Annotated in this window: 41 protein-coding genes, 2 rRNA genes, 1 other RNA gene and 1 other annotated feature (1 of these 45 only partly in view); of the genes, 7 read left to right on the top strand and 37 right to left on the bottom strand. The window is 41.5% G+C overall.

Features of this window, described 5'->3' with window-relative positions:
- The 20 genes from rsmH to recJ all read right to left on the bottom strand — a co-directional run.
- On the bottom strand, nucleotides 1-755 hold the 5' portion of the coding sequence (gene rsmH, locus ACZ42E_RS04255; protein WP_464893208.1) for a 16S rRNA (cytosine(1402)-N(4))-methyltransferase RsmH. Its footprint begins 163 nt before the window's first position; 755 of the gene's 918 nt are visible here — the first part of the coding sequence; the start codon lies at nucleotides 753-755; the stop codon falls past the left edge of the window.
- A gap of 10 nt (nucleotides 756-765) precedes the next feature.
- Nucleotides 766-1197 carry a division/cell wall cluster transcriptional repressor MraZ gene (gene mraZ, locus ACZ42E_RS04250; RefSeq protein WP_464893207.1) on the bottom strand — a complete coding sequence of 144 codons (432 nt, stop codon included), beginning with the start codon at nucleotides 1195-1197 and terminating at the stop codon, nucleotides 766-768.
- A gap of 321 nt (nucleotides 1198-1518) precedes the next feature.
- The gene (locus ACZ42E_RS04245) at nucleotides 1519-2562 is read right to left on the bottom strand and encodes a PHP domain-containing protein (protein WP_464893206.1); all 1044 of its coding nucleotides are present in this window, start codon (nucleotides 2560-2562) and stop codon (nucleotides 1519-1521) included.
- A 93-nt stretch (nucleotides 2563-2655) separates the two neighbouring features.
- Nucleotides 2656-3558: a stalk domain-containing protein gene (locus ACZ42E_RS04240; RefSeq protein WP_464893205.1), complete on the bottom strand. Its 903-nt coding sequence runs from the start codon at nucleotides 3556-3558 to the stop codon at nucleotides 2656-2658.
- A gap of 74 nt (nucleotides 3559-3632) precedes the next feature.
- Nucleotides 3633-5582, bottom strand: coding sequence for a hypothetical protein (locus ACZ42E_RS04235; RefSeq protein ID WP_464893204.1), 1950 nt, complete (start codon nucleotides 5580-5582; stop codon nucleotides 3633-3635).
- A gap of 22 nt (nucleotides 5583-5604) precedes the next feature.
- Complete coding sequence (locus ACZ42E_RS04230; protein ID WP_464893203.1) at nucleotides 5605-6099, bottom strand: hypothetical protein; 495 nt, start codon at nucleotides 6097-6099, stop codon at nucleotides 5605-5607.
- 262 nt (nucleotides 6100-6361) lie between these two features.
- The gene (locus ACZ42E_RS04225; RefSeq protein WP_464893202.1) at nucleotides 6362-6790 is read right to left on the bottom strand and encodes an ACT domain-containing protein; all 429 of its coding nucleotides are present in this window, start codon (nucleotides 6788-6790) and stop codon (nucleotides 6362-6364) included.
- A 16-nt stretch (nucleotides 6791-6806) separates the two neighbouring features.
- Nucleotides 6807-8105 carry a phenylacetate--CoA ligase family protein gene (locus ACZ42E_RS04220; RefSeq protein WP_464893474.1) on the bottom strand — a complete coding sequence of 433 codons (1299 nt, stop codon included), beginning with the start codon at nucleotides 8103-8105 and terminating at the stop codon, nucleotides 6807-6809.
- A 17-nt stretch (nucleotides 8106-8122) separates the two neighbouring features.
- On the bottom strand, nucleotides 8123-8812 hold the full coding sequence (locus ACZ42E_RS04215; protein WP_464893201.1) for an endonuclease III domain-containing protein: 690 nt from the start codon (nucleotides 8810-8812) through the stop codon (nucleotides 8123-8125).
- A 12-nt stretch (nucleotides 8813-8824) separates the two neighbouring features.
- Nucleotides 8825-9520 (bottom strand): tRNA threonylcarbamoyladenosine dehydratase, encoded by a 696-nt coding sequence (locus tag ACZ42E_RS04210; protein WP_464893200.1) that lies wholly within the window; start codon nucleotides 9518-9520, stop codon nucleotides 8825-8827.
- A gap of 30 nt (nucleotides 9521-9550) precedes the next feature.
- Nucleotides 9551-9729, bottom strand: a non-coding RNA gene (gene ssrS / locus ACZ42E_RS04205) — 6S RNA.
- A 96-nt stretch (nucleotides 9730-9825) separates the two neighbouring features.
- On the bottom strand, nucleotides 9826-11586 hold the full coding sequence (gene aspS, locus ACZ42E_RS04200) for an aspartate--tRNA ligase (protein ID WP_464893199.1): 1761 nt from the start codon (nucleotides 11584-11586) through the stop codon (nucleotides 9826-9828).
- An 18-nt stretch (nucleotides 11587-11604) separates the two neighbouring features.
- Nucleotides 11605-12864, bottom strand: coding sequence for a histidine--tRNA ligase (gene hisS / locus ACZ42E_RS04195; protein ID WP_464893198.1), 1260 nt, complete (start codon nucleotides 12862-12864; stop codon nucleotides 11605-11607).
- Between the two features lie 36 nt (nucleotides 12865-12900).
- Nucleotides 12901-14358 carry a coproporphyrinogen dehydrogenase HemZ gene (gene hemZ, locus ACZ42E_RS04190; RefSeq protein WP_464893197.1) on the bottom strand — a complete coding sequence of 486 codons (1458 nt, stop codon included), beginning with the start codon at nucleotides 14356-14358 and terminating at the stop codon, nucleotides 12901-12903.
- A complete protein-coding gene (pheA, locus tag ACZ42E_RS04185; protein WP_464893196.1) occupies nucleotides 14339-15199 on the bottom strand; it encodes a prephenate dehydratase in 861 nt (286 codons plus the stop codon). Before pheA ends, hemZ begins: the two co-directional genes overlap by 20 nt.
- Nucleotide 15200: 1 nt before the next feature.
- Entirely contained in the window at nucleotides 15201-16043 is an 843-nt protein-coding gene (gene aroF / locus ACZ42E_RS04180) for a 3-deoxy-7-phosphoheptulonate synthase (protein WP_464893195.1), read from the bottom strand.
- 60 nt (nucleotides 16044-16103) lie between these two features.
- Nucleotides 16104-16469 (bottom strand) — a binding site (T-box leader).
- Between the two features lie 66 nt (nucleotides 16470-16535).
- On the bottom strand, nucleotides 16536-17156 hold the full coding sequence (locus ACZ42E_RS04175) for an MBL fold metallo-hydrolase (protein WP_464893194.1): 621 nt from the start codon (nucleotides 17154-17156) through the stop codon (nucleotides 16536-16538).
- A gap of 18 nt (nucleotides 17157-17174) precedes the next feature.
- On the bottom strand, nucleotides 17175-17624 hold the full coding sequence (gene dtd, locus ACZ42E_RS04170; RefSeq protein ID WP_464893193.1) for a D-aminoacyl-tRNA deacylase: 450 nt from the start codon (nucleotides 17622-17624) through the stop codon (nucleotides 17175-17177).
- A gap of 3 nt (nucleotides 17625-17627) precedes the next feature.
- Nucleotides 17628-19814 carry a RelA/SpoT family protein gene (locus ACZ42E_RS04165; protein ID WP_464893473.1) on the bottom strand — a complete coding sequence of 729 codons (2187 nt, stop codon included), beginning with the start codon at nucleotides 19812-19814 and terminating at the stop codon, nucleotides 17628-17630.
- Nucleotides 19801-22614: a single-stranded-DNA-specific exonuclease RecJ gene (gene recJ / locus ACZ42E_RS04160; protein WP_464893192.1), complete on the bottom strand. Its 2814-nt coding sequence runs from the start codon at nucleotides 22612-22614 to the stop codon at nucleotides 19801-19803. Before recJ ends, ACZ42E_RS04165 begins: the two co-directional genes overlap by 14 nt.
- 134 nt (nucleotides 22615-22748) lie before the next feature.
- Here recJ and ACZ42E_RS04155 point away from each other — a divergent pair, with 134 nt between their 5' ends.
- Nucleotides 22749-22955, top strand: a complete 207-nt coding sequence (locus ACZ42E_RS04155) for a DUF896 domain-containing protein (protein ID WP_464893191.1) — start codon at nucleotides 22749-22751, stop codon at nucleotides 22953-22955.
- A gap of 24 nt (nucleotides 22956-22979) precedes the next feature.
- Here ACZ42E_RS04155 and ACZ42E_RS04150 read toward each other — a convergent pair whose 3' ends face one another.
- From ACZ42E_RS04150 to ACZ42E_RS04095, 12 genes are all read right to left on the bottom strand, one after another.
- On the bottom strand, nucleotides 22980-23690 hold the full coding sequence (locus tag ACZ42E_RS04150) for an ABC transporter ATP-binding protein (protein WP_464893190.1): 711 nt from the start codon (nucleotides 23688-23690) through the stop codon (nucleotides 22980-22982).
- Nucleotides 23683-24459 carry an ABC transporter ATP-binding protein gene (locus tag ACZ42E_RS04145; protein ID WP_464893189.1) on the bottom strand — a complete coding sequence of 259 codons (777 nt, stop codon included), beginning with the start codon at nucleotides 24457-24459 and terminating at the stop codon, nucleotides 23683-23685. The genes ACZ42E_RS04150 and ACZ42E_RS04145 overlap by 8 nt, the downstream gene beginning before the upstream one ends.
- Nucleotides 24411-25508: a branched-chain amino acid ABC transporter permease gene (locus ACZ42E_RS04140; RefSeq protein WP_464893188.1), complete on the bottom strand. Its 1098-nt coding sequence runs from the start codon at nucleotides 25506-25508 to the stop codon at nucleotides 24411-24413. The genes ACZ42E_RS04145 and ACZ42E_RS04140 overlap by 49 nt, the downstream gene beginning before the upstream one ends.
- A 15-nt stretch (nucleotides 25509-25523) precedes the next feature.
- Nucleotides 25524-26396 carry a branched-chain amino acid ABC transporter permease gene (locus ACZ42E_RS04135; RefSeq protein WP_464893187.1) on the bottom strand — a complete coding sequence of 291 codons (873 nt, stop codon included), beginning with the start codon at nucleotides 26394-26396 and terminating at the stop codon, nucleotides 25524-25526.
- 85 nt (nucleotides 26397-26481) lie between these two features.
- Nucleotides 26482-27621, bottom strand: a complete 1140-nt coding sequence (locus ACZ42E_RS04130; RefSeq protein WP_464893186.1) for an ABC transporter substrate-binding protein — start codon at nucleotides 27619-27621, stop codon at nucleotides 26482-26484.
- A 184-nt stretch (nucleotides 27622-27805) separates the two neighbouring features.
- The gene (locus tag ACZ42E_RS04125) at nucleotides 27806-29194 is read right to left on the bottom strand and encodes a sigma-54-dependent transcriptional regulator (protein WP_464893185.1); all 1389 of its coding nucleotides are present in this window, start codon (nucleotides 29192-29194) and stop codon (nucleotides 27806-27808) included.
- Nucleotides 29184-31094, bottom strand: coding sequence for a transporter substrate-binding domain-containing protein (locus tag ACZ42E_RS04120; protein ID WP_464893184.1), 1911 nt, complete (start codon nucleotides 31092-31094; stop codon nucleotides 29184-29186). The genes ACZ42E_RS04125 and ACZ42E_RS04120 overlap by 11 nt, the downstream gene beginning before the upstream one ends.
- Nucleotides 31095-31480: 386 nt before the next feature.
- On the bottom strand, nucleotides 31481-34465 hold the full coding sequence (locus ACZ42E_RS04115) for a type III restriction-modification system endonuclease (RefSeq protein WP_464893183.1): 2985 nt from the start codon (nucleotides 34463-34465) through the stop codon (nucleotides 31481-31483).
- A 16-nt stretch (nucleotides 34466-34481) separates the two neighbouring features.
- Nucleotides 34482-36407 (bottom strand): site-specific DNA-methyltransferase, encoded by a 1926-nt coding sequence (locus tag ACZ42E_RS04110; protein WP_464893182.1) that lies wholly within the window; start codon nucleotides 36405-36407, stop codon nucleotides 34482-34484.
- The gene (locus tag ACZ42E_RS04105; RefSeq protein ID WP_464893181.1) at nucleotides 36404-37129 is read right to left on the bottom strand and encodes a DUF4391 domain-containing protein; all 726 of its coding nucleotides are present in this window, start codon (nucleotides 37127-37129) and stop codon (nucleotides 36404-36406) included. Before ACZ42E_RS04105 ends, ACZ42E_RS04110 begins: the two co-directional genes overlap by 4 nt.
- Nucleotides 37130-37131: 2 nt before the next feature.
- Nucleotides 37132-40410, bottom strand: coding sequence for a helicase-related protein (locus ACZ42E_RS04100; RefSeq protein ID WP_464893180.1), 3279 nt, complete (start codon nucleotides 40408-40410; stop codon nucleotides 37132-37134).
- Between the two features lie 4 nt (nucleotides 40411-40414).
- Entirely contained in the window at nucleotides 40415-40627 is a 213-nt protein-coding gene (locus ACZ42E_RS04095; RefSeq protein ID WP_464893179.1) for a helix-turn-helix domain-containing protein, read from the bottom strand.
- Nucleotides 40628-40941: 314 nt separating this feature from the next.
- On the opposite strand from ACZ42E_RS04095, the gene ACZ42E_RS04090 reads away from it, so the two are divergent.
- Nucleotides 40942-42042, top strand: coding sequence for a PRK06851 family protein (locus ACZ42E_RS04090; protein ID WP_464893178.1), 1101 nt, complete (start codon nucleotides 40942-40944; stop codon nucleotides 42040-42042).
- Between the two features lie 39 nt (nucleotides 42043-42081).
- Here the strand turns inward: ACZ42E_RS04090 and ACZ42E_RS04085 are convergent, their stop codons facing one another.
- Nucleotides 42082-43290, bottom strand: a complete 1209-nt coding sequence (locus ACZ42E_RS04085) for a molybdopterin molybdotransferase MoeA (RefSeq protein WP_464893177.1) — start codon at nucleotides 43288-43290, stop codon at nucleotides 42082-42084.
- A gap of 129 nt (nucleotides 43291-43419) precedes the next feature.
- Here ACZ42E_RS04085 and ACZ42E_RS04080 point away from each other — a divergent pair, with 129 nt between their 5' ends.
- The 5 genes from ACZ42E_RS04080 to ACZ42E_RS04060 all read left to right on the top strand — a co-directional run bounded on the left by ACZ42E_RS04080 (nucleotide 43420) and on the right by ACZ42E_RS04060 (nucleotide 51100).
- The gene (locus ACZ42E_RS04080) at nucleotides 43420-45336 is read left to right on the top strand and encodes a molybdopterin biosynthesis protein (RefSeq protein ID WP_464893176.1); all 1917 of its coding nucleotides are present in this window, start codon (nucleotides 43420-43422) and stop codon (nucleotides 45334-45336) included.
- 196 nt (nucleotides 45337-45532) lie between these two features.
- On the top strand, nucleotides 45533-48691 hold the full coding sequence (fdnG, locus tag ACZ42E_RS04075; RefSeq protein WP_464893175.1) for a formate dehydrogenase-N subunit alpha: 3159 nt from the start codon (nucleotides 45533-45535) through the stop codon (nucleotides 48689-48691).
- A 2-nt stretch (nucleotides 48692-48693) separates the two neighbouring features.
- Nucleotides 48694-49488: a 4Fe-4S dicluster domain-containing protein gene (locus tag ACZ42E_RS04070; protein ID WP_464892941.1), complete on the top strand. Its 795-nt coding sequence runs from the start codon at nucleotides 48694-48696 to the stop codon at nucleotides 49486-49488.
- Nucleotides 49488-50168: a formate dehydrogenase subunit gamma gene (locus ACZ42E_RS04065; RefSeq protein ID WP_464892940.1), complete on the top strand. Its 681-nt coding sequence runs from the start codon at nucleotides 49488-49490 to the stop codon at nucleotides 50166-50168. Before ACZ42E_RS04070 ends, ACZ42E_RS04065 begins: the two co-directional genes overlap by 1 nt.
- An 89-nt stretch (nucleotides 50169-50257) precedes the next feature.
- Nucleotides 50258-51100, top strand: a complete 843-nt coding sequence (locus ACZ42E_RS04060) for a formate dehydrogenase accessory protein FdhE (protein WP_464893174.1) — start codon at nucleotides 50258-50260, stop codon at nucleotides 51098-51100.
- A gap of 61 nt (nucleotides 51101-51161) precedes the next feature.
- Here the strand turns inward: ACZ42E_RS04060 and ACZ42E_RS04055 are convergent, their stop codons facing one another.
- The 4 genes from ACZ42E_RS04055 to ACZ42E_RS04040 form a co-directional block, all read right to left on the bottom strand.
- A complete protein-coding gene (locus ACZ42E_RS04055) occupies nucleotides 51162-52520 on the bottom strand; it encodes an acetyl-CoA hydrolase/transferase family protein (RefSeq protein WP_464893173.1) in 1359 nt (452 codons plus the stop codon).
- Between the two features lie 233 nt (nucleotides 52521-52753).
- Nucleotides 52754-54112: an acetyl-CoA hydrolase/transferase family protein gene (locus ACZ42E_RS04050; protein ID WP_464893172.1), complete on the bottom strand. Its 1359-nt coding sequence runs from the start codon at nucleotides 54110-54112 to the stop codon at nucleotides 52754-52756.
- A 289-nt stretch (nucleotides 54113-54401) separates the two neighbouring features.
- A 5S ribosomal RNA gene (gene rrf / locus ACZ42E_RS04045) occupies nucleotides 54402-54516 on the bottom strand.
- Between the two features lie 60 nt (nucleotides 54517-54576).
- Nucleotides 54577-57569, bottom strand: a 23S ribosomal RNA gene (locus ACZ42E_RS04040).
- Nucleotides 57570-57671 lie beyond the last annotated feature (102 nt).

Below are 57671 nucleotides of genomic sequence, written 5' to 3'. Positions count from 1 at the left end.
TTTTCCTGCATAAAATTTTTGACAATCCTGTCTTCCAGGGAATGGAATGTTATTACACAAAGCCTTCCCCCCGGTTTCAACAAGTTTACCGCCTTGGGCAAAACCTCGCGCAAAGCCTCTAATTCTCCATTTACTGCTATGCGCAAAGCCTGAAAAGTCCTGCGGGCAGGATGCTTTTCCCGTTTATAAGAAGCAGGAACTGCTTTTTTTATCACTTCAACCAGTTCCAGGGTAGTATCTATACTTTTTATTTCCCTTTGCCTGACAATAGCTCTGGCAATAGAACGGGCAAACTTTTCTTCTCCGTATTCATAGATAATCCTGGCTATTTCTTCTTCTTCATAACCATTTACAACATCCCAGGCAGTCAAAGGTTCTGCCCGGTTCATTCTCATATCCAGCCGGGCATCCTCATGAAAGCTGAATCCACGAACCGGATCATCCAGTTGAAAAGATGAAACTCCCAGATCAAGCATTATGCCATCAACTTTATCTATTCCATATAAAGAAATTTCCTCTTCCATAAATCGGAAATCAGAATGAATAAAGGTTATATTATCATAATTCAGCTTCTTTCTGGTTTCCTCTAAAACATCCCTGTCCTTATCAAAAGCAAAAACCCTGGCTTCCGGCATTAATTCTTCCATAAGCCTTTTTAGATGTCCTCCACCACCTAAAGTCCCGTCAACATAAATTCCTTTTCTATCTGTCACCAGGTTATTTATAGTCTCTTCCAGCAATACTGGCTTATGCATATCAACACTCCTAGATACCCAAATCTACCATTTTTTCTGCTATTTCTTCATATGAAGTTTCCGCTTCTTTAGCATAGTTTACCCAGCTGTCAACTGACCAAATCTCGATTCTTGTTCCTACCCCTATTATGACAATATCTTTTTCAATTCGGGCATAATCCCTTAAATTAGGAGGCAAAACAGTTCTCCCCTGTTTATCAAGTTCCAGTTCAGAAGCACCAGCGAAAAAAAAGCGCACAAAAGCTCTTACATCCGCTCTGGTAAGCGGAAGCGCGCGCAGTTTTTCTTCTATCTGGTTCCATTCTGCTAAAGGATAAAGAAATATGCAATTATCCAGCCCCTTGGTGGCTATAAATTTTTCGCCCAGGTTCTCCCTGAACTTGGCTGGTATAGTAATCCTTCCTTTAGCATCCAGGGAATGTTGATACTCACCCAGAAACATATATGCTCTCCTGTTTAATTTTTAAGGGATTTTGTTCCACTTCTCTCCACTTTACTCCACTTTATTCTACTTTAACCTGTAAATATCCTTTTTTTAAAAATAAAAAAAATTTAAGCTTATTTTATTAAATTCGACAGAAAAGAACCTGTCTTTCGGCTTTCCTCCCTTCAAAACCCGTTTTTTCAGGTAAAAATTACCATTGTAATTGTTAAAAAATTTTTGACTATATTACTGCTTTTTAAAGTTTTAAGGCAAATAAAAAACCTGACCCTAAAGTTCAGCAGTCAGGCTTTTTATTATCACTTGCAGTTTGTTTTATACCTATAACAAAAATATAGAATTAGAATATATCCAGGGATAATAACGGCCTAAAAACCGGTAGTCAGCTTCTATTCTATATACTCCTTTACCTATGTCCTCAAAAATATGCCTTTTCCCCTTGCTCACAGCGGCCGTTTTTCCATTATGAATAAGCCTTACCCGTCCGTAATAAGGAGTAATAACTTCCATATGCATTCCATTTCGGTATTCTACTTCATCGCCAGCCGTCCAGCTCTGGTTTCCATACTTTAAAAGAAAGCGAAATCCCCGGCTGTCCCTTCTATAATCATCGGCAACCCAGCTTCTTCCGCTGCGCAGTGCTTCATATACTGCCAGTTTGTCTCTTGCCCAATCTTTTCCCAGCTTTTCCATAAGCAAAATATGCATATTGACAGAGCGAAAAGCTTTAAGATAAGAACCTACCGTTATCGGAATAAAGCCAAGTTTAAATTTTATATTATGGGCATCAGAACCGCCAAAAGCAGCTACTTTTTCTCCCTTTAGCTGAAAAAAATCAAGCTTGCGCAGTGCTTCGCGACTGGGACCGGTTATGCAGAACCGGGGGCAAAGAAGCAGAAAAATCCCCTTTACAAAGCTATCTATATTATCTTTCCAGCCGGAAACCCAGTTCCATATTTCTATACCCTGGAAACCGGAAACCTGCCAGTTATTCCAGTTAAAAACTATGCCGTTTTCATAATAAGGAGACCCCTTCTCAAAAGGATGGGCAATAATCCCTATTCCACCCTGTTCATTTACCTCATCTATTATCTTCTGCGGATTGGAAGTATCATTTGCTACCTCCCTTTTAATGTTTAAAGCCAGATAATGACAGCAGGCATCATTAATCTCCATGCCTATCAAAACCAATACCCGTCCGTAGTAGCCTTCTTCGTTATTCCTTAAACCCCGCAGATTTTCATGATCAGTTATAACTACAAAATCAAGCCCTGCCTTTTCTGCCAGGCAGGCAATCTCTTTTATATTTCCCGTCCCATCTGAATAAACCGAATGTATATGAATATTCCCCACATACTCATACAAGGCCTGTCACCTCATCTTTTTAACAATAAAAGGGGTTAAGAGTATTATATACCCTTAACCCCTTTTTTAGCTAATTATATTATAAGCCTTATTTTAGTAGCTGTAGGTGAAAGTAGCTTCATAGGTTGTTTCTTTTTCTCCTAACATAGTTTTAACCTTGGCAGTACCATTCTTTATAACAATCTTGGTAACCCGGTTAGTCTTTTTGTCAATGGTGATTTCAGCAGTACCTTTTACATCTGACCAGGTAGCCTTGTCGTTTACCTTGTTGAGCATATTAAGGAGGGAAGCTGGGGTAGCGCCAGTTACAGTGATAACATATACATCGCCTTTATCAGCAAAAGAACCGCCAGCAACTACCTTCAGAGCTTCTGCTTCCGGGCCATAAATAAGTTCGGAGTACGGACATAAAGCAGCATTCACATCACTCTTGCCCAGGGGGCCAGCATCACCCTTGATGTTGGCAGTTGCCTTGCCGTCAGCTGCAATAGATGCGGTTGCTTCTGCCCCAACTTTTACCATGCCAGCTACCAAACCAGAAATGCTTATCTTGGCATTTACCGGTCCAAAAGCCTTTACCACTGCTTTGGCTGCATCATCAGCACTGGCAATAGCAGCCGGTTTAGGTTCTTCTTTGGGCTGCTCAGGCTTTGGCTCTTCCTTGGGCTGTTCAGGTTTGGGCTGCTCAGGCTTCGGCTGTTCCACAACTGCCGGAGCTTCTCCAATAATAACCGTCTTGGTATTAGCATCCCAGCCTATCTTTACTCCCAGAGCTTCTGCCAGGGGACGAGCCGGCAGATAAGTACGTCCCTGATAAACTATAGGACTTAAATTTTTGCCGTCAATTTGAGGTGTCCAGCTCTTACCATTGAGCATAAACTTTATATCATTGGCCAGGGTAGCCTGAATTACCTGGGAAGTAGATCCAGCTACCGCACCGGCGGTAAAGGCAAACAACATCATTACAGCCACCAGGAAAATCCATCTTTTTTTCATGAAGCAAGAACCCCCTCTTAAATTTTTTAAATATTAAATTAAACCTTATATTTTATATTTTTAGTCCTTAAAATTTAAGCATTTTCCTGAACTCCAGCCTGGAAAGCCTGTTTGGGCGGACGCCCAGCTGCCAGCAGTATGATTAAAGCTACTACGGCAGCTCCTGCTCCATACTTAACCGCATTAGCCTGCTTGCTTACCTCCGGAGTCTGGAATACATAAGCTACGCTGCCTTCCGCACCTTCCGGCTTACCCAGGAAAGTATCCGCCTGTTTGGCTTTTTCAGCTAAAGCCTGGGCAATAGCTCCGACAGAAGCAAAAGTTTTCATCCCTTCAGCGATAGCTTCTTTGGCCTGTCCGGCACCACTGCCAATCTTGCCGGTCCCTTCCTTAATTTTTTCCATACCCGGCAGGGCTTTTTCCTCAATACCTGCCTGCATAGCAGCCAGAGCATAAAGCAGGGTATTGGGATTGCCGCTGGCATCTACTGATTTGACAGGATTGCCGTTTTTGTCCACATTACCCAGACCAGTTACCATGAGGCCAAGCCCGGCATCTACCTTACCCAGGCTGTTTGATAACATATTAGCTCCCAGTTCCAGTGCACTTACACTGGCCGGAAAATCTATCGTGCCGCTGGAAGTTATCATCTGGCCTCCATCGCGGAAAACCCCGACATTATGATTTATGGCCATCAGTTTCGGCTCAATAGCCTCGGTTATTACCTTTTCGGCAGGAGTTCCTGCTACAGCATTCTTTAAATAATTAACATCATTATACAGGCTGGTAGAAAGCGAAGGAGTTTGTCCCTGGTCAGCAGGCGTACCTATAACTCCCTGCAGAACAGTTAATACCATCTTCTGAGCTCCGAGAGCAGGAATAAATTTTTCATCGATCGTTTTCTTCATAAGGCCTATAGCATCTTTTACTCCCGGAGTATTCCCTTTAGCATCAGTTCCTTTAAAGGTATCATAGCTCTTGGCATCAAAATTAGGATTGGAAATTCCAAACCGCAGCATCTTAACTTTGCCGATAAGCGTGCCTAATCCGTTGCTTATCTGATTCAGCCCTTGTTCTACCGCAGTAAGTCCATAAAGCAGGGTAGCTTCCTTGTCTTCAGCTCCTACCCCGGTCTGGATCTTGTCAAATCCATCGTAGAGCTTGGAAAAGCTTTCCTGAACCTTGGAAAGCGAATCTACTTCGGAAGTAGTTGGCAGTACTGGTATAACAGCAATCTTGAAGCTGGGAAGTTCGATATCCTTGCCGTCAGCTTCCAGAACAATATACTGTTTGGCCGGGTATTTTGGTGGAATAAGGGGAACTGTCCAGCTTACAACCGTGTTGTCCTTAATGTTTACTACTACTCCTCCCGGAGATTCCCCGGCTTTGCCCGGTGCCTGCACATTGGCAAACTTCTTGTTGCTGAATTCCCAACCAGAAAGAGAAACTACATAAGGCGTATAGATTTCAGCCTCTTTCTGTACCAGGTTGCCTTTAGAATCAGTAAATTCTAATACCTTCTTTTCCCCCGTCTTATTTTCAAAAGTGCATACAATCTTCAAGTGTCCGCTTTTGCCTGCAATTTCAGAAGGTTTAACCTTTTTCCCATCCAGATAGTATTCGATTTCAACACTTACCGGTATTTTTACCCTGGATATTTCTTCCTTATTTACCGAAGCCAGATAGTAAATATCTTCATACGGCTTATCTCCAGATACAGCAGCATTAACTTTTATTTTGCCGTTTTGCTCGCTTACTGCTTCCTTGCTGTACAGGTTGCGCAAGCCTGAAACCTTATATCCTGCACTGTCTTCTATCACATACTGGCCTTTGCCAAAAACGCGGATATGGTTTAAAACTTTTATATCCTGGATTTGTCCATTATCCCCAAGCTGAGTTACAACCAGTTCATTATCTACTATCTTGTCAGGTGTTTGGCCTAGAGCTACCTGACCAGGCATAAATACCAGGCACAAAGCAAGCAGCACAGCCAAACCCGTATACCGCTTCCTATGTTTATACAATCCTCTTCCCTCCTTCCATACATTATTTATTAACTGCCATAGCAATCTTAATAACCACAAGCGACAGTACCAGGCCTACGAGCAGAGATACGCTTACTCCTACAGCAGCAGGCAGTGCTTCATGGGCTAACCTGGAAGCATCAGCCATGTAAACCGGGAAAACAGCAGCATTGTACCCTGCCCAGCCAATAAACATGGCATCAATGCGCAATCCGGTTGCCGACAGCAAAACAAGTACAAATATGGCAATTCCCGATACCAATGCAATATAGGCTATGTTGTCAGGAGGCAGCGGGAATTTTCCGGCCAAAACTACGATACCGGCCATGGCCACAATCACTCCTACCAACATGGCAATCCCGGTTTTAAAATAGTCACCAAAAGGTCCAATTACTGCAAACATGGCCATGGAAAGGACGGCAATATAAAATGCACTGGCTCCTATAGCCTCCTGGAAATATACGAATATTGCAAATAATACGGCAACCAGAATGCCCAAACTCAGCGCTTGCTTCATCTTTTCACCTCCTTTGTTATAATTTTCCGAAAATTGCTGCAAAAAAGCCGTGGGAAATGCTGTGGAGAAATGATACAGCCAGGCAAGAAACAAGCTGGGAATCAAATGAAGCAAGATTAAAACTGTGACAGGTAAAAGATGATTTGCCATGAATGAGGAAATGATATCTAGAAGAATTATATGAGCTAAAAATTGGTATAATTACTTGTTTGTTAACGGGCAGGAAGCTTGTAACCTCCTGCCCGGGTAAAATCAAATTAAACTAAAGCTGGTAAAGCCTTTTTTCATCCAAAAATTTTATGCCTCTTTCTATAAAAGCCTTGCGCGCCTTTTCAATATCTTCTACCTTAAAGATCACCAGAGCATCATTTTCCGAAGTACCCAAAAAGGCATACAGATATTCAATGTTAAGGTTCTCTTCTGACATCTGCTCCAGAACCGAAGCTAATCCACCCGGAGCATCAGGTACCTGTACAGCAATCACTTCGGTTTCGCTTACTGTAAAACCTGCTTCTTTTAAAACTTTATATGCTTTATCAGGATCAGACACTATAAGCCTTAATATGCCAAAATCAGAAGTATCGGCTATAGAAAGAGCCCGGATATTTATGCCTGCATCACCTAAAACCCTGGTTACATGTGCAAGCCTTCCTGCTTTGTTTTCAAGAAATACTGATATCTGTTTTGCCATTTAGCATCCCTCCTCTTTAAAATTTGCGTTTGTCGATAACCCTTTTAGCTTTCCCTTCACTGCGCTCTATAGACTTGGGTTCCACCAACCTTACTTTTACACCTATACCCAGAGCACTTTCCAGTTCCCTTTTTATGTGGGCACCCAGTTCTTCCAATTTTCTCACTTCATCACTGAAAACCTTTTCGGAAACTTCTACCTGTACTTCCAGTTCATCCAGGTTGCCTTTTCTGTCAACCACCAGCAGATAATGCGGCTCTACCCCTGGAATATTTAGAAGCACACTTTCCACCATAGACGGAAAGACATTTACTCCCCTTATTATAACCATGTCATCGGAACGGCCCAGAACCTTTTTCATGCGCACATGGGTCCGTCCACAGGGACAGGGACTGCGGTCGAGGGTGGTCAAATCGCGCGTCCTGTAACGTATAATAGGTAAGGCTTCCTTGGTAATGGCTGTTATAACCAGTTCTCCCTGTTCACCTTCCTCCAAAACTTCTCCCGTTTCCGGATCAATAATTTCAGCAATAAAATGGTCTTCAGCAATATGTAAACCATTTTTGTAAGCACACTCTATGGCTACTCCAGGGCCTATTATCTCACTTAGCCCATATATGTCATAAGCATCTATTTTAAGATTGTTTTCAATCTCCCGCCTCATATTCTCCGACCATGGTTCAGCTCCAAATATCCCGGCCTTCAGTTTTAAATCAGCGGGATCTACTCCCATTTCCTGCATGACTTCGTACATAAACAGAGCATACGAAGGAGTACAGGTTAAAATAGTAGTTCCGAAATCCTGCATAAGCATGATCTGCCTCTTGGTATTCCCTCCTGAACTGGGAATAACCGAAGCTCCTATTCTTTCTGCCCCATAGTGTACTCCCAGTCCGCCTGTAAAAAGCCCATATCCATATGCATTCTGTATAACAGAATGCCTGGTAGCTCCTGCACTTACCAGAGCCCTGGCCATAAGCTCTGCCCAGATATCTATATCTTTTTTGGTATAGCCTACCACCGTCGGTTTTCCAGTAGTACCTGACGACGAATGTATTCTTACCACTTCGCTCATGGGAACAGCAAATAAGCCAAAAGGATAATTATCCCTTAAATCCTGTTTAGTTGTAAAAGGAAGCTTTTTTAAATCATCCAGGGTTTTTATATCATCAGGCTTAATGCCTGCTTCATCCATCTTTCTCTGATAAGCCGGCACAAAAGCATAAACCCGGTAAACTGTTTCTTTAAGCCTTCTTAACTGCAAATCCCTCAGCTGTTCTACAGGCATGCATTCCTTTTCCTGATCCCAGTAAATCAAAATATTCGACCTCCTTATTTATTTTCCTTCTGGATTTTTAAATAATTGCAAAAATTATTTACAGGGCAAAGATTGCAAATCGGATTATTTTTTTTGCAATAATTCGCTCCCAAAGCTACCAATAAGGCATGATACTCATTATAAAGCCCCACATCAGGCGTTAAAAATCCATGCATTAAATCTTGCATCCTGTCGTAACCTATCGCTTCATCCACTACTCCCAGACGTGAAAATATTCGTATAGTGTAAGCATCTACGACAAATACCGGCTTTTCGCCTGCATAAAGCAGGATGGAGTCAGCCGTTTCCTTCCCTATCCCCCATAAAGAAAGCAGTTCTTTCCTTAGTTTGTTTACCTCCTCCTTAAACATCATATCTAAGTTTCCCCTATACCTTTCCTTTACATAACAGGCTAGAACTTTAAGCTTTTTGGCCTTTTGCCTGTGATACAGGGCAGGCTTTATAAGCTGGGCTATCTTTTCTTCCTCGGTTCGGTACATTTCCTCTAATTCCAAAATTCCTGCCTTTTTTAAATTTAAAATCGCCTTTTCAACATTCTTCCAGGCTACTGCCTGGGTCAAAACAGCTCCTACCATTATCTCCCATTTAGTTTCCCCTGGCCACCATCCCCTAGGGCCAAAATGGGCAAATAACACTCTATATATCTGGTAAAAAAAATCATCTTCTATGGCCACTGTCTGCACATCCCCCCTTTTTTATTTTTTAACCAGACTGTTTATTACATAACTGGCTAAAAAAAGACCGGCTACGGAAGGGACATAACTTATGCTGCCTAACCTGGTTTCACCGTTATAACCATTCTTGACCGGTTCTTCCTCGGAATATACCACAGGTAATCCCTTAAAAATCCCTTCCTTTCTGAGTTCTCTTCTTACCCTTCTGGCCATGGGACAAATACAGGTTTTGCTTATATCGGCAATTTTTAAAAACTGTGGATCTAACCTGTTGGCAGTCCCCATGGAACTTATAATCGGTATGTTCAGCATCAAACAGGTTTTGATAAGATGAATCTTATCCCGCAGAGAATCAATAGCATCAATAACATAATCTACAGGCTTTTTTAATATATCACTGCTCGTATCTGCATTATATGGTACAGGCATAATCCGCAAATTGACTTCTGGATTTATGTCTTTTATTCTATTGCCCATTACTTCCACTTTAAGTTTTCCCAAAGTAGATGTTAAAGCAGGAAGCTGCCGGTTTATATTACTCTCCACCACTATGTCATAGTCTACCAGGGTTATATTGCCTACTCCTGCCCTCGCTACTGCTTCCGCCGCATAAGATCCTACGCCTCCCAGTCCAATTACAGCTACCGAGGCATTTTTTATCTTTTCCATATTTTCCTTACCAATCAAGAGTTCAGTACGCGCAAAATACCCTTGCATACCTTTTTATACCTCACATCAAATAAAATAAAAAACCCCACCGAGCCGTGATAAGTCGTAGTTTAAACCCCAGATACCAGGTGGGTGCCCTCCTGTATACTTTATGGTTCCCCCGCGCGGGAGGCTTCCATGCCATATACAGAGTCCAGGCTCCCTTTGTCATTGTGTTGGCAAAAACTTACGACTTTTCACGCACACAGCAGGGATGCTGTCTAATGTACTTTTGTTAGCTACATAATATCACATAATGCGACTTTCTTCAATAAACCCCTTCTGTAATTATAAGGTATTTTATCAGAAAATTTCTAATTTTCTCGTATTTTTATGTGCAATTCTCTTAACTGCTTCGGCGTAACCGGAGAAGGAGCATTAGTTAATGGACAAGAAGCACTCTGCGTCTTAGGAAAAGCTATAACATCTCTTATACTATTCCTCTTAGCCATAATCATCACCAAGCGGTCAATGCCAAAAGCTATTCCTCCATGCGGAGGAGTTCCATATTCAAAAGCATCCAGCATAAAACCGAACTTTTCCCTTACTTCCTCCTGCTCCAAACCTAAAAGGGCAAACATCCTTTCCTGTACATCGCGCCGGTGAATTCTTATGCTCCCTCCGCCAATTTCTGTTCCGTTAAGTATCAAATCATAAGCCCGTGCTTTTACTTTTTCCGGGCTTTGTTCCAAAATATCCAGATCTTCAAGCCGGGGTGAAGTAAAAGGATGATGTACAGCTACATACCTTTTTTCTTCTTCATCATATTCAAGAAGCGGGAAGTCTATTACCCAAACAAAGTTAAGTTCATCCTCATCTATAAGATTAAGCCTGTTGGCCAGTTCCAGACGCAAAGTTCCCAATACCCGGCATACAACTTCATGCGTATCAGCACTAAAGAGCAGCAAATCTCCCGGTCTGGCATCCAGGGCTTTTAAAATATTTGCCATCTGCTCTTCAGTGAAAAACTTGGTTATCGGTGATTTTAACTCATTTTCGGTTACGACTATCCAGGCTAAACCTTTAGCTCCATTTTCAAGGGCTATCCTGGTTAAATCATCAATCTCCTTGCGGGAAAAACTTCCGCATGTCCTGGCATTTAAAGCCCTTACTACCCCTCCAGCTTCAATAGCAGAAGAAAACACCTTAAACTCGACATTTTTAACCAGTTCTGTTATATCTACAATTTCCCAGGAGCAGCGAAGATCAGGACGGTCAGACCCATACTTCTTCATAGCTTCATCATAGCTTATCCTTTTAAAAGGAGTAGCCAGCTTTCTCCCTATACCATCCTCGAAAATCCTTACCATCATTTCTTCTACGATATTAAAAACATCTTCTTCATCTATAAAAGACATCTCCATATCCAGCTGGGTAAATTCAGGCTGACGGTCGGCTCTTAAATCCTCATCCCGGAAACATCTTGCTATCTGGAAGTACTTCTCCATGCCAGCCACCATCAAAAGCTGTTTGAAAATCTGCGGCGACTGGGGCAGAGCAAAAAATTCTCCCGGGTGTACCCGGCTCGGCACCAGATAATCCCTGGCCCCTTCCGGAGTACTTTTCGTAAGTATGGGGGTTTCTATTTCGATAAAACCCTTGCTATCCAGATAATCACGGATAGTCTTGATTACTCTATGCCTTAATATTAAATTATCGCGCATTTCGGGCCTTCTTAAATCCAGATAGCGGTATTTAAGCCTTAAATTTTCATCTACATCTATACCATTTTCAATATAAAACGGCGGTGTTTTAGCGGGGCTTAAAACTTCCATTTTCTCTACATAGATTTCGATCTTTCCTGTTTTTAAGTTGGGATTTTCAGTAGCTTCCGGCCTTCTGCACACCTTGCCCCTTACCGCAATCACATATTCATTCCTTACTTTCTCTGCCAGATGAAAAGCTTCCTCATTGACTTCGGGGCTGAAAACAATCTGAATTATGCCGGAGCGGTCCCGTAAATCTATAAAAATAAGTCCTCCGTGATCCCTTCTGGTGTCAACCCAGCCATTTAACACAACTTCCTGACCTATATGCTCAATATCAAGTTCAGTAGCACTATGAGTTCTCTTCATTAACCCTTTTCCTCCTAACTAAGCTTTTATATGTTTTTTTATAAAATCTACCAGCTCCCCATGGCCTACTCTGAACTGCTCCTTGGTGTTCATATCCCTCACTGTTACAAAACTGTTTTTAACTTCATCTTCTCCCAGCAAAATTACCATTTTGGCTCCCATTTTGTCAGCATGTTTCATCTGCGCCTTGGGACTTTTTCCGGTATAATCTTTATCTGCCTTTACATCTGCTCTGCGCAGATCTGTAAGTATTTTAACCCCTATATCTTCATACTGCCTGTCCATAACCGCGACAAAAACATCAACTATGCCCGTCTTTTCCTCTTCATTATCTTCCAGGGCCATAAGAAGCCTTTCCATTCCTAAAGCAAACCCTACTCCGACAATATCAGGACCTCCACATGCTTTCACCAAACCGTTATATCTGCCGCCTCCACCAACTGCGCTCTGTGCTCCGATGCCCGGTATATGTACCTCGAAGGCAGTATTGGTATAATAATCCAGGCCCCTTACCAGATTGTCATCATGTATATATGATATATTGTTATCACTTAATGCCTTCCGCACATCTGCATAATGCTCCCGGCATTCATCACACAAACTGTCATAAAGAGTAGGATAGCCTTTTATAGCCTCATGACATGCTTCGTTTTTGCAGTCTAAAACCCGCAGGGGATTCTTTTCATAACGGCCCAGGCAGTCAGGACATAAAAGATCTTTAACAGGCTTAATGTGGGAAATAAGCTTTTCCCTGTATTCTTTTCGGCATAACGGGCATCCTACGGAATTTAGATGCAGCTCATATTCTTTAAGGCCAAGTTTACGCAAAATTTCTACCAGCAAAATAATTACTTCTGCATCTATATAAGGGCTGTTGCTTCCAAAAGCTTCTACCCCAAACTGGTGGAACTGCCTGTACCTCCCGGTTTCCGGACGATCATAGCGAAACATCGGACCCATATAATACCATTTAACCGGTAGAAGCCCGCTGTAAGCACTGTGTTCAATTAATGCCCGTGCACAGGAGGCTGTTCCTTCTGGCCTTAAAGTTAGGCTGCGTTCTGATTTGTCAGCAAAAGTATACATCTCTTTACTTACGATATCTGTACTTTCGCCCACTCCTCTTTCAAAAAGCTCCGTATGTTCAAAAATAGGGGTCCTGATTTCCCGATAACCGAAAACTTCTGCAGTTTCTCGCAATATTTTCTCTAAATAATGCCATTTTGAAGATTTAGGGGGTAAAATATCATAAGTCCCCCGGGGAACTTTTATCTGCATTCTTTATCCTCCAGATTAAGTTATTCCTTGATAATTCTAATTTAAGCATTTTAGCTTGTCAACTTTGCGATCTATCAAGGTAAAAACTGAATCGCAGTAGGCCTTGGGATTTTTAGGGTTATAAAGAGAACTCAAGGTCAGATCATCAGGATTTACGAATTTGCTGGCTGCTCCTCCTCCTAAACCTATAATAGTCTGCCTTTCCTCTATCATCTGGATATTGTATAGACAGAACTTACCCGGCTTTGAAAACCCGGTGTTTTCCATGCTGGCCTGCATATATTTCTGCCGGTACAGATAATAGGGAACATATCCTGCATTCGTGAGAGTCTCCAAAAAATAAGCCACTCCCCGGCTTACTTCCTGTATTCTTTCCTGGTCAGTGCCTTTTTTCCCCCCTTCTGCCATTTTAGCCCCTTTCTTCACGGCTAAAGTGTGGACCGTCACATTTTCTGGCCCTAAATATAAAATCTCCCTTGCTGTGTGCATATTTTGTTTTAAATCTTCACCCGGCAAACCTACAATTACATCCATATTTATATTTTCAATTCCCGTTTCCCTTACCCATTTATAAGCTTCTATCACCCCTTTCACATCATGGTTTCTTCCTATCTCCTTCAAGGTTAAATCACACATAGACTGAGGATTAATACAGACCCGGTTTACCCCTGCCTCTTTTAGAAGCTTCAGCTTAGACCTGGTAAGGGTATCAGGCCTGCCCGCCTCTACAGTAATTTCTGCATCAGGCCTTAATACAAAACTTGTAAACAACAGCCCAAATAAAGCCCCTAAATCCTTTTCAGAAAGTACTGTAGGGGTGCCTCCACCTATATACACTGTCTGCACCTTAATATTTTTCGATTTTAAAAATTCTCCTATTTCTTCCACCTCGTGCCTTAAGGCCTGCATAAACGGGGGGATTTCACTCTCGTAATCCTTGAGTACTGCCCCGGGAAAAGAACAATAATAACAGCGGCTGGGACAAAAAGGTATGCCGATATATAAACTTACCAGATGATAGGCTTCTTCTCTGGTAAGGAGATAAGGCCGATTATTACAGGCTACCTGGACCAGGAGTTCAGCCTTGTCACTATCAAGCAAATATTCACTCTCCAGTATAGCCTTAATTTTTTCCCGGTCATAATTAAGGTCCAAAAGCCTGTGTACCAGCTTTACTGGTCTTACCCCGGTAAGTATTCCATAAGCATTGACCTTTTGGTTGAGATGTTTAAACAAAAGCTTAAAAATAAAAATACGCGCCACTTTATGCATTTCATTACGAACATCTTTGCCTTTTAACTGGTAAAAATGGCTGAAAACAGTATCTTTTCCCTTTTCTTCTACTTTTCCTGTAAAAAATATCCCTTCCTTTTCTTCCTCCATCCGTACCCTTATTACCGTTTCTGCTTTCTCGTCGAATTCCCGGATAATATCAGCATCCGGATAGCCCATGCGTACAAGTTCATGCATATAGTCATATAAACTTGCTGGCATCAACTCCATGTAAATAAGCACTTTTATGCCTCCTATCCCTGCTGTACATTCCTAAAAATTTTATTTCCCGGCTGCATGCCGCCAGTTCCTGTAAAACTTCAGGTACTTCTACCTCTTTAGAAAGGTTATCAAATTCTATGTAGAAAGAGAAGCTGTCCTTTAACCTTCCGCTCCTTCTGGACTCAATCTTGCAAAGATTTATCCCCCTCCTGGCAAAAACCTCCAAAGCATGGTATAAAGCACCCGGTTTATCATCAAGGCTAAAAATCAGGCTTCCTTTTTCTCCTTCATATTTGACTTCTTCCTTTCGCCTCACATGGATAAAACGCGTCTGATTATAGGTATTTTCTATTCCTCTGCATAATATGCGCATCCCATAGATCCTGGCTGCGTAGCTGCTTCCTATAGCAGCCGCCCTGCGGCTTTCTCCCCTCACGATTTGCACCGCCTCAGCTGTACTTCCCGTTATTTCCGTTCTTATGCCGGGCATGTTTTCCTCTATAAATGTACTGCACTGCATGAGAGCTGCCGGGTGCGATACCAGAAGCTCCAGTTCTTCCAGCTTATAGTTATTCCTGGCCAGGAGACACTGTTCAATAGCCAGGACAATCTCCCCATGTATACTTACTTCATAATCATTCAAAGCCTGCATAGTAGCATCGATAGAACCTGCATAAGAATTATCCACCGGTACCAGGATATCATCAACTTCTCCCTTTAAAAGTTCTGCAAAAAGCATCTTTATAGTAGGAGCTACCCTTATCTCCCTGGCTTCCGGCCAGTAAATAAGTGCGGCATCTTCGCTGAAAGTCCCTTTAGGTCCTAAAACCGCATATGTCAAATTACCTCAACCTCCTTCCTGCTGCTTTGGCTATCCCTTCTACTTCCCGCATAAGACGGCTGAATTCACGGGGAGTTAAAGACTGTTCCCCATCTGACAGGGCTTTTTCCGGCTCTGGATGCACTTCCACCATAATCCCATCTGCCCCTGCTGCTATAGCTGCTTTCGCCATAGGGATCACTAAACTCCTTTTACCGGTAGCGTGGCTGGGATCAACCAGAACCGGCAGATGAGAAATCTCTTTTACCAGGGCTACTGCAGACAAATCCAGGGTATTGCGGGTCCATGGTTCAGGAGTTCTGATACCTCTTTCACACAAAATAACCTTATGGTTGCCGCCAGCCAGGATATATTCAGCCGCCAGCAGCCATTCTTCAATAGTAGCTGACAGGCCCCGCTTTAAAACTACTGGCTTATTCACCTTCCCCAGCTTGCGCAAAAGGGAAAAATTATGCATATTACGTGCCCCTACCTGCAAAATATCTGCATATTCAGCTACCAGACCTATATCTTCACTGTCCATAACCTCGGTAACCACCGGCATATTCATTTCTTCTCCAATTTTAGCCAGAATCTTAAGCCCATTTTCCCCCAGACCCTGGAAACTGTATGGTGAAGTCCGCGGTTTATAGGCACCTGCCCGCAGAATAAGCGCTCCTGATCCCCTTACTTTGAAAGCAGTCTCTTTCAGCATTTCTTCATTTTCTACCGCACAGGGACCTGCTGCCACCGTTATCTGTTTCCCGCCAATCACACACCCTTTCACTTCAATAACCGTATCATCTTTCTTATTAGTTCTTAGAACCAGCATCTCTTTTCCGTATTTGGCTGACAAGCTCTGCATAAATACTCCCCCTTTTAATTAGATTCAAATTATATTTAAAAATAAAACCTCCCATCCCTTTTAAGGGACGAGAGGTTTTTCTCCCGCGGTACCACCCTCTTTGGCATAAAAGCCCGCTCATTATAAGGATACGGGATAATAACCCTGATAATAAAAAAAGCTTTTCATCCCTCTGGGACGAGAAGCTTTACTTCCCGCGGTACCACCCATCTTGCCGTTAGGCCCGCTCTTTAACAAGGATACAGGTATTATCCGATATCCCCTCTCTTTTAACGGCGAGAGCTCCGCCACGACCTACTTGCATCCGTTTCAGCCGGGTACTCCGAAGTGAACTTCAGTTTGCTTCCTTATAGAGATGCTTCCAGCCTATGGCATCTCCTCTCTGGATAATTCCACAAACCTACTTTACTTCTTCATCGTATTTAACAAGTTATTCACCTGTTATAATTACATTAAATTATGCCAGATAACCTTTTATTTGTAAAGAGTTTTTTATAAAAAAGGATTGTACTGCCTTTCAAAACCAATAGTGGTGGCTGGCCCATGTCCCGGATAACATATCACATCATCATCATAGCACAGCAGTTTTTCTTTTATATTGGTGATAAGCTGTTTGTGAGAACCTCCCGGAAAATCTGTCCTGCCCACAGAACCCTGGAAAAGAGTATCCCCCACAAAAATAATATCTCCAGTCTTGAGGCATATGCTGCCGGGACTATGTCCCGGAGTGTGGATTACTTCCAGTTCCACTGTATTACCTATCTTTATTATATCCCCTTCCTTAAGGAGGCGATCCGCAGGAGGGCTGGTTACCTTGCCCCCAAACAAAAAGGAGAAATTGGCTACCGCATTGGTAAGCATCTTGGCATCTGCCTCATGAATAAGTATCTCTGCCCCTGTAGCATCTTTAACTCCCCGGTTGCCGCCAATATGATCCACATGGCCATGGGTATTTATTATATAAACTGCTTTAAGCCCTTCCTGTTCCAGAAAACTTAAAATAGAACGCGGGTTGCCGCCTGGATCGATAACTGCCACTTCTCTGGTCTCTTCACATCCTACGATATAACAGTTAACTCCTACTGTATTAATTTCCAAACCTTTAAGTATCACCTGTTTATTCCTCCTGTTCTAAAATATTCGTTCACTATCCAAAAGTATGGTACAGGGGCCATCATTCTCTATATGCACCTGCATATGAGCGCCAAAAACCCCGGTTTCCACTTTTATTCCCATATCACGCAAAATTTGCACACAACGAGAAAACAGCTCTTCTGCTTTATCAGGAAGCTCAGCCTCGCTGAAGCTTGGCCTTCTCCCTTTTCTGGCATCACCATAGAGGGTAAACTGGCTTACTAAAAGAATCTCCCCTTTTATATCCAGCAGCGAAAGATTCATTTTGCCATCCTCATCTTCAAATATGCGTAAATTAGCTATTTTATCCATCATATATTCCGCATCTTTTTCCGTATCCCCTTTTTTAATGCCCAAAAGAACAGTTAACCCCTTTGCAATTTCCCCTTTTACTTCTCCTTCTACTGTAACCATACTGTGATTAGTTCTCTGTACTACTGCTCGCAAACCTTAATCACCTCTTACTTCTCCTGGTAAAACCCTTCTTACTTCCAGAACATCCTTAACTTTTTTAATCCTTTGCATAGCTGCATACAGGCGGTTTATATCCTTTATTTCCAGTTTAAGGTTAATCAAAGCCTCATCATTTTTGGTAACCCGTGAATAAACAGAATTGATATGGATCTTCATATCAGCAATCACAGTCATTACATCAGTAGTTAAGCGATCCCGATCATAAGCCTTAACCTCAATCTCTACATTAAACATACCCTTGTCATCTGACCACTCTACCTCAATTATACGGTCAGGCTCATTCTTTAAATAATTCTGCAGATTAGGACAATCCTGCCGGTGTACGGAAACCCCGCGCCCCCTGGTTATATAGCCAAGCACTTTATCGCCAGGAAGCGGATTACAGCAGCGGGCAAGCCTTATAGCTACATCATCCACCCCTTTTATGCGCAAAGCAGCTGCTTCCCTGCTCTTAGCTGCCGTTTTCTGATGCACACCGGCAAGTTCTATTATGTCTTCTACCTGGGTAGCCGGGAAAAATAGCTCTTTCTGCCGATTTATAACCTGATTGGGAGTTATAGCCCCATCTCCTACTGCAGCCAGCAAATCATCCGCACTGTTAAAATTAAATTTCCTGGCAACTTCCGTAAGTTTGGCTTCCTTCATCAACTCTTTAGGATCAAGATGCTTCTTCTTAAGCTCCCGCTCTAAAATATCCCTTCCTTTTATTATATTGCTCTGCTTTTTCTCCCGGTTAAACCACTGTTTTATGCGGCTTTTGGCTGTTGAAGTCTTCACAAAATTAAGCCAGTCATAAGTGGGTCCGGGAGAATGTTTGGAAGTGATAATCTCCACTATATCTCCATTTCCCAAAGGATAATCAAGAGGAACTATCCTGCCGTTAACTTTAGCCCCTATACACTGATGGCCTACCTCTGTATGCACCCGGTAGGCAAAATCTACCGGGCAGGCTCCTTTAGGAAGCTCAATAACAGCTCCTTTAGGAGTAAAAACAAACACCGTATCGTCAAAAAGGTCTATCTTGAGAGACTCCATAAATTCCCGGGTATCTTTCACATCCTGCTGCCATTCCAGAAGCTGTCTTAACCAGGACAGTTTTTCATCAAATTTCCTATCTTTAGGGTTATCTCCCTCTTTATACCTCCAGTGGGCAGCTATTCCATATTCAGCTGTCCTGTGCATATCCCAGGTCCTTATCTGCACTTCAAAAGGTTCGCCGCCTTTGCCGATAAGTGTAGTATGGAGTGATTGATACATATTAGGCTTGGGAGTTGCAATATAGTCTTTAAATCTCCCCGGCAGCGGCTTCCACATGGTATGGATTATCCCTAAAGCCCCGTAGCAGTCCCTTACATCATTGACTATCACGCGGATAGCTATTTTGTCATATATTTCATCAATATCCTTATTCTGCTTTACCATTTTTTTGTATATGCTGTAAATATTTTTGGGCCTTCCAGCAATATCAGCTTCAATTCCCATTTCATCCAATCTCTGTTTTATCTGGGCGATAAGTTCATGTACATATTCTTCTCTTTCCTTTCGCTTCTGCTTAAGCCTTTTGGCTATTTCATAGTACATTTCTTTATCCAGGTAATAAAAAGCCAGATCTTCCAGTTCCCATTTAATCTTGAAAATCCCCAGCCGGTGTGCCAGAGGAGCAAAAATTTCCAGAGTTTCCCGGGCAATCTCTTTCTGCTTCTCTTCATTCTGGTGATAGTGCAAGGTACGCATGTTATGAAGCCGGTCAGCCAGCTTTATTAAAATAACCCGGATATCTTTAGCCATCGCTATAAACATCTTGCGCAGATTTTCCGCCTGCGCATCTTCTTTTGATTTAAAATCTATACGGCTAAGCTTGGTTACCCCATCCACCAGCAGGGCAATCTCCTCGCCGAATTCATCTACAATATTTAAATAAGTCAAATGGGTATCCTCTATCACATCATGCAGAAGAGCTGCCGCAATAGTTTCCACATCCAGTTCCAGGTCTGCCAGAATAAGAGCAACCTCCAGGGGATGAATGATATACGGCTCTCCGGAAATCCTTTTCTGTCCGGCATGAGCTGCATAGGCACAGTTATAGGCCTTCTCAATCAGTTCAATATCCGCATCCGGATCATATGACTTAACTTTTTCGATTATTTTTTCAGGTCCTATCATTTCTGTTCCTATCATCATTATCACCACGCCAAAACTCAATCACCCTGTTTTTCCACACATTAAAAGCTCTTTTCTCCGCCAAACCTTCCAGATAATAGGGAGAATCAGCAATATTGACAGCAGAACCTGAAGGTTTAAAAAGCTTTATTTCCATAATACTACCTTTTTTTCTTATTTGACACAAGCCCAGATCATTAAGAATATGCAAGACAGCAGCTATATCATGTGTTTTCAAATCCCCATCTACCAGTTCATTCAACCCTTCCGCAAGCTTTTCCAGTTCCACACAAAACGGATTGGCTGGCTGTTTGAACAAATAGTTTAATACTAATTTTACCATATCTACATCAGGATAATGCCGGTTTAAAAATATGTCATGTTCTTTTAATTTTTCTTCGTCAAATAAAAACACGGGATTTATATCTCCTGCAGCAGCGATCTGGTCCATAACCAGCGCTGCCTCATACAAGCTCAAAGGAACATCAGCAAAAACCAGTTCATCCAGATCTTCAATAAATCTGCCGCTTCCCCCATCAGTTAACAGTACACCTTCTTTCAAACTATCAAAAAGCTGCCGTACATAATCGCGTTTTCGTATATCCTCTTCTCCCGCTTCTACCAGTACCTCTGGAATTTCTTCCTGCCAAAACTTAAGGGTACTCCTTTTATTAGTATACATTAATACCTTTTTTTTCCCCTGGTACTGCCATCTATCTTTCCATCTTATACTGGAAAAAACTCGTCCCCAAAGCTTGTCCTGCTTAGGATATTCTGCTCCTTCCGCTTTTTCTCCCATTACTCTTATAGTATAAGGCCAATCTTTTATAAACCTTTTCTTACATATATAATCATAAAAAGCCTGTGTCAACAAAAATACCTTATTTTCCCCTTTTAAAAGTTGTTGTATCCTTTTATTCCGTTCTTCCGGAGCAAGTTTGCCATGAACTTCGCATAAAACTTCCGGCCTGAAAAACAACCTGATTTGCAGGGCGTGTTTTTTTAAAACCCTGTAAGTCGGGTAAAGCAAAATAACCGGCTTTTCTTCCTTCAACTGAGCCAGGATTCTGTTAAGCCAGGCTATCCGGCTTCTAAACCTTTCCGGCAGCAAATCTGGATCATCGGGTATAAAAGACGGCTTCATCTCCTTAATCTCCAGCTGAATATTCCTTTCTCCCCTGAATTCATTATAATCCAGATTAAAAACTACATCATGATAACACTTATCCAGCGGTAAATCCAAAAAATCAGGCTTTTTAAAAGCAACTGCCGAAAGGCTGCCTGGATTAAGGCTCATCTTTACATGTTCCCGTTCTTTTCCTACCAGATAAGGAGAAACTACTTCCATTTTGCGCAAAAGGAAATACGGAATCTCATTTCCTTCTCCGTAAGGCTTTAACATATTTATTTCATTCAGCAGTTTTTCATTTATCTCTTCCGGTTTAAGCTCATAGTCTATCCGGAAAACAGGTTTAAGAGAAGTTTCCGCAATATTGGCATCAGCCCAGGCACATAATCTCTCTTTAAAAACATAAAGCTTATCTTTTTCTATCGTAAGACCTGCTGCCATTTTGTGCCCGCCAAAATGGACCAGTTCCGAACTGCAGAAATCCAGGGCTTCGTAAAGGTTTATATCTCCTATGCTTCTCCCTGAACCCCGTCCCCTGCCTTCCTCAAAAGATATTAAAATCACAGGCCGGTTATACTTTTCACATATGCGGGAAGCTACAATACCCAGAACCCCGTGATGCCACTTATCACCTGCCACCACAATGATTTTTTCTTTTTCCAGATTGACCTCATTTTCTACCTTTAAAATAGCCTCCCGGTAAATACTGTCTTCCAGGCTCTTTCGTTCATTATTTAACTGACAAAGCCTCTCCGCAATTTCCCGGCATCTTTCCTCATCATCACTCAAAAAAAGCTCTACTGCCAGGTCAGCCTTATAAAGCCGGCCGGCTGAATTAATCCGGGGGGCTATAATAAAGCCTAAATGCCAGGGAGCAATTTCTTCTCTTCCTATAAGCCCGGTTTTTTCTAAAAGTGCCTTAAGCCCTTTATTTTCAGTAGTATAAATCCTCTTTAAACCTTCTTTCACTATAATCCGATTATCACCAATAAGAGGCATAATATCAGCAACCGTAGCCAGAGCAGCCAGCTCTACAAACTGGTAAACCTCATCCCCAATTAAAGCCTCTGCCAGCTTAAACACTACTCCTGCCCCTGCCAGATGGAAAATATCCTCTTTTTCATCAAGTTTGGGATTTATAACCGCTCTGGCCTCAGGGAGCTCAGAAGAAGGAGTATGATGGTCAGTTATTATCACATCCAGGCCCATTTCAGCTGCCAGCCTGGCTTCTTTAACCGAAGCTATTCCACAGTCAACACTTATGAGCAGATTATACCCTTTCTCAGCCAGTTTAATCACGGCTTCTTCATTTATGCCGTATCCTTCAGTAAACCGGTCCGGGATATAATAATCTGCCTCTATACCCAGCTTTTTCAAACACTTAAGCATTATTACCGTGCTGCATATACCGTCTACATCATAATCCCCGTATACCACAACTTTCTCTTTTCGCACCTGTGCCTCTTTTATCCTGGTTACTGCCGCATCAATACCCTTCATTACATAAGGGGAAACCAAATCTTTTCGTCCCCCGAACAAAAACTTTTGTACCTTTTCTTCTGAATCCAAACCCCTCTGGATAAGCAAAACAGCCATTGGCCATGATATTCCCAATCTATCCTTAAGCTTTTCTGCCTTATACCGGTCAAAACCTTTTATCTGCCAGACTGCCATTTTTCCTCCTTATATAAAACAGACATCGCAAATTATAGAAAACATTATAACCTAAAACTGCTGCTTTTTTGTGGATAAAATTCTTTTTTTATAATAAACTTTTGCATATAAAAAGCACGTTTAAGGAGGCAAATATGTCAGATAATAACAAACCAGCAGGAATCACGGAAGAAAAAATAAACCGCATAAACGAACTGGCCCGCAAAAAGAAAACTGTAGGATTGACTGCGGAAGAGCTAGAAGAACAAAAAGAACTCTATGCTGAATTCTTAAGCAATATAAGAAAACAGGTAGAGGTTCAGCTCTTTTCAGCCGGAATTCCCAAAAAACAAAAAAATTAGGCCCTGTTTTAAAGGGCCTAATTTTTAACCTTCTCCCAGATAAGCTTTTCTTACTTCATCATTATGGCGCAGATTCTCAGCAGTATCGCTCAAAACAATATTTCCGGTTTCCAAAACATATCCCCTGTGAGCTATGCTGAGTGCCATGTTGGCATTCTGTTCTACCAGAAGAATGGTAAGCCCGTCCTTTTCATTCATTTCTTTTATAAAAGCAAATATTTGTTCTACTATTATGGGGGCTAATCCCATAGAAGGCTCATCCAGCATAAGCAGCTTTGGCCTGCTTAAAAGAGCCCTGGCCAGAGCCAGCATCTGCTGTTCGCCTCCGGATAAAGTTCCTCCCAGCTGTTTTTTACGTTCTGCCAGGCGTGGAAACATATCAAACACTTTTTCCATATCTCTTTTTATTCCGTCACTGTCATTGCGAAGGTAGGCTCCCATCTTCAAATTTTCTTCCACCGTAAGCTTGGAGAAAATCCTTCTTCCTTCCGGCACCTGCACAATACCCTTTTTTACTATTTCATCCGTACGGCATTTTATTATTTCCTCTCCCTGAAACTTGATACTGCCTTTACGATTTTTAACCAAGCCGGAAATAGTATTCAGGGTAGTACTTTTTCCAGCTCCGTTACTGCCGATAAGGGTAACTATTTCTCCTTCATTGACCGTGAAGCTTATTCCCTTAAGGGCATGAATGGCTCCATAGTAAGCATTAAGTCCATGAACTTCAAGCATGAGCTTCCCTCCCCTGCTGGCCCAGATATGCGGCAATAACCCGTTCATTCTTTTGAATCTCTGCAGGAAGGCCTTCGGCTATCTTTTCTCCATGATCCAGAACTGCCACTTTGTCCGAAATCTTCATAACCATTTTCATATCATGCTCAATCAAGAAAACTGTATATCCATTTTTGCTTATTTCTTTTATGAGCTTTACCATGTTTTCTTTTTCCGTAGAATTCATTCCTGCTGCCGGTTCATCTAACAGGAGAAGTTTGGGCTCAGTAGCCAAAGCTCTGGCAATTTCCACTTTGCGCTGATCTCCGTAAGGAAGATTTACCGCAATCTCATTAGCATATTTTTCTATACCCAGAAACTCTAGCTTCTCCATGCACTTCTTTTCCACTTCTTTTTCTTCGCTGCGGGCAGCAGGCAGCTTGGCTATGGCTCCCCACAAACCAGTTTTAGTGCGGCAGTACTGGCCTACCTTTACATTATCCAGCACTGTCATAGAGGAAAAAAGCCTTATATTCTGAAAAGTACGTGCAATTCCCAGCTTTGTTATCTCATAAGGTTTATACCCTTTTAAAGGCTTACCCATAAAGGTGATGCTTCCTTCTGTAGCTTCATACAGGCCAGTAATAAGGTTAAAGAAAGTAGTCTTACCGGCTCCGTTAGGCCCGATCAAGCTTACAATCTGCCCTTCTTCAACTACCAGGTCAACATTAGAAACTGCTTTTAATCCTCCGAAGGCCTTAGTAACCTTCTTGGCTTCCAAAATTGCCATGATGGTTTTTTCCCTCCTCTCAGACTGGCCATACTTATCATTCCTTCCGGCCTTGCAATCATCATGATAATGAGCAGAAGCCCATATATAGCAAACCGGTACAAATCAACCGTACGCAGCATTTCAGGCAGTATCGCCAGTACAACAGCCCCTACTATAACTCCAGGGATACTTCCTATACCGCCTAAAACTACCATCATAAGTATGGTCACTGATTCCAGATAAGTAAAACTGTCCGGGTTTACATAATGAATATAGCTGGCAAACATAGAACCTGCCATTCCGGCTAAAGCAGCCCCGAAGGTGAAAACTAAAATCTTAAGATAAGAAGGCTTTACTCCCATAGCTTCCGCCGCTATTTCATCATCGCGTATGGCAATAAGCCCTCTTCCCAACCTGGAATACAGGAGATTATAGGAAAAGATAACAGTTAAAACTACCATTATATAAATGAAGTAATACCAGCCTATATTATCATTGATAGTAAATCCGAAAATACTGGGAGACGGTATTCCGGGTATTCCGGCCGGCCCGCGGGTTATATCTCCCCCATTTATCAAAACTAAACGCACAATTTCTCCAAAACCTATGGTGGCGATAGCCAGATAATCCCCTTTAAGCCTTAAAATGGGGACCCCTAAAAGAAATCCGAAAAGCCCTGCTACTATGAAACTCATGATAAAGGCAATCCAGAAATTCAATCCTAAAGATACCGTCAGCAAAGCAGTCGTATAGGCACCTATGGCATAAAAAGCAGCATGTCCCATAGACAGCTGTCCGGCAAAACCTATTATCAGGTTTAGACTTAAAGCCAGTATGATGTAGATGCCCACTATAATGATGGTGCGTAAAAGATAAGGATTTCCGGCACTCAGCCACGGCAGAGCCACCATAAATACCAGCAAAGCTATAAGCAGATAAAAACGGTTTTTACCTTTAAGTAAAGTAACCCTGTAAGTGATCTCGTCAAATACTACCGAAAGCAGCTTTACTACTATATATAATCCAAGTGCTGCCAGGGCCAAATTAAGCAAAACTTTAAAAAACATAATCTCAACACCCCCTTAAACCTTCTCCTGAATACTCTTGCCCAGTATTCCTGAAGGCTTAATAAGCAGTATCAGTATGAGGATAATAAAAGCAATTCCATCCCTGAAACCAGAAGAAATGTAGGCGGCCCCCAAACTTTCTGCTATTCCTAAAACCAGTCCGCCCAGCATAGCCCCGGGAATAGAGCCTATGCCTCCCAAAACTGCTGCTACGAATGCTTTAAGGCCGGTCATAAATCCCATCATCGGATAAACTGCCTGATAATACATACCTACCAGTATCCCCGCTGCAGCACCCAGGCTGGATCCTATGGCAAAAGTAGTGTAAACCATACGGTCAGTATTAATTCCCATCAGCCTCGCTGTATTCATGTCCTGGGCTGTACAGCGCATAGCAATCCCAACTTTTGTCTTGTTAACCAGCAGATGCAGAAGTATCATAAAAATAATCGTACATACCAGAATAATCACCTGTAAGGTAGTAAATTTTAGCCCCATAACAGAATAGATATCCATTTTTATCATCTGGGGAAATGTATTAGTCTGCGGTCCCCAAACCAGCATGGCAAAATTTTCGAATAAAATGGCAGCTCCCACTGCAGCCAGGAAGAGATTGATACGTGGGGCATCAAAAAGCGGTTTGTAAGCAAGTCTTGAAAGCAGCATCCCCACTATCGAAGCCCCTGCCATACCTATCAAAAAAGCCACAATAAGTGGAGCATCAAACAGGGTTATACTGGTTAAGGCAAAAAAGGCACCCAGCATAAATATGTCGCCATGGGCAAAGTTGATAAGGCTTATAATACCGTAAACCATAGTAAAACCTATGGCGGTGAGAGCATAAACACTTCCTAAAGCCAATCCGTTCACAAACTGTTCCCCAAACACTGCTATCCCTCCTTCTGGTAATACTGCTTAAGTTAGTTGAGGGCGGAATCTTTTCCCTTTCCGCCCCCATTATCATTTTTAAAAATTACGGCTGCAGTTCATCAGGTACAAACTTGCCGTTTTTAACAGTGAGTATGATTATGGAGCGACTGTTTTCTCCGCTGGCATCAAAGGTTATAGGACCTGCTACACCGGGGAAGTCTTTTACTTCTTTGAGATATTTATATACGCCTTCACGGGTTGCTCCATTAGTCTTGATAGCTTCCAGAATCATCTTGGCTGAATCATAAGCCAGAGCTGCATAAGTATCAGGTTCAACACCATATTTTTCCTTAAACTTGGTTACAAATTCTTTGGTTCCCGGGAATTCAACCTCCGGATGGAAGAAGCCAGTAAATCTTATGCCTTCTACGGCATCTCCACCTAATTTAATAAGCTGTTCGGAGCTTATGCCTTCGGTTCCCAGAATCGGAATATTAAGCCCGATTTCCTTCATCTGTTTGGCAATCAAGGCACATTCAGTATAGTAGCCAGCCATAAAGAGAAGTTCAGGATTAGTCTGTTTTATCTTGGTAAGCTGAGCTTTAAAGTCTTTAGTCTGTCCTTCAAAATAAGTTTCTGAAGCAGTTATAGTTCCGCCCAATTCTTTAAACTTCTGGGTAAAGTCGTTGTTTAAGCCCATTCCAAAGTCATTGGCAGTATAAATAACTGCTACTTTCCTTACTCCCAGTTTGTTATAAGCATATTCTGCCAGCTGATGAGCCTGGCGGGTATCGGTAAGAGAGATACGAAATACATGCGGAGTTTTTCCATCTGTAATCTGTTTGTTAACCGAGTCGGTTATAACAGGAATGCCAGCAGCTTCGTAAATTTCTCTGGCCGCCAGGGTACAGGAACTGTTCCAGTGCCCTATAACTGCGACTACATCAGGATTGGAAGCTATCTTCTGAGCAACATTGGGAGCTTCCTTGGGATTCCCGATATCATCTTCTACCTGCAGTTTTACCTTGCGTCCATCAATACCACCCGCTGCATTTACTTCTTCAATAGCTAACTTTATAGCTTTTACCTTCATGTCTCCAAATTGAGCAGAATCTCCCGTCATCGGGTTGGCACTGGCGATAACTATATCGCCTTTTTCCGCACTCTTTCCTCCTCCACATCCAGCGGCCAGGCTGAAAAGCATAGCCATCAAGACGAGCAGTACTAAACCTTTTCTTCTCATACAACAACCTCCTTAAGTTAATTTTTATTTCGCCCTTTTTAAAGAGCAAAATACGTGCCAAAAAACAAAAAGCCGATATATCGGCTTTTTCAAAATAAAAGAAAAAATAAGCGGCAAAATATGCCGCTTTATATAAAAAGAGGCGGCAAAATCTGCCGCCTGCCTGTAAAAATGTCCTCTTTATCTAATCTATTAAATCATTATCATTTATACAATAGGCCTTAAGTTTATTGCGCAAAGTCCTCTCACTTATCCCCAGAACCCTGGCAATTTCTTTGCGCGGTTTGTTTAATTTGGACAGATTAAGCATGATAACTTTTTTTTCTACTTCATCTAAAGGTTCTCCATATCTGATAGTTATCACTTCATCATCGCGGACATCTAAACCTTTTTCCCCGGTTTCCACTCCTTCAAAAATATATCCAGGAAGATCAGATATTTCAATTACATTACCTTCACTTACCGCACATGCTCTTTCCAGTATATTCTCCAGTTCTCTTACATTACCTGGATAATTATAGTGCTCTAAAACAATCATGGCAGCCGGACTTATATGTTTTACCTCCTGCCCTAACCGTTCAGCAAACTGTTTAAGAAAATAATTAACCAGCAAAGGAATATCTTCTTTTCTTTCCCTTAAAGGAGGAAGCTTAATCTCTATAACATTAAGCCTGTAATATAAATCCTGCCGAAAATTACCCTTCTTAACTTCTTCTTTCAAATCTTTATTGGTGGCTGCCACTATTCTGACATCTACCTTATGCTGTTCCCGGGAACCTAAAGGAGTAACTACTTTATCCTGCAGAACGCGTAAAAGTTTAGCCTGCAGGCTTAATTCCATTTCTCCGATCTCATCTAAAAACAAAGTTCCATGATTGGCTAAAAGAAACTTGCCTTCATAGCGGCTGGTAGCTCCAGTAAAAGCACCTTTCTCATAGCCGAAAAGCTCGCTTTCTATTAGATTGGAAGGCAAAGCGGCACAGTTTACTACCTGAAAGGGTTTGTCCCTTCGCACCCCTAAAGTATGAATAGCTCTGGCCACCAGTTCCTTTCCGGTACCGCTTTCCCCGGTTATCAGTACAGTAGAATCGATATCTTTCACTTTATTTACCAAATCCAATACCTTGCGTATAGGAGGACTTTGGCCTACAAAATTAAGGGAAGCAGCGGCCAGGACCTGATTATCCTTTTTCTGCATATCCCGGTTAGTCCTGGTTTTTTGCACTGCCCGGGCAAGATATATTTCCATTTCATTCAAATCCACAGGTTTGGTTATATAGTAAAAAGCTCCCATCTTTACAGCTTCTACCGAATTTTTTATAGACCCGTAAGCAGTAAGTATTATAACCTCTATTAAAGGATAATCGTGTTTTATGGCCTTTAATATATCAAGCCCATCTTCTTCCCCCAAACGCATATCCAAAATTATTGCATCAATCTCCTGGCTCCTAAGTATTTTAAAAGCTTCCCTGCTGTTTAGAGCTATTTTTACTTCATATTTTTCTTCCAGAGCAAAACTTAAGGCTTCACATATATTTACCTCATCATCTATAATCAGGATTTTAGGTAGCATCTTTTTCACCTCCTGTATCCGGATTGGTCGGCAGCCATACCTCAAACCTCACTCCCTTGCCCTGATAACTGGTAACCTTAACCAGGCCGCCATTTTCATCAACCATCTGTTTAACCAGTGCCAAACCTAAGCCAGTCCCTCCTTTAAGCGAAAAAAACGGATCAAAAACCTGCTCCAGATACTCTTCAGGTATGCCGTAACCCGTGTCTTTCACAATTATTCTGGTAAAGCCATCATTCTCCAAAGAAACTAAAGCAATCCTCCCTCCTTTAGAAGTCGCATTAAAGCTGTTTAAAAGCAGATTGAGAACTATTTGTTTCAAATGGTCCGGATCGCAGTAAACCTGCCCTTTTAATTTAACCTGAAAAATTATCCCTTTTTCTTCACATCTTGCCTTTATAAGCTCAACTACTGGACTTAAAACTTCTTCCACATTACACAGACAAGGCTTGGGGTTACGAGGCTTAGCATAATCTATAAGCTCGTTTATAAGCTGTTCAATACGGCTTATTTCCTGCGGAATAACCTTTACAAGCTTATCCCGAAAATTTTCATTATGTAACTTGGAGGGCAATAAATCAACATAAGTTTTTATGGAAGTCAAAGGATTTCTTATCTCGTGGGCAATTCCAGCTGCTAAAGTGGATAAAGTCTTTATGCGGGCTTCCTGCATATTTTTCCTGGCTAATTCCCGCTCTGCCGTAACATCGTCAATAGTGACCAAAAGGCAGCTGACATCATTTTTCTCTTCCACTACCGGGTCGATAGAAATATTTAAAACCTTGCCTGCAAAATTGACAGTTTTCTGGATCTTATTGTGAAAGCTGAAAACACCTTTCATATCTTCAGGTTTAAAAAAGGAAAACAAAACAGTATTTTTAAATTCCTGCCCCACTATATCCCTTTTTAGTATGCGTAAAGCGGAAGGATTAGCGGTAGTTACTACCCCGTTATAATCTATAGTGATGATGCCTGCCGGGGTATTGCGCAGGATAGCTTCCTGCATGTCCGCATAGGCCTTAATTTCTTCCGTCCTCTCTTCAATTTTTTTTCTTAAACTCTGATTTATATATAATCCCATCAAAAAAAGAAAAAAAGATATTATGCCTGCTGCCAAAGTAATCCTGAAATTGCGCTCGGCATCTATAAAGGATTTGCCGAACCATTTGCGATATATCCTGTCATAGGTTCCTTTTGCCTTTATGCGTTTCAACCCCTGATTGAGCATGTTTAAAGTTTCTTTATCCCCTTTTCTCACTACCGGACAGTAATCAGTCTCAAAAAAAGGTTCTCCCACCTCTTTAAAATTCTGCAAGCAGCGCCATTTTTCCATAATATACCATCCAGTAAGCTCATTGCCCACAAAGGCATCTGCTTCTCTCCTTATCAAAGCATGTATTGCCTCTTCCTGGGTAGTAAAACTTAATACATCTACTCCTTTGATCTTACCTACTGCATAAGCCGCGATATCTCCTTTCTGCACCGCTACTTTATGGCCAGCAAGATCAGAAAGCGAACTTATAGTCATGACACTGCGGGGAACAAATATAGCCTGTCTGTTAACTAAAATAGGATCGGCAAAATCAAATTTTTCTGCCCGCTCTTTTGAATAAGTCATACCCTGGATAACATCAACCCTGCCTTCTAACAGAGCTTTCTGCGCCTCATACCATTCCATAGGATAAAATTCCACAGTAAAACCTTGTTCCAGAGCAATTGCCGTAATAACATCCACATTAAACCCCCGGTAGTTATTGTTGCTGTCCACAAATTCATAGGGGGGATATTGTTTATCCCCTGCTACCCGGAGTATCTTTTCCAAAGCCCAGGCCTGGTCATTAAAACCTGAAATATAAAAAAGTATTAAGCTTAATCCAGCCAAATACTTAAGCCACTTCATAGACTATTTTCCTTTCATCAATAGTTGCAAAAATATTTTAGCATATCAGGCTTTTTTATTTTACAACACCTGAACATGGTAAATTATGATAAATTTTATGGATAATTTTTCTATATGCATTGCATTAATAATCTTTAAGCAAACGTTAGATATTAATAAGCGGTAAAAAGCAGTACAGCGACGAACTCAAAGAACAAATCATTAAAAAATGTCAGGAAGCAGACAATGCAGCTACTGCATACCGGTGCTGCAAAAATAAAGGGGCCAGGGCAAAAATACCCCTTAGCAAAATTGACTGCTAAGGGGTATTTTTATAAAGACAAAACCCACAATTCATCTAATAATTCTTTTATGCTTATTGTTTTCATCAAGTATTGCAACGCATATTAAAAGACCTGCTTTACCGCTATTTTATCTTCTATAAATTCTTCGAAACTATCTATATCCTCAAATCCTACTCCAGTACCTAAAGCCTCAAAGTGCTTCTTTCCGCATTCAATTTTAGCTCTTTCTGCTGGCCTCAGGGCATCAAACATAGTATCAGCTTTGGTTTCCAGTACAAAGTACAGCTTATCTTTACCGTCTGCATCGATTAGTACAGCCCAGTCAGGATTATAGCTGCCTAATGGAGTTGGTATGGTAAACCAGCCGGGAAGTTTTGCATACAGCTTAACTTTGCTGTTGTTTTCAAAACTTCTGGCAAATTTCTCTTCGTTGGCACTGTCATATACTACATATTCGTATACTGACTTTTTACTTTCCATCATGTTTCTGGACAAATAGCCGATAAGTTCCTCACTTTCAAAGAGTTCTTGTGCGTAATATTCGTCGTTACCAATTTTTGTGTATTTAATGCCATCAACTATCATCAACCTCATTTTAGAAGTGATAATCTGCGCTACCTGCTCCATATACTTTTGAGGGTTCTTCTTAAAAAGATGGAGAGTTTTGCTTCTTCTTAGTATCTCCACAATAGTTTTTCTTGTTAAATTGGTTTCATTCTGAAGATAGGCAATGATATCGGGTAGAAATTCCTGCTGGTTATCCAGAACAACAGCATATCTATCTGATTCTTCCGCAACAATCCCACCAGCACCAATATCAAGCCCTGCTTTCGTATATATAAGCTTTGGAGAACTTACAGACAGACTTCTCTGCATCTCCCTGCAACATTCATCAATCAGCTTTTCACTATCAAAGTCCACAGAATAGGTAGTCTTGTATTTTATCCTATCCCATAGTTCTTTAAACTCAGGGTCAAGATAGACCTGCTTATTAAGCTTAATAGTTTTTTTATCACTATTGTTCTTGATATTAAGTCCGCTGCACACTTTTCTGACAACAGCCATAATATCTGCTTTTACATGTTCATATTCTTTCGGTATATTCAGCCTGTTATCTTTTATATCAATTATCAGCTTGTCCTGCACTTTACCTGTTTCATCAATATAGCCATTACCTAAAAATGCTTTAAATATGTCCTCAGAAGCTTTATGCCCTAAATACTTTATGCTTCCATCCTCATACCTTACCGGTATGTTGGCAAACAAATGATTTTCAATAACGCCAAATCGTATGCCGCTCTCAGTTTCGTATTCTTTCTGGAGGGCAGCTGCAAATTCCTCATAGCTTTCATTGGCGATAATCGTCAGTGTGTTTATAAAAGAACCGTACTGACGTTCTCCTTTTTGATTAACACAAAGACGCAGGCCACGACCAATCTCCTGGCGCTTTTTGACCTCACTCTGCGTTTCATTCAGGGTACATATCTGAAACACATTGGGATTATCCCAGCCTTCACGTAACGCTGAGTGTGAGAAGATAAATCTAAGTTTAGTATCAAAGGATAAAAGACGTTCCTTGTCTTTCATAATCAAATTATAAGTATCCTCATCATCCTGCGTATAACCGCTGGTATCTTTCAGGACACCCTTTTTATCCGCTGAAAAATAGCCATTGTGGGCTTCTTCGGCAGCGGTATCTAAATCAACATCTTTAAACAGCGTATTATACTTAGGCTGCCTTATGAGTTCTTTATAATGCTTTTCAAAGAGCCTTGCATAGATACCTTTTTGCGGATTCCCATTTTCATCATAGTAGCGATAATTTGCCACACGGTCTATAAAAAACAGACTCAGGACTTTTATTCCCAGCTTATTTAATACCAGTTCTTTGTTTAAATGCTCCTCTATAGTCTTTCTAATCATCTGTTCTTTTATGGCTAGGTCGTCCACATCTCCTAAAGGTTTACCTATACGCAGAATATCCGGCTTACTTGTAAAAGCAACGTATTCATTCCCCTCTTCACAATAAATCTCGCTGACAATGTATCCCTCATAAACATCACGTCCTCCTGATTTTTCATAAAGGTCATCTCCACGTTTGACCGTTACCGCCTTCCGTTTAACCACACCTTTTCTATCTTTTACATCCATCTCTATTTTGGCTGTTATAGGCGATTTTTTATTGTCTACAGATAAAAGCTTCAAATATGCTTTATTATGGTAGTCTTTAGTTGTAAACCCAGCAACTTCTATCTGTTTAACCAGACCTAAATTATAGCTGTCTACCGCATCCAGCTTATAAACCAGATTATGCCTTTCCACATGCGTTGCCGAGTAACGTAGTATAAATAAAGGATTCAGTGATTTAATTGCCTCTTTGGCTTTAGGAGTCGTATCTACCGATTGCGGCTCGTCTATAATAACAATTGGCCTGGTCTCCTGAATAAGCTCAATAGGCTTCATGCCGTTTAACCTGTCATTTGTTCTATGAATAATATTAGCCTTAGTTTCCTTGGCTGGATCTGTAAAACTTTTCCTGAAAGCGTCAATATTTATAATCATAATCTCAATATTATCGCTCACCGCAAAACTTCTCACCTGTTCCAGTTTGCTGCTATCATATATGAAATAGTGATAAATTACATTATCATATAGTTCCTTAAAATGTTCCTCTGTAATCTGCAAAGTCTTATACACACCCTCTTTAATTGCAATACTGGGGACAACAATGATGAACTTGGAAAACCCATAGTTTTTATTTAGTTCAAAGATTGTCCTTAAGTAAACATAGGTCTTACCTGTACCCGTCTCCATCTCTATATCAAAGTCATATTCACCCGTTTTTAGAGACTCTGTTGGTGGCAGGCCATTCCTAAGCTGGACTTCCCGCAAATTCCTAAGTATCTCTTCTTTATCCAGTTCAAGCCGGTTACCAATACCATTCTCTGTGCCAAACAAACCTATTTGTCCATTATAGGCTGACACGGTAAAATTAGTATGTTTGGGCGTTTGGCCCCTGAACAAATCTACAACGGAAGCTATGGCCTGCTGCTGGTATTCTAAATTTTTATCAAATTTTAGCTTCATTTTAGACCATACCTCCCTATATGGTAATAAACTCTTCGATTCCGCCGGATTTCAGTATTTGCTTGATATTTGTCTTGTCACTATCTGACTTAAATCCATTATCCTTAAATACAACCCTGCTGCTTTCAGGTGATAATTTTTCTACTTCTTTTAAAATACCCCTGGCAACCTCTGTTGTAATCTCATCATCAAGGCAGATCATAAGCATACCAAAACCAATAGAATAAACCTTCTTGCCGCTAATTGTAAACTCATCAACTGGATAAGTCAGGTCAAGGCCGTATTTAAGCATTATTTCATAAACAACATCAAGTTCTGTCCTGTCTTCCACAAAGTTGTCTACATAATCCAATAAAGACTGCTCTAAATTATCATAGTCCGGCTGCCATTTTCGGATATTGGATGTATCAAGCTTGAACACCTTAAAGCCGATATCAAGTTTTTCTATATTCTCTTTATCTTTATATTCTTCTTTGATTTTTTCACCAGCACGGCGGATGCGCTCTTTGCCTATCTCGCTGATATTCTTATAGCCGGCTTTGTAGGCCTCACTATTTTCATCTGTTGGCTCCGGAAGTTGAACCATAATAAACCTGCGGTTGCCGCCGTCTTCGGCATTAAGCTGCATTACAGCATGGGCGGTGGTGGCGGAGCCGGAGAAGAAGTCCATAACCAAGTCATTATTATCGGGGTCAGTTCCCATTTCGCACAATCTCATTAACATTTCTACTGGCTTTGGGTAATCGAAAATTTTACCATCCATTAGTTCTTTGACTAATAGAGTTCCCTTTTCAGTATTGGTATCTTTATCCCACCATACAGAACGAGACATCACTTTTGATTCTCGATATTTTTCAACTATCATAAAACTGCCATCTCTCATAGGTTTTGCCATAATGTTTATATTTAAGTTTTCTTGGGCTTTCTGCTTGCCCCATCTCCATACAACATTTACACCCTGTGATTCACGTGGATATATTTCAATCCATCCTGCTTTTTTCTCCAGGGAAATTTGATGGAGTCCGTTTTTGTCTGGAGATAAAGGATTAACATAAAAAGGATAATACAAATTAGGTCGATTCTCTTTATTAAATTTGACATTTCTATTACGTAGTTCTCTTAATTCGAATCCTCCATATTCATCAAACATCTTAAACTCATTACTTTTATTATCATCGTTTATTAAGTTAATCAGTGTAGCAGAAGATTTACTATAAGCTAATAGATAATCGTGCATCCGTGCAATACCACCATAATCACGCCCTCTTGGATTACTTACTACTGTTATTTGTCCAATGAAGTTATCTTCCCCAAAAATTTCATCACAAATCTTCCTTAGATTATGTACCTCATTATCATCAATACTAATAAAAATAACACCATCGTCGGACAACAAATTCCTTGCAAGCCTAAGTCTTGGGTACATCATATTAAGCCAGTCGGTGTGATAACGGCCACTGGTTTCCGGATTGGTACTTATTGGCCTGCCATTGCCATCCGTTTGTCCTGTAATTCTTTTGTAGTTTTCAATGCTATCATGAAAATCGTCCTTATAGATAAAGTCTTTCCCTGTGTTATAGGGAGGGTCTATGTATATCATTTTTATCTTCCCATAATAGCTTTTCTGCAAAAGTTTTAACACTTCCAGGTTATCGCCTTCTATATAAAGGTTCCGGGTTGTATCCCAGTTTTTGCTCTCCTCTTTGCAGGGTCTCAAGGTTCCCAGAGAAGGGGTTTGGGATAAACGCAAAGCTCGTCCTTTGCCGTTCCAGGTAAAGTTGTAGCGTTCATTGCTATCTTCCACATATTCACCCAATAACTGTCTCAATTTATCAAAGTCAATCTTGCCCTCTGTTACCACTTCAGGAAAAATCTGTTTTAATTTTTTAATGTTTTCTTCGGCCAGGTCAGGGGTTTTGCCCGTAAGAGTTGTTTCTATCATTTCTTATCTCCTCCAAGCAATTTATTTTTGCTCTGTTCCAGTCTCTTTATCTCAATATTCAGCTCCATTTTGCGGTTAAACTGGGTTTCTTTCTTGAGTTTGGACCGCAAACTTGCAATTTTTCTTTCTATATCTTCTATCTTTGCCAGGAGTTCTCTTGCCTCAGCACCTGTTATAGTGTCATCTGCCGGCACAATGGCTGATAGGTTATAAATACTGATAGTATCTACGATATCACTATAAAGTGTATAGAAATTTGTAAACCTCATTTGTTTTATACTAAGCCTGTCGAATAAAGCATTATCATTACCCAACCAATCGGTAGAGATAAATTCCTCAATGGTATTCTTACTGCTGTCACTCAGGCTTGTCCTCTGGTGGGCAACGAAAAACCGTCTTTTATCCTCCAGCTTAAAAATCAGCAGCATAGGGTAGGGGATAGCCCTCATAATTATCTCGGCTATTCTGTTAATCCCATAATCTTTATTTACAATAACTTCTATAACTTCAATCTCCGGATATTCCCGCACTTCATCTTTATAGGCCGGTATGTTTACTGTTTCAGGTTTAAGGCAATAGAGCCATATTATTTTGTTTATGATATCTGTAAACAAATACCTATCACTGGAAGACAAATTAACATTTTCATAAAAGAGCTTTTTATATATAGTACTGCCAATAAAGCAGCTATCAGGGATGTTTAAAAAACTATAATCATCCACAGCTACTCCCCCTGGCCCTTTATGACCAAAAATGTAATCAGTTCAAAATCCTCAACACCATCAAAGACTCTTTTCGGCATGATGGTGCCGCCTTTGCTAAAAAGGCTGGCCACTCCAATCTCCTGCTTCTTGCCTATAATGTTTTCAATAGAAGCTTCCAACAAATCCGAATAATGTTTCATTTTCCGGCCATCATTGGTCTCTTTATTAAACTCCTCTACCAGCTCTTTAAACACTTCATTTTTACCCGAACACAGTTTTTTATAATAATCCAGTATCTTTTTGGCATGGAGGAAAGATAGCTTTACCTCCCCATCATCTGCGATATAAACCATATAGTAGGGAAATAGAGGGTTCTGCTCTCTGCTCTGCTGTTTCCCTTTAACTTGCCTAAGGGTAAAAATTACACCCGGCTTTATAATATCTTTTACGCTTTCGTCTATCTTTGCAACAGCATACATCCCATTTGGCGCCTCATCTAAAAGCTCTCTATTAGTTTTCATGTATTCCATAAGCTCAATCTTAAAATCATTAAAGGTCAGGTCTGTTATCGATATACCTCCCGATATATCTTCTAAGTCCACAACCTCTTTCCGCAGCCTCTCAAGCTGCTTCTTACGGTATTCAAGGTCTCTCATTTCTTTGCTGGAATCTATCTCTATAATATTCTCCTCACCTGTAGCAGACACATCCAATAAAACCATCCTGCCTCTGACCCGCTGCTGGAGGTTTATGTATTCGTCCAGGTCCCTGGTAGCCCAAAAGTTTACTAATTTGACATACTGGTTTTTTGAACCTATACGGTCAATACGTCCGAACCTTTGTATAATTCTGACTGGATTCCAGTGAATGTCATAATTTATAACATAATCGCAGTCTTGAAGGTTCTGGCCTTCAGATACACAATCCGTAGCAATAAGTATATCTATATACTTATCAACTTCAGGATATATCTTATAACACTCCTTTGAGACAGGAGAGAACAAGGTCAATACAGTATTTATATCTGACATCTTAATCGATTTTCTCAATTCTTTTGGTATGGGCAAATTAGAATGATTATCACCACTTCCTGTTACAATAGCAGAATAGATACCTTTTTTAGCAAAATAATCGGCCAGATTCTCATATAAATATCTGGCTGTATCAGCAAATGCAGTAAATACGATAACCTTTTTATTCCCAGGGTTTATTGGATTTTGTATTTTGTTTTCTATAAGGGTTCTAAGTTCAATTAGCTTGGCGTCTCTTTCTGGCGTAACAATCCTGGCTTCCGATAAAATGGTTTCCAGCTTGTCCTTATCTGCCAGCAGGTCTTGTTTCCATTTAATAAGGTCCATATCCTGAAGCAATACCTTTACATTATTGCCGAACATGAGGCTTTCAAGCTCGGGGTCGTCTATATCAATATCATTGATATCCAATTCCGCATCATAGTCAAATTGCCTTTGTTCTATGGCTTCGAGAGCCTTATCTATTTTGTGAAGGATATTCTCAACAGTTATTGCAAAGGAATTGATGGAGCTTTCCAATCTTTTTAAAATATTTACACGCATAAGTTCAACTAAACTTTTCTCCCTGTCTATCTGCCTGAAGACACTTTTGTTTGAACCTACTACCATATCGTATTTTTCTTCATAAGCAGCTCTTTTTTCAGGAAGCACATAGGCCAAAGGTGAATAGATACACAGGGTAAGTTTTTTTATAAGTCTATTGATATCTCCAATAGGCTGAAACTCACCTTTGGTGTCAATTGCCGGATATCTGTTCTCAGGGGGTAGTCTGGTGGGAAACTTTCCTATTTCCTCCAGGTTATAATATTTTTCTATATGCTTTCTGGAACGGGCAATAGTCACCGTATCCAGGAGTTTAAAATAATCTGTATCCATCATGTTGACAAATGTTTCAGTTGTTCTTTCATCTTCAGGTAGTTCAGACCATCTGTTGAACACGGTTTGTGCTTTTCTAAGGATAAACTCAATACTATCCAGCCCCACATCCTTAAAAGCATCATCCCTGCCCTCAGTTATAAAAGCGATCTGGTTCTTTATATCATTCATCCGGTTGTTTACAGGGGTTGCTGACAGCATAAGTACCTTTGTTTTAACCCCGGATTTTAAAATGTCATTCATCAAGCGCTGATAACGGGTTACACGCCCTTTGACCGGCGGATTATTCCTAAAGTTGTGGCTTTCATCTATTACGACAAGATCATAGTTTGACCAGTTTAAAGTAGCAAGGTTAATCTCACCAGAATAGCCGCTTGTCCTGCTAAGGTCAGTGTGGTTTAGAACATCGTAATTAAACCTGTCCGCAGCAAAAATATTGCGTTTATCATTCTGGGTGTAAATGGTCCAGTTTTCACGAAGTTTCTTGGGCACCAGCACAAGAACCCTATCGTTTCTGAGTTCATAATATTTAATTATAGCCAGTGCAGTAAAAGTTTTTCCAAGCCCTACACTGTCAGCTATAATACAGCCATTATACTTCTCAAGCTTATCAATAGCTCCCATAACAGCGTCTTTCTGAAATTTATAAAGTTTATTCCATATCAGGGTATTCTTAAAGCCTGTACGGCTTTTAACAATATTATCTTCGGTTAGCTCGTCAAGATAATCATAGAATATATTATAAAGAGTAACAAAGTAGATAAACTCAGGAGTATTTTCTTTATAAAGAATTCGCATCTGCTCAAGAACTTTTTCTTTGACATCCTGAACAGCAGTATCATCCTCCCATAATTCATTAAAGGCCTGTAAAAAGCCAATTGTGTACTCTTTACCATACAGGCACACATTGCTGTCCAATCTATTCGATGAAGTGATACCTAGACCATCAGTAGTAAAATCCACAGTGCCATTTATTGAGATACTATCTTCAGGATTTTCTATATAAATCAGTCTTGGCTGAGCAGGATTCGGCCGTCTCAACGATTTTATCTCTGCTTTCTTTTCCAGCCACTGAGCACATTCCCTGGCTATGGCCGCCTGTTTCATTTCGTTCCTCAGCTTTATTTCAAATTCATTTCCAGATATCTTTTTTTCAGGGTTGCGCACTATGTAATATTCCCTGTAAAGTTCCTGGTCATTACGTATAAAAGTAGGTTCGGTAAAAATGAACCTCATACTATCTATCTTGCTAAGTTCCTTTTTAAGTTCTTCATAAGCATAGATGGTAAAGTAAGCTGATATGATTGATAGTTTTGTCCCTTTACGCAATTCTGCCTTTAACTCATCTATAACCCTATATTTTTTATTATCCAGAACCTTGGGTGGTCTCATATAATCAATCCTCCGGCAATAATTTATCAAACTCTCCATTCGCTGTTTTTTTCCTGGCTCTACGTCTGTCTGCAGGTTTTTCCGCATCTTTGGGTATGATCCAAACATCACTAAGCTTGAAGGCTCCCGGTATTCTGCCTTCTTCACAAAGTATCTGAACTCTCCGCCTTGAAATATTCCACTTCTCAGCTGCTTCCTTCGCTGATAAATAATCCATTATAAACACCTCCATCCAGGAAGTCCATGAATCCATTATATTCCAACGTGCGAACAATTACAATAATTGGCTGGCTTTTTATTCCAGAGGTTTCTATTTACTTTGAGAAGGTCATAGACTCCAAAGATTAACCCAATAGCTTCCCGCAAGGAATTTTATATAAATTATCTGACAAACTTTTTATTTTGCGATGCCTAACCAGGATAAATTATTCCAAACTTAATGGATAATTTTTCTATATGCATTAAAGGAGTAAAGCTCTGGAAGATAACATATAAATTACAAAAAAGAGATCATTATGGAGGTGCATATATTTGGCTAATATACGGCACGTATTCCCGGGTGGCAACACCTGTCGCGGTTTTTACTCTTTCTATGATTATATGGTATCCCCCCAAGTCACGAGAAAATTTGTCCTCAAAGGAGGCCCGGGAGTAGGTAAATCAACATTCATGAAAAAAATGGGGGAAGATTTTTTTAACCAGGGTTTTGATATAGAATACCACTGGTGTTCTTCTGATAATAATTCATTGGATGGAGTGGTAATAGGGAATCACCAGTTCTGCTTTCTGGATGGAACGGCACCTCATATAGTAGATCCCAAATTTCCAGGCGCAGTGGATGAAATTATAAACCTGGGACAGTTCTGGGATTTAGATAAAATAGCTTCTCACCGCGAGGAAATCGAAAAACTGGGTAAAGATATATCCCTGTGTTTCTCCCGTGCCTATATGCGCTTAAAAGAAGCCAGCATTGCCTATGAAGAATGGAAATCTTACTTTGAAGAAGCAGCCGACAGCAATGCAGTAAAACGCAATATTATCGCCCTGTCCGGGGATTTTTTAAGCAATACAGCTGAAAAAAAGGGAAAAGCCAGGCATCTGTTTCCAGGAGCCATTACTCCGGAAGGCCTGGTAACCAAAATAAACAGTTTGATAAATGAAGACACTTCCATTTTTGCCGTCAGAGGAAGCCCGGGAAGCGGTATTGAAAAACTTTTTGCCTACACACTTGGTATAATAGAAATGCAGGATATAGCAGCCGAGATATATCATAATCCCTTCTATCCTGAAGAAATAGATTTAATACTGCTTCCTGCAAGCAATCGAGCCCTGCTTAATATTTCAGGCCATATATTTGATTATTCCTCCCTGGTTTTAAGCAGCAAATATAAACGCCTGTTAGATTTCGACCAGTTTGCCAGCAAATCTTTAATCGACTCCTATGCCAAACTTATACATTCCGCTCAAGAAAGAGTAGATACAGGAATTAAAGATGCAGTCCGTTTTATAAATACGGCCAAAAAATATCATGATGAACTTGAAAGTTTCTATATACCTGCTATGGACTTCACAGCAATAGAAGAGATGCGTCAAAATATTTTTAAGCAGGTTATAAACTCGCTGCAAAAATAGCAAAAAAGGCAAAGCTTTTTTAAGCTTTGCCTTAATTTTTCAAAACATGACTACCTCTATCTTTTCTCCTTTTAAAAAACCTTGTTTTTCATACGGGATATGTATATAGCCATCAGCCACAGCCAGAATACTCATCATGCCTGACTTGCCTAAAACAGGCCAGGCTTTAACTATCTCCTCATCATCTTTAAGCACCACCGGGATAAAATCATCCCTTCCTGCCTGTGAAGCAAGATTAACCTGCAAAACCGCTTCTCTTTTCACAGCTGGACTGTAACTTAACACAGGTTTTACCAGGACATAAAAAATAGTCAACGCAGAAACCGGATGTCCCGGAAGCCCGATTACCAGCTTTTCCCCTATTTTGGCTGCCATAGTCGGCTTACCCGGCTTTACAGCCAATCCATGAAATAAAAGCTGACAATCGGGAAAACTTTTGAGCACCTGCAAAGTAACATCCATAACCCCGACTGAACTTCCACCGGAAATTAAAACCATATCATTTTCCAGCAAAGCACTGTTAAGACAAGCTTTGAGCGCATCAAAATTATCCTTTATTATAGGATAATTTTGAGCTTCACACCCGCAGCCCAGAACAGCAGCTGCCAAACTGTAGCTGTTAACATCCCTTATCCTGGCTCCTTCAGGTCTTTCTTCAACAGGAATTATTTCATCCCCAGTTGAAATAATCCCTATATGGTAAGGCATAAAAACTTCCACTTCCGATATGCCCAGAGAAGCTAAAAATCCTATATCCTGAGGTCTTAAAACCTTTCCCTCAGCAAAAATCTTTTGCCCTATCCTCGCATCTTCTCCTTTTTTAATAATATTCTCTAAAGGAGCCACCGGCCTGTTTACCAAAACAGTATCTTCTCCCAGTTTTTCTGTATATTCCACCATAACCACCGCATCTGCATTTAACGGGAGCATGCCTCCCGTAGGTACCCATACACATGTGCCTTTTTTCAGCCTAAAGTCAGCTACTTCTCCCATCTTGATTTCACCTGTATACTGCAAAAAAGCAGGCATACTTTCTGTTGCCCCAAAAGTATCTTCTGCAATTACCGCATAGCCGTCCACTGTTGAACGGTCAAAAGGCGGCATATCTTCCGGACAAATAATATCTTGAGCCAATACCTTATTCCAGGCTTTATTAATATTAATCATATTTTTGAAAGGCAGGGGAAGATTATCTCTGATGCAGTTTAACGCTTCCTCATATTTTATTACCTTAAAAAATTCCGGCATATTAAACACCTCAAATCAAGTTGCTAAACATAATTATAAACAATTAAGCAAGAATTAAGAGACAAAATACTAAACATTATTATATAAATAGGCTAAAATGTAGAAAAAAAACAAAGGTGAGAAAGAGACATGGCAAGAAAAGTATACATTGACAACACTCCTTTGGATAAAGCTTTGGAAAAATTCATGCAGGAACTCGAAAATTGTTCCTATTTTACTGTTGAGGAAGAAGAAATAGACACTACAGAAGCCCAGGGACGTATTTTAAGCCAGGCTGTTTTTGCCCGCCTTTCTTCACCTCATTATCCTGCAGCAGCTATGGATGGAATAGCGGTAAAGGCTTCCTCCACATTCGGAGCAAATGAAAATAATCCGGTTCTTTTAAAGCCAGGCCAGGATTATATTGAAGTAGATACGGGGGATTACGTACCTCCAAACTTCGATGCGGTAATAATGATTGAAGAAGTCAACTTTGTCAACGGACAGGCTCAGATAATAAAACCAGCTGTCCCCTGGCAGCATATACGCTCTATCGGAGAAGACATAACCGCTTATGATATGATCTGCCCTGCTTTTACCGAAATAGGCCCGGAAGAAATCGGCTCTCTCCTAACAGCAGCAGTAAATAAAGTAAAAGTGGTTAAAAAACCTGTAATAGCCATAATCCCTACCGGAACTGAACTTGTCAATTACGGCAGCTATAATATGGCCCCCGGAGAAGTAATAGAATCCAACAGCCATGTACTGGGAGGATTATGTAAAAAATGGGGAGCAGATTACATACGCTGCAATATAGTACCTGATGATAAAAACAAACTTTTGGAAGCAGTAGAAAATATCAAAAACCAGGCAGACATGATAGTTATATGTTCTGGCTCCTCTGCTGGCAAGGAAGATTATACTGCCGAAATAGTAAACAAACTTGGTAAACTTTTGGTACACGGCATAGCTGTCCGTCCGGGCAAACCTGCCATACTGGGAATAATTGACAATAAGCCGGTAATAGGCGTTCCCGGTTATCCAGTTTCTGCCCATTTAATATTCAATATCTTTGCTAAACCGGTAATATATAAAAAACAGAAACGCGCCTTGCCAGAAGAACACTTTATAACCTGCAAAATATCCCGTAAACTTTCTTCTCCTATGGGAGTAGATGATTTTATACATGTTAATGTAGCTAATATAAAAAATCAGTATATCGCTTACCCTCTCAATAAAGGAGCAGGCATAACTACCAGTTTGGTTAAATCAGACGGCATTTTACATATACCGCGCGGAAGTGAAGGCATAGAAGCAGGAAATACCTGTAATGTAATACTCAAAACCCCTCTTTCCGTTATAGACAACACTTTAATATCTACCGGCAGCCATGATATAGCTCTGGATATACTGCGGGACCTGCTGCAGAAAAAACATAATGTTAGACTGGTATCCAACCATGCAGGAAGCATGGGAGGAATAATGTCCCTCATGCGGGGGGAAACCCATTTTTCCGGAATACATCTTTTAGATCCTCAAACTGGTGCATATAATACAAGTTACCTTAATAAATACCTTTCGAGACAGAAATGGCTGCTTATTCACCTGGCCAAACGCGAACAGGGCATAATTGTAAAAAAAGGTAATCCATTAAATATTAAAGGACTTTCTGATTTAGCCAATCCCGAAATTCGTTTCGTAAACAGGCAAAAAGGTTCAGGAACCAGAATATTGCTGGACTATCTTCTGCAAAAGCAAAATATAAACCCGGAAGTTATAAACGGCTACCAGCATGAAGAATATACTCATCTGGCCGTAGCTGCTGCAGTAAAGGGAGATGCCTGTGACGCAGGCTTAGGTATTTATGCAGCAGCCAAAATAATGGGATTGGATTTTATCCCTATTGCGGAAGAAAATTATGATCTTTGTTTTTTACCTGACCTCATGGATGAAAAATACCTTAAGTTTATACTCGACATTATAAAAGATGAAGAATTTGTGCAAAAACTAACTTTTATGGGGGGATATAACCTAAGCGAAAGCGGAAAAGCGGTAGCACAAAATTAGTTATTACTTTTTTTAATTATAAACATAATTTTTTTATATATATCGTGGTTTTTATGCTTGCAAAAAGGATTTTTAAGGCGCCTGTAGAACTTTTTCGATATATGTATTTTCTGAAATAAGTATTTTTAGCAAAATTAATTTGCTAAAATTAATTTTGTTTTAATATTAATTATGTGGGGAAAGGAGAGGGTGATGGATGCAGGTTACCAGAAGGCAGTTCTTAAAGGTAACCGGAGCCACTGCAGCAACTTTGGCTATTGCTGATCTTGGATTTGACACCAAAAAAGCCAAAGCTGCAGTAAAAGAACTCCGCATCAAAGATGTCACACCAGTTCCAACCGTATGCCCATTTTGCGCTTCCGGCTGCGGTCTGGTAGTTTATGCGGAGAACAAAGAAGGCAGTGAAACCAAATTATTAAGCGTACAGGGAGATCCTGACAATCCTATCAACCAGGGTTGTGCCTGCCCCAAGGGTGCAGCTATGTTCAACCTGAGGGAAATCTATGATCCGCACACAGGTGAACAAATCATTAACCCCAAACGGGTCAAAAAACCCTTATACCGCGCTCCTTACAGTGAAAAGTGGGAAGAAAAAGACTGGGATTGGATGCTGGATACTATTGCTCAGAGAATTAAAGAAACCAGGGATAACAGCTTTATCCACAAGGAAAACGGCATCATAGTCAACCGCACTGAAAAGATAGCTTCCATTGGCGGTTCAGGATTAGACAATGAAGAAGCTTATCTTTTATCAAAACTCATGCGCTCCCTGGGGGTAGTATATCTGGAAACCCAGGCCCGTATCTGACACTCCTCCACGGTGGCTGGTATGTCACCTGCATTTGGTCGTGGAGTAATGACCAACCATATGATTGACCTCAAGAATTCAGATGTAGTTCTGGTCATGGGCAGCAACATTGCGGAAAACCATCCTATCGGTATGAAATGGATAATGAAAGGTAAAGAAGAACGGGGAACTAAACTGATTCATGTTGATCCTCGCTTTACCAGAACTTCTGCGGTTGCTGATATTTACTGCCCCATCCGTCCGGGTACTGACATTGCATTTATCGGCGGAATGATAAAATACATCCTGGATAACGAACTTTATCACAAAGATTACGTAGTAAATTACACCAATGCTTCTTTCCTGATAAGAGAAGATTTTGACTTTAATGATGGCTTATTCTCTGGTTATGACCCTGCTAACCGCAAATACGACTTCACCACCTGGGACTACCAGTACGATGCCAATGGCAAAATCATAAAAGATGAAACTTTAAGTCATCCGCGCTGTGTATTCCAGCTCTTGAAGAAACATTATTCCCGCTACGACATCGATACGGTATGTAAAATAACCGGTGCACCCAAAAATAAATATATGCAGGTTCTGGAAACCTTCTGTGCAACCGGTGCTCCTGATAAAACCGGTACTATTTGTTATGCTATGGGCATAACCCAGCATACCGTAGGAAGCCAGAATGTAAGGGCATTTACTATATTACAATTACTTTTAGGGAATATTGGCCGTCCGGGTGGCGGAATAAACGCTCTGCGCGGGGAAAACAATGTACAGGGTGCAACTGATATGGCATTATTATTCCATATACTCCCTGCTTACATTGATTCACCGACTAATTCTGAAGATTACAAAGACTTGCTCTCCTATATTCGCAAAACTACTCCCGGGGCAGCCAAGCTAAAATTTAACAGCCTGGAAGAATTCCGTGAACTGGTAAAAGCGGGTATTCCTTATTCCGGCTGGAGAGTTCATACCTCCAAGTGGATTGTAAGCCTTTTGAAGGCATGGTATGGCGATGCGGCCACTCCGGAAAACGATTTTGCTTATCACTATCTGCCCAAACGGGATGACAAGAAGAACTATTCTCACATAGCTTTGTTTGAAGCCATGTACAATGGTGAAATCGAAGGCCTCATTATAAACGGCTCCAATCCGGTAGTAGGCGGACCTAATGCCAACAAAGAACAGGAAGCCTTAACCAAACTTAAATGGATGGTAGCTATTGACCTGTGGCTGACAGAAACTGCCGAATTCTGGACCTATAAAGCCTGGGATCGCCCGGTAAATAACCCGAATGTTCCCAAATACACTCCCAAAGATATTGCGACAGAAGTATTCTTCCTCCCGGCCGCTGCGGTTTATGAAAAAGAAGGAACTGCATCCCAGACCGGAAGATGGGTACAGTTCCGGTGGAAAGCTGTAGAGCCGGTAGGAGAATCCAAGGCTGACCTCTGGATCTACAATGAGCTTGGCAAGAGGTTAAAGAAACTCTACGCCGGCAGCAAACGTCCGGAAGATGAGCCTATAGTAAACATGACCTGGAATTATGACAGCGAAAACGGCCATGATGAGCCCGACATCTTTAAAGTAGCCAAAGAAATCTGCGGTTATAATGTAAAAGACGGCACGCCGGTAGAAGGATTTGCCAAACTGGCCGATGATGGCAGCACCGCCTGTGGTAACTGGGTATATTGTGGAGCAGCTACTTTGAAAGACGGCAAATTCCTCTACAAACCACAAATGAGAGAAAAAGAAGATCCCTCCGGCCTCGGTTTATATCCCAAGTGGGGATGGGCTTGGCCTATGAACCGCAGGATAGTTTACAACCGCTGCTCCGTACAGCCGGACGGCATAACCCCATGGCCGGGAGATGAAAATAGACGCTTGGTATGGTGGGATGGCACTAAAGGTGAATGGACAGGTGTAGATGTTCCCGACTTCATAAAAACAGTCGGCCCCGACAATCCGGCTTTTAAAGATCCATTCATCATGCGTCCGGAAGGTAAAGGTTGTCTGTTTGCTGCAAAAAGCAGCATGAAAGACGGTCCTTTCCCTGAACATTATGAGCCATGGGAAAGCCCGGTAGCCAATATGCTCAACAGTCAGCCTTTAAACCCGGCAGCCAAGGTTTGGGAACCGGATAAACAAGGCAGTGCCGATAAATATCCTATTGTTGCAACTACCTACCGCGTAGTTGAACACTGGCAGGCTGGAGCTTTAACCCGCAATCTGCCCTGGCTGGCAGAGCTTATGCCCAATATGTTTGTAGAAATAAGTGAAGAACTGGCCAAAGCAAAAGGTATAAGAAACGGTGATGAAGTCATCATATCTACTGCCCGCGGCGATGTTAAGGCTATTGCCTGCGTAACCAAACGTATTAAACCGTTAAATGTAGCAGGCAAAAAAGTTCACCATATTGGGCTTGTTTGGCATTATGGATTTAACGGCTATGCCAAAGGTGATCCGGCTAACCGCTTGACTCCACATATAGGTGATGCTAATACTATGTGTCCTGAATACAAGGCATGGCTGTGCGATATAAGGAGGGCTTAGGTATGGCAAACATGACTAACCTTTATGATACAAGCAAATGTACTGCCTGCCGCGCTTGTCAGGTAGCCTGCAAAAACTGGAACCAGCTGCCGGCAGTAATCGAACCTTTCAAAGGCAATTACCAGACCCATGAAGATACTAATGGTGACACCTATACTATAGTCCGCATGATGGAATATGAAGACCCGGTAGACGGCGTACAGTGGAAATTCCTTAAATATCAATGTATGCACTGTTCAGACCCGGCATGTATGAAAGTATGCCCCCGGGGAGCTTATACTAAAACCGAATGGGGAGCAACCATCCATGATCCGGATAAATGCATAGGCTGTCAATACTGCAGTTATGCCTGCCCCTTCCATATACCTAAATATCGCAAACGTGAAGACATAGTCGCTAAATGCACCTTATGCGCAGATCGGGTAGAAGCAGGTCTTACACCAGCCTGCGCAGCTACCTGCGCCCCCGGAGCTTTAATGTTTGGAGATCGTGACGAACTCCTGCAGTATGCAGAAGAAAGGGTTAAATATTTAAGAGCCAATGGCTATCCCAATGCCACTATCTATGGGAAAACAGAGCTGGGAGGGCTTAACAAAATATATATCTTAACAGATACTCCTGACAAGTTTGGTCTGCCTGTCAATCCGCAGGTGGCTGAAAGTGTTGGCTTCTGGCAGAATATTGTACAGCCTTATTTTGGCTGGCTAATACCATTGGCTCTGGCTGGTTCAGCTGTAAGTTTCGTAACTACCCGCATTTTAGCCAACAAGCATAAGGATGAAGGGGGGCATGAATAATGCAGCTTTTAACCGAATATCGTGAAGATGTGGAGAGAGTGGAAAGGTTTAACTTTGTATCTCGCTTAACCCACTGGGGACATACTGTAACCTTTTTACTCTGCCTTTTCACCGGGCTGGTACTGTTTTTAGACGGGGTAGACTGGCTGGCTGCCATATTCGGCGGCTACCGGGGAGCCGGTCTGGTGCATAGAATATCAGCAGTATTCATGACTTTATTCATAATAATATTTGTAGTATTTAACTTCAAAGTCATGGTTAACTGGATAAAAGACATCCTGCGTTTTGGCAAAAATGACATAATATTTGTCATGAAATTCCCGTTAGAGTTTTTGGGATTTGAGGTAAAAATGCCGCCCCAGACCAAATTCAACGGAGGAGAAAAAGGGAACTCCATTATCACCCCTACCTGTGTAATACTGCTGGTGCTCAGCGGATATATAATGTGGTTCCCATCAGCTTTTTCTCCCGGTCTGGTAAGGATAGCTTATCCTGTTCATGATATAGCTATGATCCTCTCAACCTGTATGGTATGTATGCACGGATATTTAGGTTCTTTCCATCCTGGCTCCGGTGAATCTTTCTGGGGTATGTGGAAAGGTACCGTAAGAGCAGATTGGGCTAAACATCACCATGCTATATGGTATGAAGAAACTTATGGTGAAAAAAAAGCTGAATAAAATTTGAGAAAGAAAATCATATAATTTACGGGGAGTACAAACTCCCCTTTTTCTCACAATAAAAACCGGAACAAGGAGGAAACTGTAAAATGATGCAGCGCCAAATACCAGTCGAACTTCCGCCAGGCTATATAGACTTTTTTCAAAATCTAGAAAGCTGGCAAAATGAACAGGAAATACTTTTAAAAAAAACTATCTCCTTTCCTAAAGCAGATTTGATTAAAATACTTACTGAATACAAAAAACCTTTGGTACAAATAAAAAAAATAGACATCCCTGCTGATAAATATAAGGATTTACTGCTGAAATTTTTGGCTTTTTTGAGTTCAGCACGTCCTGATACAGCTGAAAAAATCAAAAATATTGAAAAAAATATCGAAATCCTGGATATAGATCAAGTAATTAATCATCTTATCTTAAACGAAAATGAATTTTTAAATGATTTAACCAAAAAACTTGATATTTCAGCCGAACTGCTCTTATTCATTCTTGACCACACATTAAGGCCGTTTTTACGAATTTTAGCTGCCCCCTACAGTCAGGAATTATTAGAAAAAGAATATAGCACCTGGGAGTTTCCAAGCATATGCCCTGTATGTGGAGCTAAATCCAACATAAGCAGGCTCAGAGCCGAAGATGGACGCCGTTTTATGTTTTGTGACCGCTGTTTTATGGAATGGGAAACTGCCTACTTAAAATGTGTTCACTGTGGTAACAACGAACCGCACACTATTCGCTACATAAATGTAGAAAATGATGACGCATATCAGATATATATATGTGAAAAATGCAAAGGATATCTTAAAACTTATGATGAGCGTCAGACTGGAACTAAAGTGGACCTATTTATAACCAATATGGAAACTATTTATCTTGATATGCTGGCTCAAGAAAAAGGTTATCAAAACCACGAAAATAACGGGAATAACTAAAACATGCAAAAAGGTCGCCTTTCTCTATGGCGACCTTCATTTTATAATTGTTGATTTTCATTTAATCAATTTTATTCGTCCTTCTCCAGATACCTGCCTCATGAGCTGCCTTTATTAAATCATCCCGGAATTTCGGGTGGGCAAGTTCAATGATGTTTTCTGTTCTTACCCATTGATTCTGCGCCCGCATTTTCTTTACTCCATATTCAGTTACAATATAGTCTACCATATGTCTGGTGATCGTTACCGAAGTTCCTGGCTTAAATACAGGTACAATTCTTGATACCAGATTGGCATCTTTATCAGTATAAGTTGAAGGCAAACATATAAAACTTCTGCCGCCTTTAGACCACTGAGCACCCAGAGTAAAGTCTGTCATTCCCCCATTACCTGATATCTGTTTAAAACCATCACTTTCTGCATTAACCTGAGTTAACAAATCAACCTGTACAGCCTGATTGATGGATACAAAATTATCATTAAGGGCAATAATCCTGGGATCATTGGTATAATCCACACTATAAATGGCTAAGCCTGGATTCCTGTCCAAAAATTCATACAACCTTTTCGTCCCCAGAGCAAATGTATATACAGCTTTCCCTTTGTCTATATTCTTTCTTAAACCAGTAGCAATTCCTTTTTCAATCATATCTATAAAAGCATCCACAAACATTTCGGTATGAATTCCTATATCCTTTAAATCTGAATCAGCAATCAATTGTCCAACTGCGTTGGGCATCGCTCCAATACCTAATTGTATACAGTCACCATCATGAATATATTCCAAAAGATTTTTAGCTATCTGCATATCAGCTTCCGTGGGCTGTGGCAATACTGGAGCAGCAAATATTTCCTGATCATCAGGCGCTTCAACTATATAATCTACCTGGGATATATGTACTGCTTCTTTAATACCTCCATAGCATACCGGCATATTTTTATTTACTTCAACAACCCTTACCCTTGAATTCAAAAAACATTCCAGAGCCTCTGAACAGTTAGGTCCAAAATTAAAATATCCTCTCTCATCCATAGGAGCTACCTGATGCCAGTGATGATCTGTTCCCTTAAGGTTATTAACTTCACCAGCCTTAACAAATATAGTTGAAACATGATAAAGTAAGGGTGCATAAACAACAGCTGGATAATATTCAGCCAATCTTCTGGTTAAAGCACTCCAGTGCCAGTCCTGATAAACAAAACTTTCAGGATACTGTACAACTTCCGGGATTGGTGGTACAGTCACGGCACCAGCTACCAATACATCTCTCAATTCTTCATGTCTTTCCGCCAGTGCTTTTACAAGCTGCACCGGTTTGCCATTAAAATAACCTAACTTAATCCCCTCTCCTGATTTAACCATTTTTGCAACTTCTTCAGCCGTAGTAAGTTTTCTCTTATATTCCTCCCAATATGCCATTTTATTCCCCCCTAGTATAAACTTTTTTGCATTAAATATTACTTAAATGTATTTTAGTTGTATTTTATATTTTATCATAATATTTTATTAAATTTAATAATTAATTTTACATAATATCTTATAAATTAAAACAAAAAATGATATTTTATGCTAAACGTAATTAACAATTATATTTTTATAAAATAAAAAAGTCGCCATATTATGGCGACCCTTAATAATCTGCTGAAATTTATTTAATCAATTTTATTTGTTCTCCTCCAGATACCTGCTTTATGAGCTGCCTTTATTAAATCATCCCGGAATTTCGGATGGGCAAGTTCAATAATGTTTTCTGTCCTTACCCATTGATTCTGTGCCCGCATTTTCTTTACCCCATATTCAGTAGCTATATAATCAACCAAATGTCTGGAAATAGTTACCGAGGTTCCTGGTTCAAATGTCGGTACTATACGGGACACCAGGTTACCATCTTTGTCTGTATAGGTAGAAGGAAGGCATATAAAACTTTTTCCTCCCTTGGACCACTGAGCGCCTAAAACAAAATCAGTCATTCCTCCGTTGCCTGAAATCTGCCTGAATCCAGAACTCTCTGCATTAACCTGAGTTAACAAATCTACCTGAACAGCCTGATTTATTGATATAAAATTATCATGCATTGCTACCACACGAGGATCATTCACATAATCCACGCTGTAGGTTGCCAGAGCTGTATTTTCATGCATAAAATCATAAAGTTTCTGAGTACCTAAAGCAAAAGTATAAACAGCTTTAAACTTATCGAATTTTTTCTTCGCTCCAGTAGCTACACCTGCCTCAATCATATCCATAAAAGCATCCACAAACATTTCCGTATGTATCCCTATATCCTTTACTCCAGCATCCTTTAAAATTTTCCCAATGGCATTGGGAAGTCCCCCTATTCCTAACTGCAAGCAACATCCGTCATGTATATACTGAACTAAATGTTCTGCCATCTTTTTTTCTACCTCAGTAGGAGGCGGTACCTGAGGCAGAGCTGCCAATTTCTGATCTTCTGGAGCTTCCACAATAAAATCGATCTGGGATATATGAATAGCTTCCTGGCTTCCACCTAAACAACGCGGCATATTCTTATTTACCTCTACGCATCTATATTTGGTGTTCAAAAAGCTGGTTAGTGATTCAGAACAATTAGGACCAAAATTAAAAAATCCGTTTTCATCCATCGGTCCTACCTGCTGCCAGCACCAATCTACCTTTCTTCCCTGATTGACTTCACCATTCTGTATGCAATCAACACATGTATGATATAACATAGGTGCATATGTAATATTATCATAATAATTTCTCAAAGCTCTGGTAGCAGCACTCCAGTGCCAATCCTGGTAAAGAAAGCTCTCTGGATAACTTATAACTTCCGGAATAGGAGGCATGGTAACACAGCACATAAGCAAAACATCACGTAATTCTTCATGTCTTTCCGCCAAAGCCTTAATTAAGGTTACCGGCTTGCCATTAAAATAACCTAATTTAATAGTCTGTCCTGACTGAACTTTGGCAGCAACCTCCTCTGCCGTAGTAAGTTTTGCCTTATACTCATCCCAGTATGACATCTTATCCCCCCATTATAAATCTATTTATAAATGGTAATTTTATAAATTTTTATTTATGTTAATATTTTATCACAAATTTTGTTTTTTTGTATAAAAAAATTACAAAAATATAATATAAATTATTAAATATTACATTTATAATAAATATCACGTCATAACATCACAAATATAATAAAAATTACGGTAATATTATATTTGTAATGAAACTGAAACAGGGGACGGTTCTCTGTTTCACTAAAGTGAAACAGAGAACCGTCCCCTGTTTCAGACTGTTTCAGAAAAAAATAAATCCTGGCAACGACCTACTCTCCCACAGCTTCAGCTGCAGTACCATCGGCGCTGGAGGGCTTAACTTCCGTGTTCGGGATGGGTACGGGTGTTTCCCCTCCGCTATCGTCACCAGGAATTCTTCTTCCCTGAATCCCTCAAAACTGCAGATAGCGCTTCCTTCACCTCAAGGCTCCTAGGTCAAGACCTCGATCTATTAGTACCGGTCGGCTTAATACATCGCTGTACTTACACCCCCGGCCTATCTACCACCTAGACTCGATGGGATCTTACCTCCTTACCGGAGTGGGAGAACTCATCTTGGGGTTGGCTTCGCGCTTAGATGCTTTCAGCGCTTATCCATTCCAGACATAGCTACCCAGCTGTGCCCCTGGCGAGACAACTGGTACACCAGCGGTCTGTCCATCCCGGTCCTCTCGTACTAGGGACAGCTCCCCTCAATTCTCCTGCGCCTGCGATGGATAGGGACCGAACTGTCTCACGACGTTCTGAACCCAGCTCACGTACCACTTTAATGGGCGAACAGCCCAACCCTTGGGACCTTCTCCAGCCCCAGGATGTGATGAGCCGACATCGAGGTGCCAAACCTCCCCGTCGATGTGAACTCTTGGGGGAGATAAGCCTGTTATCCCCGGGGTAGCTTTTATCCGATGAGCGACGGCCCTTCCACTCGGTACTGCCGGATCACTAAGCCCGACTTTCGTCCCTGCTCGAAATGTCTCTCTCGCAGTCAAGCTCCCTTCTGCCTTTACACTCTACGCGCGATTTCCATCCGCGCTGAGGGAACCTTTGGGCGCCTCCGTTACCCTTTAGGAGGCGACCGCCCCAGTCAAACTGCCCACCTGACACTGTCCCTGCACCAGCTTATGGTGCCAGGTTAGAACCCCAGTAATCCAAGAGTGGTATCCCACCAGCGGCTCCAGCAGACCTGGCGACCTGCTTTCTCTGCCTCCCACCTATCCTGTACATGGACTACCAAGATCCAATGTCAAGCTGCAGTAAAGCTCCACGGGGTCTTTCTGTCCTATCGCAGGTAATCGGCATCTTCACCGATACTACAATTTCACCGAGCCCCTCGTCGAGACAGTGCCCAGATCGTTACGCCTTTCGTGCGGGTCTGAACTTACCAGACAAGGAATTTCGCTACCTTAGGACCGTTATAGTTACGGCCGCCGTTCACTGGGGCTTCGGTTCAGAGCTTCGCCCTCTCGAGCTAACCCTTCCCCTTAACCTTCCAGCACCGGGCAGGCGTCAGCCTCTATACTTCATCTTTCGATTTCGCAGAGACCTGTGTTTTTGGTAAACAGTCGCCTGGGCCTATTCTCTGCGGCTCTCTCACGCTCGCTAACGTCTGCTAGCTCACGCTACCAGAGCACCCCTTCTCCCGAAGTTACGGGGTCATTTTGCCGAGTTCCTTAACGAGGGTTCTCTCGCGCGCCTTAGGATTCTCTCCTCGCCTACCTGTGTCGGTTTGCGGTACGGGCACCCTGCTTCTCGCTAGAGGCTTTTCTCGGCAGTCTGGATTCAGTGACTTCGGTACTTCCTTTCCCTCCCCTTCACACCTCAGGATCCCGTGAGGCGGATTTGCCTACCTCACTCCCTACGTGCTTGGACGCACTCTTCCATCCGTGCGCTTCACCTATCCTCCTGCGTCACCCCTTCGCTCAAACGAAGCTCGGGTGGCACTGGAATCTCAACCAGTTATCCATCCCCTACGCCCTTAGGCCTCGGGTTAGGTCCCGGCTTACCCTGGGCGGACGAGCCTTCCCCAGGAATCCTTAGGCTTCCGGCGGGCAGGATTCTCACCTGCCTTCTCGCTTACTCATGCCAGCATTCTCTCTTCCTGTAAGTCCACCACTCCTTTCGGTATGGCTTCTGCCCTACAGGAATGCTCCCCTACCAATTACCTTCCACGGTAATTCCGTAGCTTCGGTACTATGCTTAGCCCCGTTATATTTTCGGCGCAGTGCCACTTGACCAGTGAGCTGTTACGCACTCTTTAAATGATGGCTGCTTCTAAGCCAACATCCTGGCTGTCTTCGTAGCACTACCTCCTTTCCCACTTAGCATAGATTTCGGGACCTTAGCTGACGGTCTGGGCTCTTTCCCTCTCGTCCATGAACCTTATCACCCATGGACTGACTGCCAGTCACCACCTTATGGTATTCGCAGTTTGGGAAGGTTCGGTAACCCGGTAAGGCCCCTAGCCTAACCAGTGCTCTACCCCCATAAGGCTCCTAACTGACGCTAGCCCTAAAGCTATTTCGGGGAGAACCAGCTATATCCGAGTTCGATTGGCATTTCACCCCTATCCACAGCTCATCCACGTACTTTTCAACGTACTCTGGTTCGGGCCTCCACGATGTGCTACCATCGCTTCACCCTGGCCATGGATAGATCACCCGGTTTCGGGTCTACGGCAACAAACTTAGCGCCCTCTTCAGACTCGCTTTCGCTTCGGCTCCGCCCTTCTCAGGCTTAACCTCGCTTGCTACCGTAACTCGCTGGCCCATTCTGCAAAAGGTACGCAGTCACACGCTCTCAATCGTGCTCCTACCGCTTGTAGGCATACGGTTTCAGGTTCTATTTCACTCCCCTCCCGGGGTGCTTTTCACCTTTCCCTCACGGTACTCTCCACTATCGGTCGCCAGGTAGTATTTAGCCTTGGAGGGTGGTCCCCCCTGCTTCCCACCAGATTCCACGTGTCCAGTGGTACTCGGGATTGCCGCCTAACTGCTGCGCAAATTTCGGGTACGAGGCTTTCACTCCCTGTGGCCCAGCTTTCCAGCTGCGTTCCCCTATTCGCTCCGCAGTTACGTATAGTCTGCAACCTATACCCGCGACATCCCTCAACCCCTGTTAAGCAACGCTTGCAGGCTTCTACACTTAACAGGTTTGGGCTCCTCCCCGTTCGCTCGCCGCTACTTGGGGAATCTCTCTTGATTTCTTCTCCTCCGGTTACTAAGATGTTTCAGTTCACCGGGTTTCGCCCCTCATGCCCTATGTGTTCAGGCATGGGTGACAGAGGTTCTCCTCTGCCGGGTTCCCCCATTCGGACATCCACGGATCTACGCTCGCTTGCAGCTACCCGTGGCTTTTCGCAGCTTGCCACGTCCTTCTTCGCCTCCTGGCGCCTAGGCATCCACCGTACGCCCTTACTATCTTGACCTATTCCTACGCGCGATTCACCCTTCGGTGAAATCTCCCTACGCTATCTGCAGTTTTCAAAGATCCTCTCTATATTATATACATAAAACGAACAGCAAGGCCT

Source organism: Thermosyntropha tengcongensis, assembly GCF_055381335.1.
This window is presented reverse-complemented; position numbering and strand designations above follow the sequence as displayed.

What these genes read in the sequence shown, in the direction of transcription:
- ACZ42E_RS04140 (WP_464893188.1), bottom strand. Translation starts at nt 25,508, where the DNA reads ATGTTTTTTAAAGTTTTGCTTAATTTGGCCCTGGCAGCACTTGGATTA.
- ACZ42E_RS04070 (WP_464892941.1), top strand. Translation starts at nt 48,694, where the DNA reads ATGGCAAACATGACTAACCTTTATGATACAAGCAAATGTACTGCCTGC.
- ACZ42E_RS04110 (WP_464893182.1), bottom strand. Translation starts at nt 36,407, where the DNA reads ATGATAGAAACAACTCTTACGGGCAAAACCCCTGACCTGGCCGAAGAA.
- ACZ42E_RS04095 (WP_464893179.1), bottom strand. Translation starts at nt 40,627, where the DNA reads ATGGATTATTTATCAGCGAAGGAAGCAGCTGAGAAGTGGAATATTTCA.
- ACZ42E_RS04240 (WP_464893205.1), bottom strand. Translation starts at nt 3,558, where the DNA reads ATGAAAAAAAGATGGATTTTCCTGGTGGCTGTAATGATGTTGTTTGCC.
- ACZ42E_RS04155 (WP_464893191.1), top strand. Translation starts at nt 22,749, where the DNA reads ATGTCAGATAATAACAAACCAGCAGGAATCACGGAAGAAAAAATAAAC.
- ACZ42E_RS04080 (WP_464893176.1), top strand. Translation starts at nt 43,420, where the DNA reads ATGGCAAGAAAAGTATACATTGACAACACTCCTTTGGATAAAGCTTTG.
- ACZ42E_RS04120 (WP_464893184.1), bottom strand. Translation starts at nt 31,094, where the DNA reads ATGAAGTGGCTTAAGTATTTGGCTGGATTAAGCTTAATACTTTTTTAT.
- ACZ42E_RS04055 (WP_464893173.1), bottom strand. Translation starts at nt 52,520, where the DNA reads ATGGCATATTGGGAGGAATATAAGAGAAAACTTACTACGGCTGAAGAA.
- ACZ42E_RS04230 (WP_464893203.1), bottom strand. Translation starts at nt 6,099, where the DNA reads ATGAAGCAAGCGCTGAGTTTGGGCATTCTGGTTGCCGTATTATTTGCA.
- ACZ42E_RS04065 (WP_464892940.1), top strand. Translation starts at nt 49,488, where the DNA reads ATGCAGCTTTTAACCGAATATCGTGAAGATGTGGAGAGAGTGGAAAGG.
- ACZ42E_RS04130 (WP_464893186.1), bottom strand. Translation starts at nt 27,621, where the DNA reads ATGAGAAGAAAAGGTTTAGTACTGCTCGTCTTGATGGCTATGCTTTTC.
- hisS (WP_464893198.1), bottom strand. Translation starts at nt 12,864, where the DNA reads ATGCAGATAAAAGTTCCCCGGGGGACTTATGATATTTTACCCCCTAAA.
- mraZ (WP_464893207.1), bottom strand. Translation starts at nt 1,197, where the DNA reads ATGTTTCTGGGTGAGTATCAACATTCCCTGGATGCTAAAGGAAGGATT.
- ACZ42E_RS04225 (WP_464893202.1), bottom strand. Translation starts at nt 6,790, where the DNA reads ATGGCAAAACAGATATCAGTATTTCTTGAAAACAAAGCAGGAAGGCTT.
- ACZ42E_RS04145 (WP_464893189.1), bottom strand. Translation starts at nt 24,459, where the DNA reads ATGGCAATTTTGGAAGCCAAGAAGGTTACTAAGGCCTTCGGAGGATTA.
- ACZ42E_RS04150 (WP_464893190.1), bottom strand. Translation starts at nt 23,690, where the DNA reads ATGCTTGAAGTTCATGGACTTAATGCTTACTATGGAGCCATTCATGCC.
- ACZ42E_RS04165 (WP_464893473.1), bottom strand. Translation starts at nt 19,814, where the DNA reads ATGATAGGACCTGAAAAAATAATCGAAAAAGTTAAGTCATATGATCCG.
- ACZ42E_RS04125 (WP_464893185.1), bottom strand. Translation starts at nt 29,194, where the DNA reads ATGCTACCTAAAATCCTGATTATAGATGATGAGGTAAATATATGTGAA.
- ACZ42E_RS04060 (WP_464893174.1), top strand. Translation starts at nt 50,258, where the DNA reads ATGATGCAGCGCCAAATACCAGTCGAACTTCCGCCAGGCTATATAGAC.
- ACZ42E_RS04210 (WP_464893200.1), bottom strand. Translation starts at nt 9,520, where the DNA reads ATGCAAGGGTATTTTGCGCGTACTGAACTCTTGATTGGTAAGGAAAAT.
- hemZ (WP_464893197.1), bottom strand. Translation starts at nt 14,358, where the DNA reads ATGCCAGCAAGTTTATATGACTATATGCATGAACTTGTACGCATGGGC.
- ACZ42E_RS04050 (WP_464893172.1), bottom strand. Translation starts at nt 54,112, where the DNA reads ATGTCATACTGGGATGAGTATAAGGCAAAACTTACTACGGCAGAGGAG.
- ACZ42E_RS04115 (WP_464893183.1), bottom strand. Translation starts at nt 34,465, where the DNA reads ATGAAGCTAAAATTTGATAAAAATTTAGAATACCAGCAGCAGGCCATA.
- aspS (WP_464893199.1), bottom strand. Translation starts at nt 11,586, where the DNA reads ATGAAGAGAACTCATAGTGCTACTGAACTTGATATTGAGCATATAGGT.
- ACZ42E_RS04085 (WP_464893177.1), bottom strand. Translation starts at nt 43,290, where the DNA reads ATGCCGGAATTTTTTAAGGTAATAAAATATGAGGAAGCGTTAAACTGC.
- recJ (WP_464893192.1), bottom strand. Translation starts at nt 22,614, where the DNA reads ATGGCAGTCTGGCAGATAAAAGGTTTTGACCGGTATAAGGCAGAAAAG.
- ACZ42E_RS04100 (WP_464893180.1), bottom strand. Translation starts at nt 40,410, where the DNA reads ATGAGACCACCCAAGGTTCTGGATAATAAAAAATATAGGGTTATAGAT.
- aroF (WP_464893195.1), bottom strand. Translation starts at nt 16,043, where the DNA reads ATGCAGAGCTTGTCAGCCAAATACGGAAAAGAGATGCTGGTTCTAAGA.